Here is a 56,300-nt window from a genome sequence, read left to right as displayed (position 1 = left end):
CAACCTGTACGGGTTACTATGATGGTACGGTCACCAGCGAGCTGGTGGAGTACTATCGGGCACGTTCAGGCAGCATTGGTACCATTATTGTTGAGTGCTGTTTTGTCGACGACCTGGGTCTCGCTTTCCCGGGGGCGATTGGTATTGATAACGACGAAAAAATCGCCGGGCTGGCGAAAATCGCCGATGCCATCAAGTCCAAAGGTTCTAAAGCCCTTCTGCAGATCTACCACGGTGGTCGCATGGTCGACCCGAAACTGATCGGTGGCCGTACACCTGTTGGCCCAAGCGCAGTTGCTGCGCCGCGTGACGGTGCCGCGACGCCGGTTGCGCTGACCACCGAAGAAGTGGAAGGGATGGTTGGCAAGTTTGGTGAAGCCGTACGTCGTGCCATCCAGGCTGGTTTTGACGGTGTTGAAATCCACGGGGCAAACACATACCTGATTCAGCAGTTCTACTCTCCGAACTCTAACCAGCGCGACGACGAGTGGGGCGGCAGCCGTGACAACCGCGCCAGATTCCCGCTGGCGGTGCTGGATATCACTCACAAAATGGTGCGTCAGTACGCGGATGATGCTTTTATTATTGGCTACCGCTTCTCCCCTGAAGAGCTGGAAGTTCCTGGCATTCGTTTTGACGACACCATGTACCTGCTGGAAAAACTGGCCGCGCGTGGCGTGGATTATCTGCACTTTTCTGTAGGTGCGACCCTGCGCCCATCTATCGTCGACACGCAAGATCCCACCTCGCTTATCGAAAAATACTGCGCGATGCGCTCTGAAACGCTGGCACAGATCCCCGTGATGGGCGTGGGCGGTGTGGTGAATGCCGCCGATGTTAATGACGCGCTGGAACATGGCTACGACCTGATTGCCGTTGGCCGCGCAACCATCGCGTACCCGGACTGGACTGACCGCATTGCTGCCGGTGAAACGCTTGAGCTGTTCATGGACAGTACCCAGCGCGAAGCGTTAAGCATTCCAGAACCGCTGTGGCGTTTCTCGCTGGTGGAAGCGATGATCCGCGACATGAGCATGGGTGAATCCAGATTCAAACCGGGTATGTTCGTTGAGAAAGTGCAGGACGACGCCAATGAGCTTGTCATTAACGTCAGCCTGGAAACCGACCGCATCGCCGATATTGAACTGGCCTCCGGTCCGGGTGAAGACGTGGAGTTTGTCACCAGCTTTGAAGAGATCCGCACCCGCATTCTGGATGCCAATACCCCGCATGTGGATGCCATCACGGGTGCAACCAGCCAGAGCGAAGCGGTGAAAAAAGCGGTGTCGAAAGCGATGCTGAAATCCAGCAAAGCGCTGGCGGCGGAAGAAGGGGCTGACCCGAACGAAACCAAAAGCGTTGACGTTGTGGTGGTGGGTAGCGGCGGTGCTGGTCTGGCGGCGGCAATCCAGGCACACGACGAAGGCGCGAGCGTGCTGATTGTTGAGAAAATGCCCTCCATTGGCGGCAACACCATTAAAGCGTCTGCGGGCATGAACGCCGCAGAAACCCGCTTCCAGCGGGTGAAAGGCATTCAGGACAGCAAAGAGTTGTTCTACCAGGAGAGCCTGAAAGGCGGTGGAAACAAGAACAACCCGGCGCTGCTGCACCGCTTCGTAGAAAACGCGCCAGAGGCTATCGAGTGGCTGGCGACACGCGGCATCATGCTGAATGATATTACCACCACCGGGGGAATGAGCATTGACCGTACCCACCGTCCAAAAGATGGTTCTGCCGTCGGCGGTTATCTGATTAGCGGCCTGGTACGTAACGTCAACAAGCGTAACATCGACGTGATGCTCGATACCTCCGTTAACGACATCATCTTCGAAAACGGCGAAGTAACCGGTGTACGTCTGACCACCGAAGAGAACGAAACGATCGTCGTGGCGACCAAAAGCGTGGTGGTGGCAACGGGGGGCTTCAGCGCCAATAGTCAGATGGTTGTGAAATACCGTCCGGACCTGGAAGGGTTTGTGACCACCAACCACAAAGGGGCGACCGGTGGCGGTATCGCATTGCTGGAACGTATCGGGGCCGGTACGGTCGACATGGGCGAGATCCAGATCCACCCAACTGTCGAACAGAAAACCTCGTATCTGATTTCCGAATCCATTCGCGGCGGCGGGGCGATTCTGGTTAACCAGAAGGGGAACCGTTTCTTTAACGAGATGGAAACCCGCGATAAAGTCTCAGCGCAGATCATCGCACTGCCTGAAAAATACGCCTATATCGTCTTTGATGAGCATGTTCGTGCGAAAAACAAAGCGGCGGATGAGTACATCGCGAAAGGGTTTGTCACCAGCGCCAGCTCACCTAAAGCGTTGGCTGAAGAACTGGGAATGGATTACCACGCTTTCCTGGCCACGCTGGAACGTTACAACGGTTTTGTTGAAAAGCAGCACGATGATGACTTTGGCCGTACTACTGCACTGCGTGCACCAATCAACGAAGGGCCGTTCTACGCCATTCAGATTGCACCGGGTGTACACCACACAATGGGCGGCGTGACCATCAACACCGAAACCTGCGTGCTGGATAACAGCCATAACGTACTGCCGGGGGCGTTTGCTGCGGGTGAGGTTGTCGGCGGGATCCACGGCGGTAACCGTATCGGTGGTAATGCGGTGGCAGATATCATTATTTTTGGTACGCTTGCCGGACATCAGGCGGAGATGCGCGCAAAAATGGCATAAGGCACCTGTTTTTCAGGCCGGATTAACGCGCGTTATCCGGCAATTTCCCCGGCGGCTCGCTGCTTGCCGGGGCTACATCTGAGGAAGCATGCCATGCCCGATGACAACCGCGTTTACAGTTATTCCGCTGTCCTGATGGGCTCGCCCATTCTTCTGAAACTCTTTTCCCATGATGAAGCGCTCGCTTCTCGCGTATTTCGCCTGATCAAACAGTACGAAGATGTGCTCACCGTCAACCGTGCGCATTCGCAGGTGATGGATATCAACCATGCAGCCGGGCAGCATCCGGTCGCGGTCAGTCGCCCGGTATTTGAACTTATACGCTGCGCAAAAGCCGCCAGCCTGCTCCAGGACAGCGCCTTTAACCTTGCCATTGGTCCGCTGGTGAAACGCTGGAAAATCGGCTTTCGGGGAGATAGCGTACCGCCAGCCGATGAAATTGCCTCGCTGCTTGCTGTTACCCATCCGGGTGATGTTGTGCTCGATGATGCAAACAGCAGCGTTTTTCTGACCAGGCCAGGGATGGAGATTGATCTGGGGGCGATTGCCAAAGGTTATATTGCCGACCGGGTGCGGGATTATCTGCGTAAAGCGGGGGCTGAACTGGGGTTGATTAACCTGGGCGGTAATATCCAGACGTTAGGTTCGCCGGATGGGGGCTGGAGCGTGGGGCTTAAAAAACCGTTCGCCGGTGATGAACTGATTGGCACGATGACGGTTGAGAACATGTCCGTTGTGACATCAGGAACGTATGAGCGCTACTTTGAGCAAAACGGCAAACGCTATCACCACATTCTCAACCCACGTACTGGCTACCCGCTGGACAATGAACTGGACAGCGTAACCGTCGTTTCAAAAGATTCCATTGATGGCGATATCTGGACCACGCTGATGTACGGAATGGGCGTGGAGAAAGGGTGTGCTGCCCTGCGTGCGCGCCCTGATATTGAGGCTATCTTTGTGACCAAAACGAAAGAAGTGGTGTTCTCTTCAGCGCACCACTTCCGTTTTACCTTACTGGACAGCAGCTATCGGGTTACTGGCAGTACTGTTTAAGCAGCCCTGTCTGCTCGGGCTGGAGCCGGTAACGATATACCGGACGCCCGGTGGCACCATAGTGAATGCTGGTGAACAGGATGTTGATTTGAGCCAGCCAGATCAAATACTTGCGACAGGAAACGCGCGAGATATTCACCGCGCTCGCCAGGTCATCCGTGGAAAACTCCATCTCCGGGTGCGCGTCAATCCACTGACAGATGGTGCGCAGCGTCTGCGGGGTTAACCCTTTCGGCAGTTTTTTACTGTCCGCCAGCTCCGGCGCACCGCCGTGCAGCAGTCTGTCTACATCTGCCTGCTCATAATACTGGTGTGAACCCATCAGGTTACGTTTTGCCTTCCAGCCGCTCAACGCCTCTTCGAAACGCGGGAACTGGAACGGTTTAATCAGATAATCCACCACGCCGTAATGCATGGAGGTCTGGATCGTTGCGGCATCGGATGCCGATGAGATCATAATCACATCGATCGGGCGGCCTGACGCACGGATGATGGGCAACAGATCCAGTCCGTTATCCTGTTGCATATAAACATCCAGCAGCACCAGATCGACAGGCTGGCTCGGGTTATTAATGACTGCCTCGGCCTGGTTGAGCGTAGAGGCGACACCGCAGCAGCTAAAGCCTTCAACACGGTTGACGTACAGACGGTTGAGGTCAGCTACCATTGCGTCATCATCGACAATTAAAACATTTATCACGCGATATTCCTCTCGCTATCCCAGGGGATGTGAACAAAAAATTGAGTAAATACACCCGGTTCAGACTCGACGCTGATGTCCCCACCGAGATTCTGGATCTGCTGGCGGGCAAGGAACAACCCAACGCCCCGGTTTTCACCTTTTGTTGAGAAGCCCTTCGTAAAAATATCCTCCAGTGCTACCGGATCGATGCCTGGGCCATCATCGCTGACTTCACAGCTGAGCCAGCCGCTTTGATAGTGCAGCAGCAGGCTGATTTCACCTTCCGTTTGATCCTGCATAGCGTCCAGTGCATTTTCGATCAGATTCCCCAGCACGGTAATGAGTACCGCGACCTGCTCTTCGTTGGCCGTGTCGGGGAGCAGACATTCGTCGGACAGCGTGAGGGTAATTCCGGCCTCTTTTGCCCGGTTGATTTTACCCAGCAAAAAGCCAGCAATCACCGGAGATTTAATCTTATGCTGAATGGCTCCAATGTCAGTCTGGTAATTATGCGCCGTCTGGATAATGTACTCTTCCAGCTTGTCATAGCGCTTCATATGCAGTAGCCCCAGGATCACATGCAGCTTATTCATAAACTCATGGGTGTGGGAGCGCAGGGCATCGACGTAGTTGACCATGCCATCAATACGCTGCATCAGCTGGCTGATTTCCGTTTTATCGCGGAAGGTGCAGATGGCCCCAATCACCCGATTCCGGCTTTTTACCGGGACCATATTACAAAGTAATAACCGCCCGTTGCAGCTGATCTCCTGGTCCTGGCGGGCAATACCGGTTTTCGACACTTCCCGCAGGCTTGTCAGCAGCGGTTCGCTGGTATTTTCGGTTTGTTGGCCCGGTAACAGGAGTAACATTTCTCTGCCAGCGTGGTTGACCATCGTGACGCGACCATGAATATCTACCGCCAGGACACCTTCCCGGAGCGACTGTAGCATCGCCTGACGTTGCTCAAATAGCGCGGAGATTTCGTACGGCTCCAGACCAAACAGGATCCGTTTCAGTACGCGGACAAGACCCCAGATCGCCAGCGAACTCATCAGGATACTGAACAGAATGGTCCAGACGGCGTTCAACCGCCCGCGCGTAATTTGATCTTCAACTTTATTGAGGGAGATCCCCACCACGACAACGCCAATTTGCTCGTGCTGGGCGTCGTAGACCGGTGTGAACACGCGCAAGGCCTCGGCTAGTGCGCCCCGGTTAACGGAGACATTCTCCTTTCCTTCCAGAGCGGGTGTCAGATCGTCGCCAATAAAATGCAGGCCTAACAGCGCTTCGTTCGGGTGAGCGTAACGAATACCGCGCATGTCGGTGACCACGGTGAACAGCAGGTCGTTACGTTGCGTCACGGCCTGAGCGAGGGGCTGGATAATATCGGCCTGTGGGGCCTGCATCAGACCACGCTTCACGTCAGGGCTGTCGGCAAAGGTGCGGGCAATCCCCAGCGCGGTATCTTTAACATCATCTCGCGTGGCCCGCGTGATTTGCACTGAATAAAGGGCAAAAACCACCAGCAGGACAGAGCCGATAATGGCGCATACCATGAGTGTGACCAGGGTGTTTAGTTTCATGGGACGTCTGCGCGTCTCAGGAAACGGCTGCAAATCGCTCATTACCACTCCGTGATAAAGGAGAAAGGGTAATTATCACCGATGCCGCGCATTTCTTAAAGCTATGTAAAAGCATGCGGTTGCTCTACTTTTCGTGACCCTCCTCGCAGGTCATCCATATAAAACACTTTATAGTGTGTGGGTACTCATAATAAGGAGGCTGTTTATGAGCATTATGCTTACCGGTTCGGTCAAGGAAAGACGGCACGCCAGCACGATGAATATCGATAGATTGTCCACGCTGGACATGCTGAAAGTCATTCACCAGGATGATGCACAAATCTCTACGGCCATGACTCCCTGCTTAACGACGATTGCCCGCGTGGTCGATAACGCAGCGGCAACCCTGAGTCATGGCGGGCGTTTGGTGATCGTTGGCGCTGGCCCGTCCGGCCGCGCGGCAAAACAGGCGGCAGATGAATATGCGCCGGGAAAATCCCCGGTGATTGCCATTACGGCAGGTGATGATGCCGGAAGCTACGAGCGTGGTGTCGCTGACCTGCAGGCTATCGGGTTTGGCGAGCACGACATGATGCTGGCGGTCACCGTCAGTGGAAAAACCCCCTGGGTCTGGGGAGCCATGCGGCATGCGTGGTCGCTGGGGTCGACTGTCGCTGTTATTACCGATGATGCACAAAGCGAGGCGGCGCAGCTGGCAAGCATGGTCATTGCGCCTGAACTGGGGGCTGATGCCGTTGCCGGGTATATCAATACCAAAGCGGGGATTGCGCAAAAAATGATCCTCAGCATGGTCGCTACCGGGCTGGCAATTCGCACCGGGCGTGTTTACAGCAACCTGCGTGTGGATCTGGAAGCAAGCAATACCAAATGGGTTGAACGGCAAATTGCGATTGTAATGGAAGCCGGGGGATGCACCCGCGCCGTTGCGAAAGCGGCGCTGGAAAGCTGTAACAACAACTGTAAAACAGCGGTGCTGATGGTACTGACCGGGCTGGATGCGTGGAAAGCGCATGAGTTGCTGGCGCAGAATAATGGATTTATTCGGGTGGCATTGCAGGAAGCACCGTAAGGGTGTGTGCCAGAGACAAAAAAAGCCCGCTGTATGCGGGCTTTAGTCTTTATGGGGATTAGAACTGATAAACCAGACCTACCGCCACGATATCATCAGTGCTGATACCGTTTGCGCTGTAGAAGTTATCGTCTTCATCCAGCAGGTTGATTTTGTAATCAACATAGGTGGACATATTCTTATTGAAGTAATACGTTGCGCCAACGTCTGCATATTTCACTAAATCTTTGTCGTTACCGTAGCTGGAATTCAGGTCTTTACCTTTAGACATCAGGAAAGAGACGGCAGGACGCAGACCGAAGTCGAACTGGTACTGTGCAGTGACTTCAAAGTTCTGGGTTTTGTTTGCTACACCGAAGTCACCGTATGGCGTCATGTTGCGGGTTTCTGCATACATTGCGGCCAGATAGACGCTGTTGGCATCATATTTCATGCCCAGGGTCCAGGCATCCGCTTTGTCACCTCCAGCCGTCGTTTTCGTGACCTGATCGTTGGTACGGTCGGAAGAGGAATATGCTGCACCAGCGGTGAAGCCCATTCCGAAGTCGTAGGAGGTTGAAATACCCCAGCCGTCACCGTTTTCTTTACGAATATCACGGCCGTTGTTGGTGCCTTCCTGATCGTTTGATGCACTTTCATTATTACCCTGGTACTGAAGGGCAAAATTCAGGCCATCGGCCATACCGAAGAAACCATTGTTACGGTAAGTTGCAACACCGTTTGCACGGCCAGTCATAAAGTTATCGGTATGGGTATAGGAGTCGCCGCCGAACTCAGGCAGCATATCGGTCCAGCCTTCTACGTCGTATACAACACCGTAATTACGACCGTAGTCAAATGAACCGTATTCACCAAATTTCAGACCCGCAAAACCAAGACGTGTCCACGATTGTTTGTCACTGCCTTCAGTATTATTTGCCTGAATATTATATTCCCACTGACCATAACCGGTCAGCTGAGCGTTAATCTGGGTTTCGCCTTTGAAGCCCAAACGTACATAGCTCATGTCGCCGTCAGAACCGGTGTCATCAGAGAAATAGTGCAGACCATCCACTTTACCGTACAGGTCTAATTTATTGCCGTTGTTGTTGTACACTTCAGCCGCATTTGCAGCACCAGCCATTAATAAAGCAGGTACAATAATTGCCAGAACTTTTCTTTTCATTATATATTCCCTTTAAAGATAATTTATATGAATATATGTAGTGACTCTCCGTAACTACAGGCCAGATACTATTCTATGGGATATTATTTAGGTTCAAAAATAAATGTAATTAAAATAGCAAAAGAATTACAAAATGTTTCTATTCGTCTATTTATTTTTCTTGTGAATTTCTTTCCCGAATATATAGGGGTTAATTATTATTAAGTATTTATTTTGAATATTATTCCGTAGTTTTAATTTGCAGGAATTATATTTCATGTGACGTGTAGTCAGAAGAGAACATCATTTTCAACAGCATTACGCCGGGAATGTGCCAGTCTGCAAATTTGCCAGAGATCAACTTAACGCAAACTTGCGAGCAGAAAGCGTCGCGGAGCCCGACGTTTAATGCCAAAATGTGATTATCATCACAAAATTTGAACGAATATGTGAAAACGGTAACGTGGTTGCCGTGGAGTAAGGATTGAAGATGGAACGAAAAAACGATCGTAGCCTGGGAGGCAAACTGGCTCTGTGGGTGTTTTACGCTTTTTGCGGATACTTTGTCTGGGCGATGGTTCGCTATATATGGGTAGTGAGTAAAATTCCTTCACTGTCCGATACCATTGTTGACGGGTCTCTGGGATCGACCAGCGGTAAGTGGCTTGGGGCACTGTTTGGCTTTTTAGTACTGAGCACCGTAGGCCTGATTCTGGGCGGGATTGCCTGGTACACGCGCCCACGCCAGGACAACCCGTGATAGCCGCAGGGAAAATTGCTATTGTAGTGGTTTAAGCGACAGGACGTGATGATGGAAATTGCACAGTGGCAACACCGCTTTGAGCGCTGGCTTGATGAAAACCACACTACCGACGACGCCGCGCATGATATTTCGCACTTTCGCCGTGTCTGGATGACGGCGCAGAACATCATGGCTAACCAGATGGCTGAGCCGCTGGTCGTGCTGACGGCATGTTATTTCCATGACATTGTCAGCCTGCCGAAAAACCATCCCGATCGTAGCCAGTCATCACATCTGGCGGCGCGCGAGACGCGTAATATTTTAAGACGCGATTTCCCTGATTTTCCCTCAGAGCACCATGCTGCCGTGGAGCATGCCATTGAAGCGCACAGCTTTAGCGCAGACATTACGCCGCAAAGCCCTGAGGCCAAAATTGTGCAGGATGCTGACCGGCTGGAGGCATTAGGCGCTATCGGTCTTGCACGTGTTTTTGCCGTATCGGGGGCGCTGGGTGTGGCGCTTTTTGATGCAGAAGATCCGTTCGCTGATGCTCGCCCGCTGGACGACAGAACCTTCGCTCTCGACCATTTTCAGACCAAGCTACTGCGCTTGCCAGAGACAATGAAAACGGAAGTGGGGCGCGAACTCGCGCGGCATAACGCCGATTTTCTGATCCAGTTTATGGCAAAACTGAGTGCCGAATTACAGGGTGACTGCCTGGGGTTAGATAGCCAGGTTCAGCACCGCTTTCGCCGCAGTTTGAGTGACTGAACTGTGGTAATCTGTTCCCCGTCTTTATTGCCTGGTTAAAAGAATGCAGGAAAATCGATCAGTGACTAAGCCCGCGTCTGAGCAGGCTGAGAAATCAACGGCAACGGTACAGGCGCTACTGCACCAGTTGCTGGATATCTATGATGCTAAATCTTTGGCAAACCAGCTGGCAGCACACGGTGAGAGCCACTGGAGCCCGGCAATTCTCAAGAGACTGCTTACCAGCGAGCGGGCAGGGCATCGCCTGAGCGAGAGCGAGTTCCGTTACCTGCAAAACCTGCTTCCGCGCCCGTCAGCGGCACATCCGAACTATGCCTTTCGTTTTATCGATCTCTTTGCCGGTATCGGCGGGATCCGGCACGGGTTTGAAGCCATTGGTGGGCAGTGCGTATTTACCAGCGAGTGGAATAAACATGCGGTTCGTACCTATAAAGCCAACTGGTATTGTGACCCTGACGCGCATCATTTCAATGCCGATATCCGCGATGTGACCCTGAGCCACAAAAGCGGTGTGACCGATGCAGAGGCTGCCGCCCATATTCGCGATACTATTCCGGCACACGATGTCCTTCTGGCTGGTTTTCCGTGCCAGCCTTTCTCGCTTGCCGGGGTATCGAAAAAAAATGCCCTCGGACGCGCCCACGGTTTTGCCTGCGATACGCAGGGAACGCTGTTTTTTGATGTTGCCCGTATTATTGATGCCCGTCGTCCGGCTATTTTTGTGCTGGAAAACGTCAAGAATTTAAAGAGCCATGACGGTGGGAAAACCTTCCGTATTATAATGCAAACGCTCGATGAGCTGGGCTACGACGTGGCCGACTCGCAGGATATGGGCGCAGATGACCCGAAAATCATCGATGGCAAATTTTTCCTGCCTCAACACCGCGAACGTATTGTGCTGGTGGGCTTCCGTCGCGATCTCAATCTGAAGGGGGATTTTACCCTGCGGGATATCCCGTCGTTGTATCCGGCGCGTCGTCCGACCGTGGCTGATCTGCTGGAGTCCGCCATCGATGCCAAATTTATCCTGACCCCGGTGCTGTGGAAATACCTCTATCGCTATGCCAAAAAACACCAGGCAAAGGGCAATGGTTTTGGTTTTGGTATGGTTAACCCGAACGATCCGCACAGCGTGACCCGCACACTGTCCGCCCGCTACTATAAAGACGGCGCGGAAATTCTTATCGACAGAGGGTGGGATAAAGCCCTGGGCGAGAAAGACTTCGACGACCCGCAGAACCAGCGTCATCGTCCGCGTCGCTTAACGCCACGTGAATGCGCGCGCCTGATGGGGTTTGAAACGCCGCAGGGTTACAGCTTCCGTATACCGGTGTCGGACACTCAGGCGTACCGTCAGTTTGGTAATTCCGTGGTGGTTCCCGCATTTGCCGCAGTGGCAAAACTACTGGCCCCACGCATCAAACAGGCTGTTGCGCTGCGCCAGAGTGAGGCCGTCAATGACGGATGTACACAATAAGGCGACTCGCAGTAAAAATATGCGTGCCATCGGCACGCGTGATACCGCAATAGAAAAACGGCTAGCCGGGTTACTGGAGCAGGCTGGTTTTGATTTTCGCGTGCAGGATGCCGCGCTTGCCGGGCGTCCCGACTTCGTGGTCGATGCGTATCAGTGCATCATCTTTACCCACGGCTGCTTCTGGCATCATCATGACTGTTACCTGTTTAAAGTCCCTGCGACCCGCACCGATTTCTGGCTGGACAAAATAGGTAAGAATGTGGCGCGAGACAAACGTGATATTGCAACGCTTGTTGCACAAGGCTGGCGGGTGCTGATTGTCTGGGAGTGTGCGCTGCGCGGCAAGCTGAAGCTGAATGATGTGGAACTGACTGAGCGGCTGGAAGAGTGGATCTGCGGCGGCGGGCAGGCCGCGCAGATCGACACCCAGGGGATCCATCCGCTTAGGGTTTCTCCACCTCACACGGAACCACCACCGGTTTAGCCGGCAGCAAATATTTCCCCAGCGTGACCAACACCACGGCAAAAACAATCACGCCTAATGCCAGCCATTCAATGGGAGAGAGCGTTTCGCCACCGAATCCGCTTCCCAGCAGTACGGCCACTACCGGGTTGACATACGCGTAGCTGGTGGCGACGGCAGGGGAGACGTTACGGATCAGGAACATATAGGCACTAATGGCAATGATGGAGCCAAACAGCGCCAGGTAACCTACGGCCAGGAAGCCCGACAGATCCGGCACTGCCGTCAGCTTTTCGCCCGTCAGCATGGAGGCAATCGACAACACAATTCCTGCTGCGAGCATCTCAATTGCGCCAGCCATCATGCCGGACGGTAACTCAATGCGCGAACCGTACACGGAACCAAACGCCCAGCTCATGGAGCCAATCATGATCAACAGCGCGCCCCACGGATTTCCGCTCAGGTTGCCGCCGCTGTTGAGCAGGATAATCCCGGCAAGACCAATCCCAATGCCCAGCCACTCCAGCTTACGGGTGCGGATGCCGAAAAGACGGCTGAAGCAAAGCGTAAACAGCGGCACGGTTGCGACCACCACTGCGGCGATCCCTGAAGGAACATTCTGGTGCTCCGCGACGGTAACCGCCCCATTCCCCACGGCCAGCAGCAGCAGGCCAATCAGGGCTGCGTTAAGCAGCGGGCGCAGTGCAGGCAGTTTATGTCCCCGCAGCAGTAAGAAGGACATCAGCAGTATACCTGCCGAAAGAAAACGAATGCCCGCCATCATCAGCGGTGGCCAGCTTTCCACGCCGATACGAATGACAAAATAGGTGGAACCCCAGATGATATACAGCGAAAAAAGAGCACCAATGAGCGGTAATAGTTGCCGGAAACGCATAGTCCCTCACGACGAAATGAAAAGGTCGCTAACAGTAAACGCCAAAACGGTCAGGCTGGCGAGTTCTTTAATTGTGAGGTAAGTGTGAATTTTTTGTTGACGTAAGGTGCCTGTTTCAGGCTTTACGCTTTTGCTCCATACTATTCACTTCATTACTAAAAAAAGAAGGATAGAGATTTTGGCAGGAAGTAGCTTGTTAACATTGCTGGATGATATCGCCACCTTACTGGACGACATTTCGGTGATGGGCAAACTGGCGGCAAAAAAGACCGCCGGTGTACTGGGAGATGATTTATCGCTGAACGCCCAGCAGGTGAGTGGGGTTCGGGCTAACCGCGAACTGCCGGTTGTCTGGGGCGTGGCGAAGGGGTCATTCATTAATAAGGTGATCCTGGTACCGCTGGCGCTGCTGATAAGCGCCTTTATCCCCTGGGCTATCACCCCTTTGCTGATGGTGGGGGGGGCGTTTCTGTGCTTTGAAGGGGCTGAGAAGATCCTTCATTCGCTCGCGTCACGTAAAGAGCATGATACCCCTGAGATGCGCCAGCAACGCCTTGAAGCACTGGCTACACAGGATCTCAAAACGTTTGAGCGCGACAAGATCAAAGGTGCCATCCGCACCGATTTCATCCTTTCGGCGGAGATTGTGGCGATAACGCTCGGGATTGTTGCGGACTCTCCGCTGCTGAATCAGGTGCTGATCCTGTCGGGGATAGCCCTTCTGGTCACGGTGGGCGTCTACGGCCTGGTGGGGTTGATCGTCAAACTGGATGATATCGGCTACTGGCTGGAAGAAAAATCGAGTGTCGTGGCAAAAGGTATTGGCAAAAGCCTGCTGGTGCTGGCTCCCTGGCTAATGAAGAGTTTGTCGGTGGTCGGCACGCTGGCGATGTTTCTGGTTGGGGGCGGCATTGTGGTGCACGGTATCGCACCGCTACACCATGTTATTGAACATTTTGCCTCGTCTCAGGGGGCGCTGGTGGCGGCTATCCTGCCAACGCTGTTGAATCTGGTGCTGGGCTTTATTATTGGTGGTATCGTGGTTGCAGCCGTGACGCTGGTTGAAAAAATGCGTGGCACGTCGCACTAATTTGTTACTTGTTACAGGATGCAAAAAGGCCATTTCTCGTCTAAATTGAAACAGTTTCACCCTGATACAGGAGGCAGGTATGGTCTTTTTGGTCAGTGATGAAGTTGAGCCTAAGAAAGGTGGCCCTCGCATGATTGTCACCGGGTATTCCAGCGGAATGGTGGAATGTCGGTGGCATGATGGTTACAGCATCAAGCGTGAAGCTTTTCGTGAAGATGAGCTTCAGCCGGGTAACGGGCGACAAAAGCGCGACAAGGCTTAATCACGTAACGCCCGGCTTTGTCGGGCGTTTTTACAGAACAATACCGTACCGGGTATGAGAGTGGTAATCAGGGAGTGTGTGTGCAGCGCGACACCTATTTTGTAAAACGATCTTTTCTGCAATGGCTGCATAATCGTAGCAATCCCGGCCTGATTGTTAACATCTGCTTTCTTGTTGTGCTCATTTTTTCTACTCTTCTGACCTGGCGCGAAGTCGTGGTGCTGGAAGGGGCGTATGTTTCAAGCCAGCGTAATCATCTGGAAACGGTTGCCAGTGCGCTGGACAGACAGCTGCAATTTAGCGTCGATAAACTCCTTTTTTTCCGTAAAAGTATGGGCGAAGCGCTTCAGACGCCCCTGGGGTTTGATGTCCTGCAAATGGCCGTCGCGCGCTTTAAAACGGTGCGCAACACCCCCTCCTGGCAACTGATTGTCGATAAAGATCGCACGCTGCCTGTTAATGGCGTCTCGGATGAATTTGTCAGTAAAACCACGTTACTAAACCGCGATGATGAGCATATTAGCCATGAAATCTCCGCGGCGCTGGAAGTCGGGTATTTACTGCGTCTGGCCTCGTCATCCACTCAGAAAGAAGAGCGCGCGATGTATATTTCGCGTGCCGGGCTCTGGGTCGCTACCAATACGCCCGTGAATGATGACGAGATCATTTCCCGCTATTATCATTTTGTCACGCGTCCCTGGTTTACCCAGCAATCCGGCCGCGCCAACCGTGCACGGGCGGTACGCTGGTTTTTCTCCTCAACGACGTCAACGGCACCAGCAGATGCTCCGACGATCACCGCCAGTGTCCCGGTCTATTTCAATAATTACTGGTATGGCGTTGTCGCGCTGGATTTCTCTGTCGCAACCATGAAGCGCTTGCTAAAGGATGCGGTGGCAGACCATACGGAAGGTGAGTACCAGCTTTACGACACCCGGTTGAACCTGATTGCGTCCTCTGAAGTCTCTGCCAGCAAGATAAACCTTTTTGACGACGTTGAAAGGGCGCAAATTGCCTCGGCTATTGCAGGTGATACCGAAGGCGGTCTCCGTCTGGGGAGCCGTTTTGTCAGTTGGGAGCGACTGGATCATTTTAATGGCGTGGTGTTGCGCGTTCATACCCTGGATGAAGGCGTGCGCGGTGATTTCGGCAGTATCAGCATTGTGCTGGCGCTCCTGTGGGCACTCTTTACCGCCATGCTGTTGATCTCCTGGCTGGTTATCCGCCGGATGGTGAGAAATATGTACACGCTGCAGAACTCACTGCAGTGGCAGGCCTGGCATGATCCGCTCACCCGTCTGAATAACCGTGGGGCACTGTTTGAGCGGGCAAAACAACTGGCGGAAACATGTCAACAGCAGTCACTGCCGTTCTCCGTGATTCAGATCGATCTCGATCACTTCAAAAACATCAATGACCTGTTTGGGCATCAGGCGGGGGATAAGGTACTGTCTCATGCTGCAGGGCTCATCGCCACCGGGTTACGTACCAGCGATGTTGCCGGGCGTGTTGGTGGGGAGGAGTTTTGTGTGGTACTGCCAGGGATTGCACTGCCGGAAGCGTCAGCAGTCGCGGAGCGCATTCGCTCAAGGATCGACAGTAAAGAAATTCTGGTGAAAAAAAATACCACCATACGCATTAGCGCATCCTTTGGCGTGAGCTGTGCGCATGAAAAGGGGAATTACAACTTCGAACAGCTGCAGTCCATTGCTGACACCCGGTTGTATCAGGCAAAACAGTATGGACGAAACCGGGTTGTCTGGCGCGATCGTGACAAGGAGTGATCCAACTCCTGTTTCCTGTGGTGAAGGTATAACAAAAGATGCCGTACATCAGAAAATGTATTCATAACGCAAATATTTTCTTGTCATGCAAAATCGTTGAGGATACTGTTTACAGCACATCAGGATTCCTGGTGTAACGAATTTCAAGTGCTTCTTGCATAAGCAAGTTTCATCCCGGCCATCCCCATGACCGGGATTTTTTTCGCCCTAACGATTTGCTTCAGACACGCTAAAGTCATGAATATCAAGCTCGAAGGCCTCGGCCAGTTCACGGTAAGTGTGATAATCCCTCCCGTTCACAATGACCCGGTCGGAATGATCGTCCGAGCGGCGAACTTCGGACTCACTGATTTCATTGATGGCGGCCAGTAGGGCATCGACATCCACCTCGTTTCTGATGGTGTCGCTGTACGCTTTATCGGTCTTCATTACGGGTACCTCATTCAACCGTGTCCACCTTTAAGTATAGACTGCACACAAAAACATCATTCGCGCCCTGTGGCGATGTCAGTTAATGAGATTTGTTCTACACTGGCTCAAAACCGCAGGAGAAACGTATGAAGGTCAACGATCGGGTAACCGTCAAAACGGACGGTGGCGCTCGCCGTCCGGGGATAGTGCTGGCAATTGAAGAGTTTAGTGAAGGCACAATGTATCTGGTATCACTGGAAGACTACCCGCTCGGCATCTGGTTCTTTAATGAACTGGGGCATGCGGATGGTATCTTTGTGGAAAAAGCAGAGTAGCGTGGCGTCGGGTGGCAATCTGCGCGCCCGACATCTGCTGCATAGCAAAAATCTCTGGCCAGGCCAGAGATCAGGAGGAGCAGACTAAAGGTTTTAAGCAGGCTAACGCATGTTGACGAAAATTCCATTCGTCACATTATCCGTCAGGCGAACAACGTGGTAGATCACTTGCTTATTATGCGTTTTTATTTTCCTTTTAATATTACCTTTATGTGATGAAACGGTTTTTGCTTTAATATTCATCTGATCCGAAATTTGAATAGTCCCTTGCCCGGCCATCCACATTCGCAGCATACTTGATTCAGTCCTGCTTAATGATAAAGTGGGTAAGTTAACTGCGCCTACATTCTTTACTTCTTTATTCAAATAATCGCCCAGGATGTCATCCAAAGACTCTGGTTTAATCGATTTAGAACTGATCAATAAATTTTTACGAACCAACAAATATTCATCAAAGTGAATGTTGGCTATCGCCATAAAAACAATAAACAGAGTTTTGGGATGTTGATTAATGATTTGCTTAATTTTCTGACTGTTGGCTGGATCGTGAATGAAACAGTCCTCATTAATAAACACCACGCCTGGCTTGAGGTCATCACAAGCGGCTGCAAGTTCGTCAACGGTGTGTGCATCGTTGATGTCTCTCTTTCTTACCCCTCTGCTTGCCAGGTACCCGGTTAACCCTAGCCGGGTGTAGCTGCATAAATCCATAATGATCGTTGACATGGCATACCCTCACTCAATGCGTAACGATAATTCACCATCTGCCTGAGAGCTCATAAACAGCCATACGGGATGGAAAAAAATTAATAAACCTGTGAGCATGACAAAGACTTTCAGGCGGACTCACTATCCCGTAAAGTTACGTATAATTTGCCAGGAATCATCTCAAAGTAAAGTAAATATTAAGTATTGTGAGGTGGTTAGAAACAATTAAACCGCGTCAGATATATCCTGGAAGATGTTTTTCGCGATTTATTTTAGGAATATCCTCAGAAAGACACTGAGAACAATGCGGGTTATTATTTGCGAGGGAGTTCGCTGACAATATCCGCTAACAGGTTGAATATCTCGCTGAATAAATGTTCACAGAAGGGGGCGATAAGTGGCATCAGCAATGACATTAATAAAAGTCCGACCGTCAGAGTCACCGGGAAACCAATGACAAATACCGAGAGCTGCGGGGCCATTCTGTTTAGTAAACCCAGTGCAAGGTTAACGGTCAGCAGCAGGGTAATGATAGGCAGTGCCAGCATCAGTCCGTTGAGGAAAATAAGCCCGGCGGCACGGACGAGGGCCAGAAATGCATTGCTGTTCACCGGATTTTCACCAATCGGCAGCGTATGGAATGTATCCACCAGCATGGAGATCAGCCACAGATGACCGTTGAACGAGAGAAACAGCAGCATGGCCAGCAGATCGATAATTCGTGCCAGCACGGGCATGTTGAGGTGGCTACCAGGATCGACGAAGGTCGCAAAGGATAGCCCCATCTGCAGACCGATAAGCTCACCAGCAGTACGAATGGCGGCAAACGCGAGCTGCATGGTAAACCCGACGGCCACGCCAATCATCACCTGCTGCAACGCTACCCACACCGCATTCGCCGAGAAGATGGGGATATCCACCGGTGGCAGAGAAGGGGCAACGATAATGGTGATAATGATGCCCAGCCCCACTTTGATCCGCTTGGGTATCGATTTCTCGCTGAGAATGGGGGCGGTTGAAATGAGTGCCAGGATGCGCAGCATCGGCCAGAAATAGACGCCAAGCCACTGAACCCACTGGTCGCTGGTGATGTGCAGCATCGTCGTATTAGCCGATGATATACGGCAGGTTGGTAAACAGGTTGCGCATATAGTCCAGCAACAGGTTTAGCATCCACGGCCCGGCAACGATAATCGCCACGAACACGGCGATGATTTTCGGGATGAATGACAGCGTCATTTCGTTAATCTGCGTGGCGGCCTGCAAAATACTGATGATAAGGCCGGTCACGAGCGCAACAAGCAGCAGGGGCGCGGCAACAGCAATGGCGACTTTCATCGCCTCCGTTCCCATCATCATGACCGATTCTGGCGTCATTGCGCGCTCCTCAACTGTAGAAACTTTGCGCCAGCGAACTGACAAGCAGTTGCCAGCCATCGACCAGCACAAAGAGCATGATCTTAAAGGGCAGAGCAATGGTGGCGGGGGGAACCATCATCATACCGAGTGCCATCAGGACGCTGGCGATCACCAGGTCGATAATCAGGAACGGAATAAAGATGGTAAAGCCAATCTGGAACGCGGTTTTCAGTTCACTGGTGACATACGCGGGCAGCAGAATGCGCATCGGCACGGCTTCCGGGCCTTGCATCTCACCGGTGTGAGACAGACGGGCAAAAAGGGCTAAATCCGCTTCTCGCGTCTGGCGCAGCATAAACTCGCGTAGAGGCTGGGCCCCTTTTTCCAGCGCGACCTGCATGGAAATCTTATCTTCGCTGAACGGCTGATAAGCGTCGGTGTAAATCTTATCGATGACCGGCGACATAATGAAAAAGGTCAGAAACAGCGCGAGCCCCAGCAACACCTGGTTCGGCGGGGCAGATGGCGTGCCCAGCGCGTTACGCAGCAGGCCAAACACGATGATGATACGGGTGAAGCTGGTCATCATCAGCAGGATCGCCGGAATAAACGTCAGCGAGGTGATAAAGACCAGCGTCTGAACCGGGAGCGACCAGCTCTGTCCGCCACCGGCAATGGGGGTAGAGACCAGACCCGGCAATTGCGCATACACGGCGGGAGCGAACAGGCAAAGACCCGCAAGCGTAAGGGATAACAAACGGCGCATCAGGATCTCCCGGAACGCTTAAGCAAACTCTTCATGACGGACTGAAAATCCGCAGGGGATTCTGCGCTCTCGTCACCCGGGGTGGGCGCAGGCGGCAGTTTATGTAAGACGTTGATGGTTGACGCGGTCACGCCCAACACCAGGCGCGCATCGTCAACATCCACAATGACCACGCGCTCGCGTGGTCCCAGTGACGTGCTGGCGCTGACCTTCATACCGCGTGCTCCGGCGGTTTTACCCGCCAGGCCAAAACGTTTTGCCAGCCATGCGGCGATAAGAATGAAGGCAATAATACCGAACAGCGCGCCGCTCACCTGGAGCAGCGGTGAGCCGGGGACAGCGGAAGGTTGCGATAGTGTTGCCTGGGTTTTCATGCTTAACGGCTCAGACGACGCATACGTTCAGATGGCGTAATGATGTCGGTGATACGCACGCCGTATTTATCGGCGACAACCACGACTTCACCCTGAGCAATCAGATAACCGTTGATCAGAATATCCAGTGGCTCACCGGCCAATCCGTCAAGAGCCACCACGGAACCCTGCGTCAGACGCAGCAGCTCTTTAATGGTCATACGGGTACGACCCAGTTCAACGGTCAGTTTAACCGGGATATCCATGATCAGGTCGATGTCCTGCAGCGTGCCGCTGACGTCGCCACCGCCTAATTGCTGGAATACCGCGTCCGCCGCGCTTTTGGCCGGGGTGGTTTTTTGCTCGTTTAACGCGTCAGCCCACAGATCGTCCAGTGCTCCGCTGTTTTCATCGGACGGATTGTTCATGTCACTCATTTGGGCTGTTCCTCATTCAGCGAATTCAAAATCGGGTTGATCAAGTGCTCAACGCGTAACGCATACTGGCCGTTAATCGTGCCGTACTGACTGGTCAGCACGGGGACACCATCCACATGGGCAATAATGCGGTCGGGTTTTTCTATCGGCAGAACATCGCCGGGTTGTAATTTCAGGATCTGGGATAACCGCAGCGGGATATCGGCGAAGCTCGCCACCAGCTCAAGCTGTGAATGCTGAACCTGACGCACCAGATTTTCACGCCAGTTCTGATCTTCGTTGCGAGAGTTTTCCAGCGGTGGGTTTACCAGCAGCTCGCGCAGCGGCTCGATCATGCTGAACGGCAGGCAGATGTTGAACTCGCCGGTCAGGTTACCGATCTCCACATGGAACGGGGTGTTCACGACGATATCGTTCGGGGAGGTGGTGATATTGGTAAATTTCACCTGCATTTCCGAACGCACGTACTCCACTTCCAGCGGGTTAATGGCTTTCCACGCGTCGCTGTAAGATTCCAGCGCCAGCTTCAGCATGCGGTTAATGACGCGCTGCTCGGTATGGGTAAATTCGCGTCCTTCCACTTTGGTCGGGAAACGGCCATCGCCACCAAACAGGTTATCTACCGCAATGAACACCAGACTTGGCGAAAACACCACCAGCCCGGTACCGCGCAGCGGTTTCAGATGGATCAGGTTAAGGTTGGTCGGCACCGGCAGGTTGCGGGCAAACTCATGATAAGGCTGAATGCGGATCGCACCGACGGTGATATCCGGGCTACGACGCAGCAGGTTAAACAGCCCCATACGGAACTGACGAGCAAAACGTTCGTTGATGATCTCCAGCGCCTGCAGACGTTCACGTACCACGCGGCGCTGGGTATTCGGGTCATAGGGACGAATATTATCGTCACCGCTCAAACCCGGTTGCGGATCATCACTCTTATCGTTGTCGCCGTTAAGCAGCGCATCGATTTCTGCCTGAGAAAGAATACTGTCGCCCATGTCGTTACCGCAGAATGAAGGCTGTGTACAGAACGTCAGTGACTTCCTGCTTAGGTTGACCGTTTACCAGCGGCGTGGCCAGCGTCTGCTTAATCTCATCGACCAGTTTTTGCTTACCATCAGCGGTGGCCAGTGTCGACGCATCCTGACGCGAGAACAGCAGCAGCAAACGGCTACGGACTTCAGGCAGGTAATCGTTCAGACGAGAACGCGTGGCTTCGTCTTTCAGACGCAGCGTAATGCCAACATAAAGCACACGATCCGCATCACCCAGGTTGACGGTGAAGGTATCCAGCGGGAAGAACACCGGAGCCGGCGGAGGGGGTGCTTCAGCTTTGGCTGCAGCGGTGGTAGGTTCCTGCTGCATACGCCAGTAACTATAGCCCGCGGTGGCGCAGGCGGCGAGCGTGATCAACACCAGCAGCGGGATCCAGATGGAACGCTTACTTTTTTTGGTGATAGCGGAGTCAGTCATCTGATACGAGCTTCCTGTTTCGGTACAGCTTAATAAGGTGATTATCCCGTGTCCGGCGGACGTCAAAGCGTGGAAAAGACGGGGATAATCACGCTACCTCTGGCGTTTAGGCGAAGATGTCTACGGCACTGTTTCCACGCGCGGCGGATTGCAGTGACACCGGAGTGGGTAATAACTCATCACTCTCTTCGTTAAAACCGCCATTCTGACCAGAACGCGAAGCCTGTTGCTGCTGGGATGACGACTGTTGCTGCCCGCTGAAGCTCTCACTGCTGACGCTGCTCTGCGAAAGCTGAATGCCGTTTTCAGCAAGCGATGTACGCAGCGTTGGCAGTGCAGCTTCCAGTGCCGCGCGCACATGACTATGTGGAGACACCATCTGCAGTTGCGCCTGGTTATCATCCAGTTTAAGCGAAATTTGCACCTGGCCCAGATCTTCCGGGTGCAGACGCAGTTCTGCTGTTTGTTGCCCCTGTTTCGTGAACAGCGTGATGTGCTGGCTCAGCGTTTGTTGCCATTCGCTGGTGCCCAGCGGCTGGCTTAACACTGGCGCGGTGGCCACGGTAGCGGCAGGCTGAGAGGTTGCCTGGCTGGTGACAATCGGTGCCAGAGTGGCGGTCGGCGTTGTTGTTGATGATGAGGAACTGGCTATGTCCTGTTTCTCGGCTGAAGCGGCCACGGCTGGCGTTGCAGACGCGCTAGCTGGCAGGGCAGAATCAGCGTTTTGTGCCTGATATTGCGCGGCAGGTTGTGCTTTATCATGGTCATGTCCCGCCAGCGAGTTGTTCAGGGGCTGTTGACCTGCACTGTTTTGCGTGAGCGCGGCAGAGGTCAACGCCGACTGTGCGGCAATGCCGCCAGCGCTTGTTGGCTGGCTCACCACCGGCGCGGTGGTCTGCTGGTGCGGCAGCATTGCCATCAGCGCGCTTAATCCCGCCAGCTCGTCTTCACTCAACTCGCTTTTGCTGTCATCTTTTGTATTGGCTGCGGCCAGCGTCTTCAGGGCATCCGCGTTTGATGCCGGCATCAACCCGGAAACGAGAGATTGCAGCGAGGTTGTCCCGGCCGTCTCATCGCTGGTCGCCGTTGCCTGACGTGAAAGGAGATCGGCAATTTTTGCCTGCAGGGTCGTTTCGCCTTTGGCATCCTGCGTGGCTTTTGACAGTTTGCTGCCGGCAGCTTTCAGATCAGCCAGGGTCAGCGGCGCATCTTTGCCCTTACCGGTAGCATCGGTCAAGGCTCCCGCCAGCAGAGACAGAAAATCTTGCGCACCGTCGGTGCCTTTCCCCGTCTGCGTGTCGCCTGACAGGCCGCTGTCGGTCATCAGCAGTTGTTGCAGTGTGATCATTCCGGTTTCCTCATTGATGCGCGCTGGGCAAACTCATCCATTTTCTTCTGATCCTGACGGTTTTCCGCCAGAGTCGCTGCCGCAACCTGCCTGTCCTGTAAGGTCTGCCAGGCCTGCAGTCGCTGTTTTTTCTCGCGCCAGAAAGTTAGCGCGGTATCCACTTTTTGGGTCCATTGATGAAGCTGCTGGCGATGCTGTTCAATCGCCTTTTCCAGCGTCTGAATAAACTGCTGATAGTTAATCCAGCGCTGGCTTCCAATGCCCTGAGTCATATCGGTATTAAGGTTGGTGCGATATTCATGCTGATAGTCGATTAACATTTTCAACTGTTCTTCAGCCTGCTGGCACCCGCGTCGCATTGCGCCAAGCTGCAATGCGGCATCATCAACTTCTTTTTCAGCCAGATCTTTTAGCGTTGATAACGCGCTATTTTGCGCCATGACCTTCGCCCTCCACCTGTATTACACCTGCGGGAAAATCAGCTCCAGAGCCTGTATCGAATCTTCCCAGTCGGCGCGTTCAAAAATACCTTGTTGCAAAAACGCCTCCAGCTGTGGCCACAGGGTAATCGCTTTGTCGAGCATCGGGTCGCTGCCTTTGGCATACGCCCCCACGCTCACCAGATCGCGGTTGCGCTGGAAGCTGGAGAGCAGTTGTTTGAAGTTACGCACGCGGGCGTAGTGCTTCTCGGTTATCAATGCCGTCATTGCACGGCTGATTGATGCTTCAATATCGATGGCCGGATAGTGCCCGGCTTCGGCCAGACGGCGGGATAACACAATGTGACCGTCAAGGATCGCACGCGCAGAGTCGGCAATCGGGTCTTGCTGGTCATCGCCTTCGGTCAGAACCGTATAAAAAGCAGTGATTGAGCCACCGCCGCTGATGCCGTTCCCTGCACGTTCTACCAGAGCCGGGAGCTTAGCAAATACCGAAGGCGGGTAGCCTTTGGTGGCCGGTGGCTCACCGATCGCCAGCGCGATTTCACGCTGCGCCATGGCGTAACGGGTCAGGGAGTCCATAATCAGCAGCACGTGCTGCCCACGGTCACGAAAATCTTCTGCAATACGGGTGGCATACGCGGCACCCTGCATACGCAGTAACGGTGAAACATCCGCCGGTGCGGCGATGACCACCGAGCGGGCACGGCCTTCCGCACCCAGAATGTTTTCAATGAAGTCTTTCACTTCACGGCCACGTTCACCGATCAGGCCCACGACGATAACGTCTGCCTGGGTATAACGCGCCATCATGCCGAGCAGAACCGATTTACCCACGCCGGAACCGGCGAACAGGCCCATACGCTGCCCACGGCCCACCGTCAGCAGGGCGTTAATCGGGCGCACGCCAGTATCCAGAACATGCTCGATAGGGGTTCGCTGCAGGGGGTTAAACGGCTGGGTGATTAGCGCGCCGGTTTCAGTCGTATCGGGTGAGGGCAGCCCATCGAGCGGCTTGCCGCTTCCGTCCAGTACGCGGCCGAGCAGCGCAGGGCCAAGCGGCAGCTGTTTACCACTTTGCAGGCCATCGCCGCTGATGTTTTTGGCGTACACGCGCGCGCCGGGCAGAATGCCTTCCACTTCTTCAAGCGGCATCAGGAACAGACGCTGACCGTTAAAACCGACGACTTCGCTTTCCACTTCACGCGTTTCTTGCCCATCCTGGCGCTCAATCACGCAGGTCGCACCCAGCGGAAGTTGCAGACCGGTTGCTTCCAGCACCAGACCGGTGGCGCGCGTCAAGCGCCCGTAACGACGAACAGACGGCAGTTGTGCCATCTTTGCTTCAAAGTTATCGAGCGTGTTGAGCCAGCGCGTGAGGCGTGCAGTCATCAGACGACTCCCGGTGCGGCCAGGCGGCACAGTTCCTGCCAGCGGGTGGCGACGCTGGCATCCAGATCGCCTTCATCGGCAGACACTTTACATCCACCGTGATGTAATGACGGATCGCCGCGCAGACGCCAGCCGTGCAGGCTCAGCGTTGCACCCAGGCTATCTTCCACACGCTGCAGATCGTCCGGATGAACGCGCAGTTGTGGTTTTCCGCTAAATAGCGGCTCCTGCTGGAGCAGCCCCTGAATTTGTTTGATGAGTGCCGCGTTATCTACCGTCGGCGTCTGACCAATCACCTGGCGAGCGGCTTCAAGCGCCATTTGCATCAGGCGCGACGCAATCACGCTGTCCAGCGCATCCAGCGTATGCTGGAATTCGCTGACCAGCTGTTGCATACGGGCATGAAGCGGGGCCTGTTGCTGACGTGCTTGCTCAATGCCTTGTTCCAGACCTTTTGCCAGACCTTCCTGGTAACCCTGCTCCTGGCCTTTCTGTCGCCCTTCGTTCAGACCGGCGTTGAAGCCCTGTTCATGCGCCTGCATTTGCATTTGCGCCAGCATCTGGGCACGTTGCTCTTCTTCGCTAAGCTCAGGTACCTCGGCTTCCGTGTCGCCTTCCTCAGGCAACATCACGGCGGGCGTGAACCCGGCGAGGGGAGGAGCCAGATCGTCAGGCGTCCAGCGTGTCCACGGCAGCTCATTAGACATAGGTGTCGTCTCCGCTGCCAATCACCATCTCGCCGGTTTCCGCCAGACGACGAACAATAAGCAGGATGGCTTTCTGTTCGTTTTCCACCTGAGACAAACGCACCGGGCCACGGTTGGCCAGGTCGTCGCGCAGGATATCTGCCGCACGCTGGGACATGTTGCGCAGGAACTTCTCGCGCAGCGGCTGTTCGGCACCTTTGAGGGCGATAAGCAGCGATTCGGAGTCCACTTCCTGGAGCAGGCGCTGGATGCTGCGATCGTCCACTTCGACCAGGTTTTCGAACAGGAACATCTCGTCGATAATTTTCTGCGCCAGTTCGCCGTCGAACTCGCGAACTGCAGTAATAACCGCTTCTTCCTGCTGTGTTTTCATCAGGTTGATGATTTCTGCTGCCGTTCTCACGCCGCCCATTTTGCTGCGTTTGAGGTTCTGGCCATCGAGCAGGTTGTTCAGCACTTCGGTCAGTTCCGCCAGCGCGGCAGGCTGAACACCACCGAAGGTGGCGATACGCAGCATGACGTCGTGACGCAGACGCTCGTCGAACAGTGCCAGAATATCGGCTGCCTGGCCACGTTTGAGGTGAACCAGAATGGTGGCAATAATCTGCGGGTGCTCGTCGCGAATAAGGTCGGCGGCACTCTGCGGCTCCATAAAGTTGAGCGTTTCGATACCGCTGGCGGTATCGCGCGTCTCCAGAATATCTTCCAGCAGGCTGGCGGCACGCTCTTCGCCCAGCGCTTTCACCAGCACCGAACGCAGGTAGTCGTTGGCGTTGACGTTCAGCGCCGCGAACTGTTCCGCTTCCTGCTCAAACTCCGCCAGCACTTCGGTGAGCTGCTTGTTGGAGATCTGGCGGACGTTTGCCATTGCCGCACTGAGAATTTGTACTTCTCGTTGGGAGAGGTGTTTAAACACCTCTGCCGCACGGTCTTCACCAATGGTCATCAGCAGGATGACGCTTTTATCGGTGCCTGTAAGCGTGTTACTCATGTTCGTTACCCATCCACTGACGGATGACCAGCGCGACGACGCGCGGATCGTTATCTGACATTTCGCGAATGCGCTGGCTCATCACCTCGGCACCCATGCGCTGGTTAGCACGACGCTGCTGCGTTTGTTCGTCTTTACTCAGACGGACTTCAACCGCTTCTTCCACTTCCTGACGCGAATTCATCTGCTCCAGAGCGGCTTTCTCGGCTTCAGCACGACGCTGGAGCTGCGGACGAACGCCCTTACGCCACAGCAGCCACGCGACAATCAGAACCAGCAGCCAGCGACCAGCGGACATCAGTTGATCAATAAACGCCTGCTGTTTCCAGAACGGCAGCTCGCCACCCGTTTCATCAACGGAGTTGAACGGTGAGTTCACCACGTTGAGGGTATCGCCACGTTTTTCCGTGTAACCCATTGCTTCGCGGGTCAGGTTTTCGATCTGCTTCATCTGCTCGGCCGTCAGCGGCAGCGATTTACCGTCCGGCAGCGTTTTGTAGTTCACGACCACGGCAACAGAAAGACGCTGAATATCGCCCACGTTCAGTTTGGTGTGGCGGATAGTACGGTCAACTTCATAGTTGGTGGTTTCGTTACGGCTGCTGGTATGCGGGCCTGCATTGCTGCTTGCCGTAGAGGTTGTCTGCTGATTATTTTGCTGTCCGTTCTGCTGGTTTGCCGGAGGAGTAGAAATAGGGGCAGCGTTAGCCGGAGCCGGTTGGTTCGACAGCGCACCCGGCACACCGCCAGGGTAAGGGCCACCGACCTGCTCGTTCGAGTTGATCTGGCGAGAACGCATGACGGCCTGAGACGGTTCACCGTTCGGGCTGTATTGTTCTTCAGTTTGTTCTTTATTAGCGAAGTCAATTTGCGCGGTCACCTGCGCATGCACATTGCTGTTACCCACAACCGGGCCAAGGATCGCTTCAATACGGCGCTGGAGGCGGTTTTCCACATCGGCTGCGTATTTCAGCTGAGCATCGTTCAGATCGCGACCCGCGGTATTGGACTGGGTCAGCAAATGGCCGCTCTGATCGACCAGCGTCACGTTACCCGGCGGTAAGCCTGCAACGGCGCTGGACACCAGATGCGTCACGGCGCTGATTTGCCCTTCATCCAGCGCGCGGCCAGGTTCAAGGTTAACGGTAACGGAAGCCGACGGGGATTTTTGCTCACGAACAAACAGAGACGGTTTAGGCATGGCCAGATGCACGCGGGCACTCTTCACCGGGCCTAAGGTTTCAATCGTACGGGCCAGTTCACCTTCCAGCGCGCGCTGGTAATTCACCTGCTCGCTGAACTGACTGATACCGAATTTTTCCTGATCCAGCAGTTCAAAACCGACCGCACCCCCCTTCGGCAGACCTTGCTGAGCCAGACGCAGACGCAGCTCATGTACCTTATCCGCGGGCACTTCAAGCGCACCGCCGTTATCGGCAAAGCGATAAGGGATGTTCATCTGGGTAAGCTGGGTGACGATGGCACCGCCATCCTGATCGGAAAGGTTGCTATAGAGCGTGCGGTAATCAGGGCTTTTTGCCCACAAGACCATCGCTACAAGGATCGCAATTGCGGCAGCGCCTGCCACGATCAACGGGATTTTAGGGTTCGCGCGAAGGCGGTTCATCCACTCGAGTGATTTATTTTGTGGCGCTGTTGATGCTGTTGCAGTCATTGCGCACCTCTTAAATCCTGGTGGTTTACGTTATTCGTGTAGAGAAACAAAACTGACTCCCGGGTCGGCAAACACGACAAAAGTTCCATATTGATGGCCCTGCCATTATTTGATGATTCGGGATTTTCTATGCGTCAAATAACCTGGTTTTTTCACGTTATTTACCGCCATTATCTTATTGACAAGCTGTTAGTCTTGACCGCGTAAAAAACCATCCAGGGGAGAGTCATGGCTATACAGGGCATTGAAGGGGTAATCAGTCAGTTGCAGGCAACGGCGATGACGGCCCGTAATCAGAACGTGGCAGCAGAACAGCCGGCCATCAGCTTTGCGGGGCAACTGCACGCCGCTCTTGACCGTATCAGCGATACCCAGACCGCTGCGCGTACGCAGGCGGAAAAGTTCACCCTCGGTGAGCCGGGCGTGGCGCTAAACGATGTGATGACCGATTTGCAAAAAGCATCGGTCTCCCTGCAAATGGGGATCCAGGTGCGTAATAAGCTGGTGTCTGCGTATCAGGACATCATGTCCATGCAGGTGTAGGCGCTTCATATCTTCTTCTGGCGGCTTCCGCGCTTTAATGCCACAATATTTTTTTCTTCGCATGCAGGAAAGATGATGAAAAAAATAGCAATTATGGGTGCGCTGCTGGCACTGACCGGGTGCGCTCAGGTTGATAACTATCAGGACGTGATAAAACATCCTGTTCCGGCGCATCTGGCGGGATATTGGCAGTCAAAAGGGCCGCAGAGCAAAATGGTCAGCCCGGAGGCGATTGCCACGCTGGTGGTGACGGAGGAGGGCGATACGCTGGATTGCCGTCAGTGGCAGCGCGTATTGGCCGTGCCGGGTAAAATTATGCTGCGTTCAGAAAACTATTATAACGTGACCCGCAAGCTGGATATCTACCCGCTGGCGCGTGATGGCCTGACGCTTGAGTATGATGGTATGGTGTTGCAGAAGGTTGACCGCCCAACGGTGGAATGCGCAGATTATCTGAGCAAAAACCCGCTGGAGAGTAAGCTGCCCTGAGGGTAAAAGCAAAACGGCAACCTTGTTGCCGTTTTTTGTGTTTTCGCCCTCTCCCCGTGGGAGAGGGACGGGGTGAGGGCATCAGGTTGTACTTTTTCCAGCGCTACAGCACATCCTCCATTACCCACACGCTCACACTTCCACCTTTGCAGGTAAACGTACCTTCACCGTCCGCCGCTGTTATGACGCTTTCTTCGCAATTGCCCAGAAAATCACGCCACGTTCTGTTGCCGTAGTTTTCCCCGAGACAAATGACCTTCTCACCATCATCACCATTGGAAAGCACCACCACACAACCGGGATCGTCCTCGGTGCCGCTGCGGCTAAAGGCGATACAGTTAGGATGGTCAAAAAACAGCGTCTGAACGCCGTGGGCAAAGCGCTGGCGCGCCAGAATCAGCTCGTGAAGCTGTTCAATAACCGGCATATCAATGTGATACGTTTTACCGTCGCCCCCGGTATCGTCATAGCGTGCGCCGAACAGATCCGGATAAAACACGCTCGGCACACCGTTTTCCCGCAGCAGGATCAGCGCATACGCCAGCGGTTTAAACCAGGCTTCAACCGGCGCTTCCAGCGCCTGCAAAGGCTGGGTGTCGTGGTTGGCAACCAGCGTCACCGCATGAAACGGATCGGCTTCCACCAGCGTGCCGGTGAAGATCTGGCTCATGTCATAGTTTCGCCCCTGGCGCGAAGCTTCATGAAATTTCATCTGCAGAGGGGCGTCGAACAGCATTGTTTTTCCGTCGACCTGGTTGATGTAATTCTGCAGTTTATCGACTTCATGCGACCAGTATTCGGCCACGATAAACAGCGGCTTACTGGCAACCTCCTGAACGTGTTCAATCCATTCCTTATAAAACCAGGCTGGAATGTGTTTTACCGCATCCAGACGAAAGCCGTCGCACTGTGTTTGCGCCATCACCCAGCGCGCCCAGTATTTTAATTCCTCCGTAACGGCGTGATTGCGAAAATCGATATTTTCGCCCATCAGATAATCAAAATTACCCATTTCATCATCGACCTGGTCATTCCAGCCCTCGCCGGTGTAGTCGTTGACGATTTTAAAGATGTTGTCTTCAGTGGGGTTTTCGATGTGGTCGATACCGCTGAAGCATTTAAAATCCCAGATAAACTGCGAATATTGCCCGGCGCGGGCAGGGAAGGTGTAGCGCGTCCAGGCCTCGCATTCGATAACGTCGTCATCGATTTGCGTACGATCCTGCTCGTTCACACGCTGCACGCGGATGGACTCTTTTTCATCTGCCCCCATTTTGTGGTTCACCACCACATCAAGCAGCACGGCGATTTGATTGCTCTTTAAGGCGTCGAGGGCTTCCAGAAGCTGGGGTTTATCACCGTATTTTGTCGCGATGCTGCCTTTCTGGTCGAATTCACCCAGGTCGAAAAGATCGTAAGAGTCGTATCCAACCGAATACCCGCCTGATGCGCCTTTATATGCCGGGGGTAACCAGATCATATTGACCCCAATTTCATTAAGATTAGGGGCCAGGGCCGTAATTTCTCGCCACAGTTCACCGCCAGCGGGGTAATACCAGTGAAAGCATTGCAGTAAGGTGGGATTGCGCATGCACCATCTCCATGAGGTCGCGAAACTCAAGTATGGCGTAGCGGGGGAATAAATGCCTGGCGAACGACGCGAGAGGAGTTCGTTCGCCAGTAAAGTGGCTAACTGACTTCAGGATTACCTTGCGGAACCAGAACGTGACCGCCCTGGTTGCTGTAGGTCGACAGAACGGTTTTTTGCATGGAGGATTGACCCACCAGCTTTGCCAGCTCATCCATTCTGGCTTGCAGCAACGTTTTAACCTGACTTTCATTATCCAGAATCACCCGTAGCGTCGGACGAAGCTGCTCCTGCAATTGTGCGGAAGGGGCGGTTTCCTGAGTGAGTCTGGCCAGAGAGTGCACCGCATTAACATAATCGGTTTCACAGGTGATGAGATCATCCCATAACCCCTGACGAGCAAGTCGCAGCATCAACTGGCTCTGCTCAAGGAGTTGTTGATAGAGAGAATAAAGTTGCGGTGCATTACTCATTAGACGGCGTCCTGAATCAGTTGTGGCGAACCGGCAACCTCCTTCCAGCCGTCAGCGATATTGCGCAGCAAGATTTCCACCTCTTCGATGGCGCTGGCATCATTATTCACGTTGGCATGCAGGAGTCGTCTTACCATATAGGCATAAAGGGCAATCAGATTTTGTGTCAGCTCATCACCATTCCCTTCAACCAGGCCGATTTTGAGCCCGTTTTCGATAATGTTGATGGCTTTTGAAAGCGCCAGCCCTTTTGCCGGGATGTTGCCGTCCTGCAGAAACAGACGCGCGCGTACCAGCGCGCTGAGGGCTCCATCAAATAGCATGATAACCAGCTGATGCTGGCTGGCGCTCATCACCGCGCTTTCAACTTCTATTTTTGCGTAGGCTTGCGTGCCTTTTGCGCCGTACATGTTATCCCCCTCGGGTCTGGTTAGCGTTTACTACTTGCTTGACGAGCTGGTATCAAACTGCTGCGTCAGGTAGCTGCTGGTGTTGTTCAGCGAGGTCATCATGATGTCCAGTTGGGTAAACTGGGCTTTATACTGTGCAACTGTCGCATCAATGCGATCGCTCACGGCGTTGTACTGATCCGTCAGCTTGTTCAGCGTTTTGCTGACACCATCTTTTGCTGCCTGAATAATGCCTTTGCTGGACAGCCAGTCAGTCATGTGAGTCGCCATATTGGTGGTGATACCGGTGGTTTTACCGTCACCCACCACCAGGTCTTTCACAGCCTGCGAGTTATTGGTCAGCGCAGTTTGCAGCTTGGTGTTGTCCAGCTGCAGCTTACCGGTAGACGGATCGGAGGTAATGCCCACCTGCGACAGCGTTTTATAGGCCGTTCCACCTACTGAGGTGCTCAGCATGGTTTTCAGCTGAGTCTGAATCGTACGCAGCGTGCTGTCACCCAGCAGAGCACCGTTGTTGGCATCCTGCGTGGAACCTACATCCACTGCCGTATACTTGGTCAGCGCGGCAAAGCTGTCCTGCAGGGTGTTGTAGGCATCAACCCATGCTTTAATCGTGGTTGATGCTTTAGACGTATCCTTGCTGATCGTCAGCGTCTGGTTACCGCTCGTCACATCGTTCAGGTTCAGGGTGATATCTTCCAGCGCATCACTGATAGTGTTGCTGCTGTTTTCGATATCAACGTTGTTAACCTTCAGCTTTGCGTTTTGCGCGGTCACGCTTTCGCTCATACCGTTGCTGGCGTCGGTATTGGTACCGTTGTAACCCATGAAGGACTGCAGGGCACTGTCACCACTTACGCCAATGCTAACGGCATTTGCAGAACCGGTATTGGTTGAGGTAATGGACAGACGGTACTGACCATTGCCAACGTTGATAATACTGGCGCTCACACCCGCTTCAGCTTTGTTGATCGCATCGCGGATACCGGTTAACGATGAGTTTGCTGCGCTGATGCCGATGCTTACCGGCGGTTTACCATTACCGGCGGTAAAGGTGATTGTGCTGTCAGCCGAAGCGATAGCGGTTGTGTTATCCGCCCGGGTATTTTTCGTGGTCAGCGTCTGCGCCTGTGCCAGCTGTGACACGCTGATGGTGTATTTCCCGGCAATCGCACTCCCGGTCGTGGTTGCACTAAACGCGGTGGTGCTGCTTGCCGTGCTGGTCGCGGTAAACAGGTCGGCGTTATTTAGCGCGGTGTTGGCCGTCTGAAACGCTGCCAGCGAACTATTTAACGTGCCGTAGGCGCTGAGCTTGGCGGTATAGGAGGTCTGCTGTTTGGAGATCGGCGTCAACTGTGCTTTTTCCGCAGTCGTCAGGCTATCCAGAATGTCCGCTAACTTTAGGCCCGAACCGATTCCCAATGATGAAATACTTGCCATATTTATTCCTTAATGTATCGACACGTAGAACGAATAATGGGGTTATCGGCCTCAACAGGGGAAAGTTTACGATTAATTTCTTTTTTCTAATGGCAGGAATAAGGCATATAGAGAAGAGTATTTCCGTGGCTAAAAAAATTATCGAGATCCTGAAAAAAAATCTAAAGGTTGTTTTGGGGCAGACGATAACACCTTTGACGGCGATGAAGCCGAAGGGTGGAAACCCAAATCTAACCAAACAGATTTGATGAACAACAGGAAACGTAATCATGGCACAAGTCATTAATACCAACAGCCTCTCGCTGATCACTCAGAACAACATCAACAAGAACCAGTCTGCTCTGTCTTCTTCTATCGAGCGTCTGTCTTCCGGTCTGCGCATCAACAGCGCAAAAGATGATGCTGCGGGCCAGGCGATTGCCAACCGCTTCACGTCTAACATCAAGGGTCTGACTCAGGCTGCACGTAACGCAAACGACGGTATCTCTCTGGCGCAGACCACTGAAGGCGCACTGTCTGAAATCAACAACAACTTGCAGCGTGTTCGTGAACTGAGCGTTCAGGCAACTACCGGTACTAACTCCGCTTCTGACCTGACTTCAATCCAGGACGAAATCAAATCCCGTCTGTCTGAAATTGACCGTGTATCTGGTCAGACTCAGTTCAACGGCGTGAACGTACTGGCTAAAAACGGCTCTATGGCGATTCAGGTTGGCGCGAACGATGGCCAGACCATCAACATCGACCTGCAGAAGATCGACTCTTCTACTCTGGGTCTGAGCGGCTTCTCTGTATCTCAGAACTCCCTGAAACTGAGCGATTCTATCACTCAGATCGGTGATACCAGTGCAGCGTCTAAGAACGTTGACCTGAGCGCCGTTGCGACCAAACTGGGCGTGAACGCAAGCACCCTGAGCCTGCACGAAATTCAGAACAACGCTGGTACAGGTACCGGTACATTCGTAGTAAGCTCTGGCAGCGATAACTACGCTGTATCTATCGACAAAGCTACTGGTATCGCTAACCTGAACACCACCAACGTCACTTATGATGACTCTGCAAACGGTGTTACTGGCGCGACTCAGAACAACCAGCTGATCAAAGTTACTTCTGATGCCAACGGCAATGCAGTCGGTTTCGTCACCATCCAGGGTAAAAACTATCAGGCTGGTACTACCGGTGCTGACGTTCTGGTGAACAGCGCGGCGGCAGCTCCAACGACTGGCGTAGCTACCGGTACTCTGCAGCTGAGCGGTGCAACTGCAACTGCACAGCTGCAAGGTACAGCGACTCAGAACCCACTGGCTCTGCTGGACAAAGCTATCGCTTCTGTAGATAAACTGCGTTCTTCTCTGGGTGCGGTACAGAACCGTCTGAGCTCTGCTGTAACCAACCTGAACAACACCACCACTAACCTGTCTGCTGCTCAGTCCCGTATTCAGGACGCCGACTATGCGACCGAAGTGTCCAACATGTCTAAAGCGCAGATCGTTCAGCAGGCGGGTAACTCCGTGCTGTCTAAAGCTAACCAGGTTCCTCAGCAGGTTCTGTCTCTGCTGCAGGGCTAATTGCCTGAATAAGCTCAAACCCCGCTTCGGCGGGGTTTTTTTCCGCTAAAATTTGCCCGTAACCCCTAAATAACCCCTCATTTCACCCACTATTCACCCAATTAAAACCCCTGCAGAATCGGATAATCATGCCGATAACTCAATTAACGCAGGGCTGTTTATCGTGAATTCACTCTATACCGCTGAAGGTGTAATGGATAAACACTCGCTGTGGCAGCGTTATGTCCCGCTGGTGCGTCACGAAGCATTGCGCCTCCAGGTGCGTTTGCCGGCGAGCGTGGAACTGGACGATCTGCTACAGGCGGGCGGTATCGGGTTATTGAATGCAGTTGACCGATACGACGCTCTGCAAGGAACGGCATTTACTACTTACGCAGTTCAGCGTATTCGTGGTGCGATGCTGGACGAGCTGCGCAGCCGCGACTGGGTGCCGCGCAGCGTTCGCCGCAACGCGCGCGAAGTGGCGCATGCGATGGGGCAGCTGGAACAGGAACTGGGACGCAACGCGACGGAAACTGAAGTAGCGGAACGTCTTGGCATTGCTGTTGAAGAGTATCGTCAGATGTTGCTCGACACCAATAATAGCCAACTCTTCTCTTATGACGAGTGGCGTGAAGAGCATGGCGATAGCATCGAGCTGGTGACGGATGAGCATCAGCAAGAAAACCCGTTACACCATTTACTGGAAGGTAATCTACGCCATCGCGTCATGGAAGCGATTGAAGCTTTACCCGAACGTGAACAACTGGTGTTGACCCTCTATTACCAGGAAGAGCTTAACCTCAAAGAGATTGGCGCTGTTCTGGAAGTGGGTGAATCGCGGGTGAGCCAGCTGCACAGTCAGGCCATTAAACGCTTACGGACGAAACTGGGTAAGTTATAGGTGATTGATTCATCTGAAAAATGCCGCACAACGTATTGACAACCAGGAGTTATCATGACGGTGCAGCAATCTAAAAGACGGCCTTTAAGCCGCTACCTGAAAGACTTTAAACACAGCCAGACGCATTGCGCCCACTGTAACAAGTTACTCGATCGTATCACGCTGGTTCGTCGCGGTGAAATCGTTAATAAAATTGCGATTTCTCGTCTCGACACGTTGATGGATGAAGCCGCATGGCTCGAAGAGCAAAAAGAGTGGGTGGCGCTTTGCCGTTTCTGTGGCGATCTTCACTGCAAAGAACAAAGCGATTTCTTCGATATCATCGGCTTTAAACAATTCCTGTTTGAACAAACGGAGATGAGTCATGGCACTGTACGCGAATATGTGGTTCGCCTGCGTCGTCTTGGCCAGCATCTGACCGTACAAAACATTTCTCGCGATCTGCTTAAAACTGGGTATCTGGATGAGAATCTGGAGCCGTGGTTGCCTGCAACCAGCACCAACAACTACCGTATTGCGCTGCGCAAGTATGCACAATATAAGGTACAAATGCCCGGTGCTGTAGAGCAGAAAGTCCACGCCGGAACAACTTCTGATATATATTAAAAAGGAATAAGATGTAGCGCAGTTGCCTTTGACGTTGCAGGCGATTTCACTACACTACTCAAAAATTCCACTATATCGGGGTACTTATGAAATTAGCACTTCTGGGTCGTCAGGCGCTGATGGGCGTAATGGCCGTTGCGCTGGTCGCGGGTATGAGCGTGAAAACGTTCGCGGCAGAAAACCTGCTGAATAAAGTGAAAGAGCGCGGCACATTGCTGGTCGGGCTGGAAGGAACCTATCCTCCGTTCAGCTTCCAGGGTGATGACGGTAAACTGACCGGTTTCGAAGTGGAATTTGCACAGGAACTGGCGAAACATCTCGGCGTGCAGGCATCCCTGAAACCCACTAAATGGGACGGCATGCTGGCATCGCTGGATTCCAAACGTATTGATGTGGTGATCAACCAGGTGACCATTTCTGACGAGCGTAAGAAGAAATATGATTTCTCTACGCCGTACACTGTGTCTGGTATTCAGGCGCTGGTGAAGAAAGGCAACGAGGGCACCATTAAGTCCGCTGCTGACCTGAAAGGTAAGAAAGTGGGCGTCGGCCTGGGGACGAACTACGAAGAGTGGCTGCGCCAGAACGTTCAGGGTGTGGATATCCGCACCTATGATGATGACCCGACGAAGTACCAGGATCTCCGTGTTGGCCGTATCGACGCCATTCTGGTTGACCGTCTGGCCGCGCTGGATCTGGTGAAGAAAACGAACAATACCCTGGCGGTGGCTGGTGATGCGTTCTCTCGCCAGGAGTCGGGTGTTGCAGTGCGTAAAGGTAACGAAGATCTGGTGAAAGCCATTGATGCCGCCATTGCGGATATGCAAAAAGACGGCAGCCTGAAGGCACTCTCTGAGAAGTGGTTCGGGGCTGACGTGACTAAATAAGTCTCTGACGATAAAAAAAGGCGCTTTTAAAAGCGCCTTTTTTATTTCTGGCACGACAACGTGCATAATAAAAATATTACATAAAAACAGCGTTACCGGAGGATCCATGTCACTACAGAATTTAACGCGTTTTCCCCGTCTGGAGTTTATCGGTGCACCGACGCCGCTGGAGTACTTACCGCGGTTTTCTGATTATTTAGGACGCGATATTTTTATTAAGCGTGATGACGTGACGCCAATGGCGATGGGCGGTAACAAGCTGCGCAAACTGGAGTTCCTCGCGGCCGATGCGCTGCGTGAAGGTGCGGATACGCTGATCACCGCAGGAGCAATCCAGTCTAACCACGTTCGTCAGACGGCTGCAGTTGCGGCAAAACTCGGGCTGCACTGCGTGGCGCTGCTGGAAAACCCGATCGGCACGCGCGCGGAAAATTACCTGACCAACGGCAACCGCCTGCTGCTGGATCTGTTTAATGTACAGGTCGAAATGGTTGATGCTCTGACTGACCCGGCTGCACAGCTCGGGGAGCTGGCCACGCGGCTGGAAGCGCAGGGGTTCCGTCCGTATGTCATTCCTGTGGGCGGCTCGAATGCGCTGGGGGCGATGGGGTATGTGGAAAGTGCGCTGGAAATTGCCCAGCAATGCGAAGGTGCTGTTAGTTTGTCCTCCGTGGTCGTCGCTTCTGGCAGTGCGGGTACACACGCGGGGCTGGCTGTCGGCCTGGAACAACTACTGCCGGATGTGGAGCTTATTGGCGTGACGGTATCCCGCAGCGTTGCGGAGCAGAAGCCGAAAGTGGTGACTTTACAGCAGGCGGTGGCAGAGCAGCTGGAGCTGAAGGCGAAGGCGGATATTGTACTCTGGGATGACTATTTTGCACCGGGCTATGGCACGCCAAATGAAGAGGGGATGGAAGCCGTGAAATTGCTGGCGCGCCTCGAAGGGATCCTGCTTGATCCGGTCTATACCGGCAAGGCGATGGCGGGTCTTATTGACGGTATCGCGCAGAAACGCTTTAAGGATGAAGGGCCGATTTTGTTTGTTCACACCGGCGGGGCACCTGCGCTGTTTGCCTACCATCCTCACGTTTAAAAGTCAGGTCGAAAAATAATAATGCAAGAAAGTATTCAACTGGTTATTGATTCGCTACCGTTCCTGCTCAAGGGGGCGGTGTTTACGTTACAGCTCAGTATCGGCGGGATGTTCTTTGGTCTGGTGCTCGGGTTTGTGCTGGCCTTAATGCGTATGTCGCCCGTCTGGCCGGTACGCTGGCTGGCGCGTTTTTATATCTCTGTGTTTCGCGGTACGCCGCTCATCGCTCAACTCTTTATGATCTACTACGGTTTACCGCAGTTTGGTATTGAGCTTGATCCGATCCCGGCGGCAATGATTGGGCTGTCGCTGAATACCGCGGCGTACACCTCGGAAACCCTGCGGGCGGCCATCTCGTCTATTGATAAAGGGCAATGGGAAGCTGCGGCCAGTATCGGTATGACACCGTGGCAAACGTTGCGTCGGGCAATCCTGCCACAGGCGGCGCGCGTGGCCTTGCCTCCGCTCAGCAACAGTTTTATTAGCCTGGTGAAAGACACCTCGCTGGCGGCAACGATCCAGGTACCAGAGTTGTTCCGTCAGGCGCAGCTTATCACTTCGCGCACGCTTGAAGTGTTCACCATGTATCTGGCGGCCTCGCTGATTTACTGGGTGATGGCGACGGTGCTGTCTGCGTTGCAAAACTACTTTGAAAACCAGCTTAACCGCCAGGAGCGTGATCCGAAATGAGTGCTATCGACGTTAAAAACCTGGTGAAAAAGTTCCACGGGCAAACGGTGCTCCACGGAATCGATCTTGAGGTTGAGCAGGGCGAAGTGGTGGCGATTATTGGGCCAAGCGGCTCAGGAAAAACGACGCTGCTACGCAGCATCAACCTGCTTGAACAGCCTGAGGGCGGAACGATTCGGGTGGGGGATATCACTATTGATACCGGTAAGTCTATCAACCAGCAGAAGGGGTTAATCCGTCGTCTGCGTCAGCACGTTGGCTTCGTTTTTCAGAACTTCAATCTGTTCCCGCACCGGACGGTGCTGGAGAACATTATTGAGGGGCCGGTTATCGTGAAAGGTGAGCCTAAAGACGAAGCAACGGCGCGAGCGCGCGAACTGCTTGCTAAGGTAGGGCTGGCGGGTAAAGAAACCAGCTATCCGCGCCGTCTGTCTGGGGGGCAGCAGCAACGCGTGGCGATTGCCCGCGCGCTGGCGATGCGCCCTGATGTGATCCTGTTCGATGAACCAACCTCGGCGCTTGATCCAGAACTGGTGGGCGAGGTGCTGAATACTATCCGCCAGCTGGCGCAGGAAAAGCGCACGATGGTTATCGTAACCCACGAAATGAGCTTTGCCCGTGATGTTGCAGACCGGGCTATTTTCATGGATCAAGGACGGATTGTGGAGCAGGGGCCAGCGAAGCGTTTATTTGCAAACCCACAGCAGCCGCGAACCCGTCAGTTCCTTGAAAAATTCCTCATGCAGTAGCATTTTTACGTTAATTTGCTCCAGGTTTGTTTTCTGGAGCAAATTATTCTCCTGTTATGTCTCTTCTTCTGTTTTTTAATTCCGCTAACTTCGGTTAAACCGCATTAAAACTAAAGTTAATTGTAATAATGCCGATATTTCGTAGTAAGAAAGAAGTTTTATGTGTTAGGTTATATTCACCATAATAATGATTATCTTTATCAGAGGTTTTATTCACTAAGTATGAGGGATTCAGACTTTTTCAACTGGCGACGGGAATGCTTCCTCCGGTTTCAGGCGTTGACCTGTGCCGACGAGGTATATCAGGAACTCCAGCTGCAAACGCAGGCACTCGAGTTTGATTATTTCGCTCTCTGCGTGCGCCACCCCGTGCCATTTACGCGCCCCAGGATTTCAGTACATTCCAGTTATCCGCAACAATGGATGGCGCAATATCAGTCAGAGAATTATTTTTCCATCGATCCGGTACTGAAGCCGGAGAATTTCATTCAGGGGCATTTACCCTGGACTGATGAATTATTCGCTGATGCCCAGGAATTATGGGACGGTGCGCGCGATCACGGTTTACGTAAGGGAATAACACAGTGCCTGATGCTGCCTAATCATGCACTTGGCTTTCTGTCGGTTTCTCGTACGAGTGTGCTGGCAAATTCGTTAGCCAACGAAGAAATAGAGTTGCGGCTGCAAATGCTGGTGCAAATGGCCTTAACGTCTCTGCTTCGTTTTGAACATGAAATGGTGATGCCGCCTGAAATGAGGTTCAGCAAACGTGAGCGGGAAATTCTGAAATGGACCGCAGAAGGGAAAACCTCTGCAGAAATAGCAATCATTCTCTCAATCTCTGAGAATACGGTTAACTTCCATCAAAAGAATATGCAGAAGAAATTCAATGCGCCAAACAAGACGCAGATAGCCTGTTATGCAGCGGCGACGGGATTGATCTGATTAGACAAAATGTTCTGCGTGCCAGACGAAATAACGGCTGAATGCATCGCATCCAGCCGTTTTTTTTCACTGACGGTAAGCTTGTTTAATTTGCTTAACGGTATTGGCAAATACCGCGGATTCAGCCTGGCCTTCCATCTGCGCGATTTGTTTTTCCATCTTAATGATCACACGACCAGCATCAGCCTGGCCCATAGCCTGCAGCATGAGCGTCAGCAGTGCTTTCAGGCAGTTTACTTCCTGTGCCAGTTCCTGGTTATTCTCTGCAGTGGCAAAATCAGGTGTGCTCATTTATTTTCCTCATTATTAAACAGCGCTTGAGCGCGACGATGAAAGTTAAGGCGGCGGAGTATACCACAAGCTGAACCAAAAAATGCAGCGGTTGTTTTTTGTACTTTCCCGTCAGGTGTTTATTTGCGTAAACATGGCAGCGGAGTAAAGTGAACAACTGTTTATCAGCTATTAATTGTTTATCACCGGTTCGCTTGTCGTTAATTATTGTTACAAAAAGTTGAGAGTTGTTCTTTTTGCTGATGATGCCAGCGGTTTTTTGTAACGTTTTGAATGCAGATGCTTAAAAATAGCTGCAAAAGCGCTGGCTGTGCGGGTTTTCTTTCCACCCTCTGTACAGGCTAATTTCCAAAAACGAGAGCAAAATCGAAGCGTCGGGTTTTTAGCGTTTTAATCTTGCGGTGAAAACCGTTAATATAAACCAAATTAGCAGTCAGTAGCGTTATCCCTATTCTGGAGACATTTCCTTTGATCAACGTCCTTCTTGTTGATGACCACGAACTGGTGCGCGCAGGGATACGACGCATTCTTGAAGACATAAAGGGTATCAAAGTTGCCGGTGAGGCGTGCTGTGGCGAAGACGCGGTGAAGTGGTGTCGCGCTAACTCGGCAGACGTTGTGCTGATGGATATGAACATGCCCGGTATTGGTGGGCTTGAAGCAACGCGTAAAATCGCCCGCACGTTTGTTGATACCAAAGTCATCATGCTGACCGTGCATACTGAAAACCCACTGCCCGCGAAAGTTATGCAGGCGGGAGCAGCCGGTTACCTGAGTAAAGGCGCGGCACCACAGGAAGTGGTCAATGCTATCCGTTCTGTGTTTGCCGGGCAGCGTTATATTGCTTCCGACATTGCTCAACAAATGGCGCTGAGCCAGATTGAACCGGAGAAAACGGAATCACCGTTTGCCAGTTTGTCTGAGCGCGAATTGCAGATTATGCTGATGATCACCAAAGGTCAGAAGGTGAATGAGATCTCAGAACAACTGAATCTCAGCCCCAAAACGGTGAACAGCTATCGTTATCGTATGTTCAGTAAACTGAACATCCACGGCGACGTCGAACTGACTCATCTGGCCATTCGTCATGGTCTGTGCAATGCGGAGACGTTAATAAGTCAGTGAGTGATGTGTTCGATTCAAAAGCATTTCTGAAAACCGTCACCAGCCAGCCAGGCGTCTATCGCATGTATGACGCTGGCGGTACGGTTATCTACGTGGGGAAGGCGAAAGATCTCAAAAAACGCCTTTCCAGTTATTTCCGCAGCAACCTTGCCTCCCGTAAGACCGAAGCGCTGGTCGCACTCATCCAGACTATTGATGTCACCGTTACGCATACGGAGACAGAAGCGCTGCTGCTTGAGCATAACTATATTAAGCTGTATCAGCCGCGCTATAACGTCCTGCTGCGCGATGATAAGTCCTACCCGTTTATCTTCCTGAGCGGTGATACTCACCCCCGGCTCGCCATGCACCGTGGTGCAAAACATGCAAAGGGAGAGTATTTCGGACCGTTTCCTAACGGTTATGCGGTGCGTGAAACTTTGGCGCTGCTGCAAAAAATCTTTCCGGTTCGCCAGTGTGAAAACAGCGTCTACCGTAACCGCTCCCGCCCGTGCCTGCAGTACCAGATTGGTCGCTGCCTGGGGCCGTGCGTTGCCGGTCTGGTGAGCGAAGAAGAGTACGCGCAACAGGTTGAATATGTGCGTCTGTTTTTAGCCGGAAAAGATGACCAGGTATTGACCCAACTGATCGCCCGTATGGAGAAAGCCAGCGCGGCGCTGGAATTTGAAGAGGCCGCGCGTATACGCGACCAAATCCAGGCAGTACGCAGGGTGACCGAGAAACAGTTCGTGTCGAATACCGGCGACGATCTCGACGTTATTGGCGTTGCCTTTGACGCCGGGCTGGCCTGCGTGCATGTGCTGTTTATTCGCCAGGGCAAAGTGCTTGGCAGCCGCAGCTATTTCCCGAAAGTCCCTGGCGGTACCGAGCTGGGTGAAGTGGTCGAAACCTTTGTCGGTCAGTTCTACCTGCAGGGAAGCCAGATGCGCACGCTGCCGTCGGAGATCCTGCTTGATTTTAATCTCGACGACAAAACCTTGCTGGCCGATTCGCTGTCTGAACTGGCTGGCCGTCGGGTTAACGTACAAACCAAACCGCGGGGCGACCGTGCGCGTTACCTGAAACTGGCGCGCACCAACGCGGCGACAGCACTTACCACCAAACTTTCCCAGCAATCGACGGTCAGCCAGCGGTTAACCGCCCTGGCAACGCTCCTGAAACTGCCGGCCGTCAAACGCATGGAATGTTTCGACATCAGCCACACGATGGGCGAACAGACTGTGGCTTCCTGCGTGGTGTTTGATGCGAATGGTCCGCTGCGTGCCGAGTATCGTCGCTATAACATTATGGGGATCACGCCGGGCGATGATTATGCGGCAATGAACCAGGTGCTGCGTCGCCGCTATGGTAAAGCCATCGAAGAGAGCAAAATCCCGGATGTCATTCTTATCGACGGTGGGAAAGGGCAGTTGGGGCAGGCTAAAGCGGTGTTTGAATCGCTGGATGTGGTCTGGGATAAAAACCATCCGTTGTTGCTCGGGGTGGCGAAAGGGGCAGATCGTAAAGCCGGGCTGGAGACATTGTTCTTCGAACCGGAAGGTGAGGGCTTTAGCCTGCCGCCGGATTCCCCCGCGCTGCATGTGATTCAGCACATTCGTGATGAATCACACGATCATGCGATTAGCGGGCACCGCAAAAAACGGGCGAAAGTAAAAAATACCAGTACGCTGGAGACGATTGAAGGCGTTGGGCCAAAACGCCGCCAGATGCTGCTGAAATATATGGGCGGATTGCAAGGATTACTCAACGCCAGCGTGGACGAAATTGCAAAAGTGCCGGGTATTTCGCAAGGGCTGGCAGAAAAGATCTACTACTCGTTGAAACATTAAGGGCTCTGTAGCAACATAGAGCTAAATTTTACTGACAACAGACAGTTACCGTCATTATGCGATTTAATATCCCTACGTTGCTCACTCTCTTTCGCGTCGTGCTCATCCCATTCTTTGTACTGGCATTTTATCTGCCGGTTGTCTGGGCTCCCTTTGCCTGTGCGCTGATTTTCCTGGTTGCCGCCGTCACCGACTGGTTTGATGGTTATCTGGCGCGTCGCTGGAATCAAAGCACCCGCTTTGGGGCGTTCCTTGATCCAGTGGCCGATAAAGTGATGGTCGCTATCGCGATGGTGCTGGTGGCTGAGCATTATCATACCTGGTGGGTGACGCTGCCTGCGGCAACCATGATTGGCCGTGAGATAATCATCTCTGCCCTGCGTGAGTGGATGGCGGAGCTGGGTAAACGCAGCAGCGTGGCGGTATCCTGGATCGGTAAAGTTAAAACAACCGCGCAGATGGCGGCTCTGGTCTGGATGCTGTGGCGTCCAAATGCCTGGGTTGAGTGGGCGGGTATTGGTTTGCTGTGGGTTGCCGCAGTGCTGACGCTGTGGTCCATGCTGCAATATTTGAACGCTGCGCGCGGAGATTTGCTTGAACAGTGATCGTTTCGCCGTAAATTTCAGCAAACGATCCAGGGATGTAAAAAATAACGTTGACTCAAAACGTCATATCAGTAGAATGCAACGCATCGAACGGCGGCACAGTTAGCCGGACGATAATGAAATCAAGTGGTTAGCTGTTAACTTGATAACATGCGGGAATAGCTCAGTTGGTAGAGCACGACCTTGCCAAGGTCGGGGTCGCGAGTTCGAGTCTCGTTTCCCGCTCCAGATTAAATGCATCGGCAATTGCGGGTGCTGGTCGAAAGACAAAAGATTTAAGGCGCGTTAGCAAAGCGGTTATGTAGCGGATTGCAAATCCGTCTAGTCCGGTTCGACTCCGGAACGCGCCTCCACTTTCTTCCCTGGCCGGATGGTGGAATCGGTAGACACAAGGGATTTAAAATCCCTCGGCGTTCGCGCTGTGTGGGTTCAAGTCCCACTCCGGCTACCATGGGAAACAAAGAATAAAATCAATGATAAGCAGTGTCGTGAAACCACCGAAAGGTGGTTTTTTTGTGCCTCCAGTCTGGGCGCTATTGCAACTGTGAAAAATGGTTACCTGCTTTTCATCCCACCAATAGGTGTAATGTCAGTCACTTAAGGTGACTGGCATTGCTTTTAAAAGGGTATTTGGATTTTTTTCGCCCCGAAAGTAGGGCGAGTTTCAGCTAACTTGCAACCAATATTAAACAAACATTTCGCTCGCCAGACACAGGTTGTCGCCGCTGATAAACTAGATGGCATCCACCCTGGAGAGCGGAAGGTTATTGTCATGCAATATGAAGAACAACAGCTTATCAACGGCCTTTTCGAACGTCTGAAACAGACCGGACAACAAAACAGCCAACGGGATGCAGATGCAGAGCGTCAGATCGCGGAATTCGTCAGACAGCAGCCTGCGGCCCCCTACTATATGGCGCAATCGATTTTGATTCAGGAAGCGGCGCTGAAACGCCTGCAGGCCCGGGTTCAGGAGCTTGAAAGCGAATTAGCCGCGCAAAAAAGCAAACCCTCGACGGGCGGCAGTTTTCTCGGCGGCCTGTTTGGTGGTGGGAAAAGCAGCCCGCAGCCGGACAATAGCTGGAATGCCCAGCCGCAACAGCCACCGGCGCAGGATTATTCACGGGCGTCAGCGCCGGCTTCGGCTCCTCGCGGCGGCGGTTTTATGGCAGGCGCGCTCCAGACAGCCGCTGGTGTGGCCGGTGGCGTCGTGCTGGCCGAGATGCTGACCAGTATGTTCCATCAGTCGCGGCCGGAAGAGATCGTGAACATCATCGAAGAACCGACAACACCCGCCGGTGGTGAGCCGTTTGTCGGTAATCAGTACGGCGACTTTAATAATGTCTCTGACACCCGTTTCCTCAACCAGGATGATCCATTCGGCAATAATAACGACACCTGGCAGAACGACGATGCAGATGACGACTACAGCAATGATGACAACAGTTTTATTTAACGACGTTAACGCTGGATAGAAAAAGAGGCCTTACGGCTAATGCCAGTCACTTAAGGTGACTGGCGTTGTGTTTAAAATCCCTCGGCCTTCGCACTGTGTGGGTTCAAGTCCCACTCCAGCTACCATGGGGAAACAAAGAATAAAATCAATGATAAGCCGTGTCGTGAAACCACTGAAAGGTGGTTTTTTTGTGCCTGAAATCCACATCCAGCGCTCACGGGGCACAATCTCCACTCTGGTTATTTCGTGCGAGTCCGTCAGGCAGGCAAAACATCGTCCAGCATCATTCTCCCGCGAAGTGAGTCGATGGAAGCCAGGGTTATTTCTCAGACAAATATTTTGACAGAAGAGATTGCGCACAGCCCCGGCTTCAATCGACATAATCAGGTGCTCAGTAAACGGGCTATGATATCCGGGAGAAATTTTATTAAAGATTTAAAAACGAAAGATAAAATTATCGGCAGGCTTTTACACTTATTATTCTATAAATCAGGTGGCTATGTTGAAAATTTAACAATGTTTCTTCCCGAATTTTTTGCATTGTAAAGGGCTTTGTCGGCTCTTGCATAAATATCCTCAATTTGAACGTCACCCTCATGAATTGCGGTGAAACCAATACTGGCAGTACATGTTATAGTTTCATCGAAATATTTTATAGTTATATTTTTTATGAGTTCACGTATTGAGTTGTAGAATGTGTAAGCCGAATTTTGAGATAAATTTGATGAGGTTGACAGAGCAAATTCTTCACCTCCAATGCGGGCGAAGAAATATCCAGAAGGAATGGTGGATGTTATCTCCAGAGATATTGTTCTGAGTATAACATCGCCAGCGGCATGCCCATAATAATCATTTAGCTTTTTGAAATGATCAATATCCAGTATGCCAAAGAAAAAAGCTTCTCTATCTTTATTGTAATGATGTATTTTCTCGCTAATGAATTTATTAAACTCACGGCGGTTGGGTACGCCTGTTAAATAGTCTGTTGAAGCAAGTTTATCCATTTCCATTACCTGCAAATGCAAGGAGATGTTTAGAGCGATCCAGTTTGCCAGACACTGCAGCTTCAACGCTTGAGACTTAGTATAATAGTGCTTATTTAAATGGCCTACATTCAGGGTTCCAATACATTTATTTGAAACCAGAAGAGGGGCATCCATGCACGTTTGAATACCATTAGCGAAGAGCATTTTACAATCGATCTCCTGGGATTTTGACAGATTATCACAAATCATTAATTTTCTTTTTGTAAAGGCTCTGCCAACAAATGATTGGTCGATTGGAACTTTGAAGTCAAGAGGTATTGCCTGATTACCAGAAATAGAATACAGTTCTAAATGCTTTTGGTTATTGTAGAGCGTTAAACTGACTCTGTCAGCATATAATAAGATATTGACCCATTCTGAGAAAGTGTCCAAAACCATCTTAAGTGATCGAGACTCTGATAGCTTGTGGATAAAAGCTGCTGGCAGGATTATACTATTTTCCTCACCATTTCCCATTAGTAACTCTTGCGGGTCAAATTCTCTTTCGTAATCCATAAGCAATTCCGTAAGTATTTATAGTTATATCAGAATGTAGTGAATGAACTATCTAAATGATTTTGATTGTGCTGAATGTTGCATGTAGTATACCATTTATCTATGGATTTGCACTCATTTTTCTTATCAATTCCATATGAATAAATGCATGGTGTAATATTACAGTTCAAATTTGCGGGCTACTTTCTTGATACTCTTCTTGCATAATAGATATCAGAATGAATTCATTAACTGTGCTAATAATTCATAATTGCATAGATACGAAGAAATTTAATGATGCACAGTGAAGTGAGAACGAAAACTAATTTCATTATTTTTAATCTGTCTTATGAAGATCTGCGACAGGTGACATAAAACATCACATACTAAAAGAACAGTGTTCAAAAAGAATCTCATATTACAGAGAGTGACTTACTGAGATTACCTGGTGATTCATTTTACGCTGCAGGGGTTCAGCTTCGCAATTAAACCCCTCCCAGATACGCTTTCCTCACCTCCTGATTTCCCAGTAGTTCTTCGCCGCTGCCACTTAGTCGAATCTGACCGTTCACCATGACATACCCACGATTGGACAGCTTCAGCGCGTGGTGCGCATTCTGCTCCACCAGAAAAATGGTCATTCCATTGCGGGCCAGCTCACGCAGCGTCTGGAAGATCTGTTTCACTACAATCGGAGCCAGGCCCAGGCTGGGTTCATCCAGCAACAGCAACTTCGGGCGGCCCATTAATGCACGGGCGATCGCCAGCATTTGTTGCTCTCCGCCGGACATGGTCATGGCGCGCTGTTTGCGACGCTCTTTGAGGCGCGGGAACAGGTCGAACATACTTTGCATATCACTGGTGGCATGCTGGTCCCCGATTGGGATGGTTCCCATCAGCAGATTCTCTTCAACGGTCATATCCGGGAAAATACGCCGACCTTCAGGAGCCTGCGCGATGCCGCCGGAAGCGACATAGTGGGTGGATTTATGGCTGATATCCTCCCCGCAAAAAAGGATCTGCCCGCTACGGATACGGGGTTGCCCAAAAATAGACATCAGTAATGTCGATTTGCCCGCACCGTTAGCACCAATCAGCGCCACGGTTTCGCCTTTATTAACTTCCAGGGAAACCTGCTTCAACGCCTGGATCACGCCGTAGAACACATCCACGTAGTGGAATGCCAGCATCGGTTCACTCATAAATTGACCTCGCTTTCATCGGTACCCAGATAGGCGGCAATCACTTTTTCATCATGCTGGATCTGCTCTGGCTTGCCCTGGGCAATGACGTCACCGTGGTCGAGCACGATAATATTGTCCGAAATCTCCATCACCATTCCCATATCATGCTCAATCAGTAATACCGTGATGTCGTGGTGGTCGCGCAGAAAACGGATGATGTTACTCAGCTTACGCGTTTCAACCGGGTTCAGCCCGGCGGCGGGTTCATCCAGACAGATCATCTCCGGCCCGGTGCACATCGCCCGCGCGATCTCCAGACGCCGCTGTTGGCCATACGACATCTCTCCCGCCAGACGATTCGCGCAATCCACCAGATCCACCACCTCCAGCCAGTAAAATGCCCTGTCCAGTGCATCACTTTCCGCCCGCCGGTAAGCCGGTGTATTCAGCACACCGGCCAGCAGATTACGATTAACGCGCATATGCTGCGCGACCAGCAGATTTTCAACGACCGACATTTCGCGAAAAAGGCGGATGTTCTGGAAGGTGCGCGCAAGCCCCGCGCGATTCACAAGATGGGTACCGCCGAACATTTTGTAGAAAAGACGTTTCCCGAACTGCGCCGGGTTTACCCAGTCGCCTGACTGGAATTTTTGTCCAAGCACCTGAATGACGTTGGTGGTTTGACTTCGCGTATTGAATAATATGCTGCCGCCAGACGCTTTATAGAAGCCGGTCAGGCAGTTAAACACGGTCGTTTTTCCCGCACCGTTTGGACCAATAAGCGCCGTAATCGATCCACGCTGCACCTCAAGATTAACGTCGTTTAATGCCTTAATACCGCCAAAATGCATCATCAGGTGTTCAACGCATAATATCGTTCCGTTCATGGTGCAACACCCTTACGCACGGCAAACCCGCTGCGGTTAATGCGGATCAATCCGCGTGGACGCCAGATCATCATCACCACCATCAACATGCCAAACAGCAAGACGCGGTACTCTGCAAAGCTACGCAGAAGTTCCGGTGTGACGGTAAGCACAAAGGCTGCCAGCACGACGCCCAGCGTTGACCCCATCCCGCCCAGCACCACGATGGCGAGGATCAGTGCGGATTCAAAAAAGGTGAACGAGGTCGGGTTCACAAACCCCTGCCAGGTGGCGAAGAATACGCCTGCAATCCCGGCCGTTGATGCGCCCAGCGTAAAGGCTGAGAGCTTGACCAGAACATGATTTAACCCCATTGAACGACAGGCAATTTCATCTTCCCGTAGTGCCTCCCATGCCCGGCCAATCGGCATGCGCGTCAGACGGTGCTTGATGTAAAGCACCAGCAGCACCACCAGAAACAGTACCGCGTAGATAAAGATAAACTTCATGTTCGGGTTATATGTCAGGTGGAAAAATTCGTGAAACGGCACGCCGCCTTCTTTAGCGCGCCGGCCAAACTCGAGACCGAAGAAGGTGGGGGGAGGAGCCGAGACGCCGTTAGGGCCGCCGGTAAAGGCCAGCCAGTTGTTCAGGATCAGGCGGATAATTTCCCCGAACCCGAGCGTTACGATAGCCAGATAGTCACCATGCATGCGCAGCACCGGGAAACCAAGCAAGGCACCCGCAGCGGCGGCCATCAGCGCCGCCAGCGGCAACATGCTCCAGAACCCTAATCCCAGATACTGATACCCCAGCGCCAGGCCGTACGCGCCAATGGCATAAAAGGCGACATAACCCAGATCCAATAACCCCGCCAGACCCACAACGATATTCAGTCCCAGACCAAGAAGAACATAGATCAGCCCGAGAATGGCAACCGTCAGCACATATTTGGTGGCGACAAAGGGAAAACAGATCGCCAGCGCGATGATCAGGGGGATTATCCAGCGCATGCGGCTCTTGTATTCCGGTGGCCGGACATAAACGCCCGCGCTGTCAGCGTCAAAACGTGCCTGGAAGCGTGCGCCAGCGGGAGTACCTAAAAAGGCGCTCAGCAGAAAACGCCCCAGCATAACGATGCCGACCATCCACGCCAGCCGCTGCCCGGCAAAGTTAAAGCTGTATCCGTCCAGCACCACGCCTGCGATAGGGCCGAAAATAATCAATGCAACCAGCCCGGAAAAAATGGCGTCCAGAATGCAGCGTTTAAGAGAGAAACCATCAGTCGAAACCGCGCGTGATCTCATTGCTTTCTCCCTCACACTTTGGCCACGATGGGCCGACCAAGCAGCCCCTGGGGACGGAAAATCAGGATCATGACCAGTAATCCAAACGAGAACACATCTTTATAATCCGAGTTCACCATGCCGGAGAATTGTGCTTCGGCTACGCCCAGAATCAGCCCGCCGAGCATCGCGCCTGGCAGGGAGCCAATGCCGCCGAGCACCGCCGCCGTAAAGGCCTTGATGCCAATGACAAACCCGACATAAAAATCAAAGGTGCCGTAGTTCATGGTGATTAACACACCCGCCAGTCCGGCCATCGCCGCACCGATGACAAACACCAGGGAAATAATCCTGTCGGTGTTAATGCCCAGAATGGAGGCCATTTTGCGATCCTGCTGTACCGCCCGACACATCCGTCCAAGGCGGGTATTGCTGATTATCCAGGTGAGCAGCAGCATTCCCGCGAACGAGGCGACCAGAATAAAAATTTTGGTGTAGGTTATCTGGACAAAACCTTCACCCAGATGCACGCGGAATACACCATCCAGCATGGTAGGCACCCCTTGCTGGCGCGGCCCCTGGCTTAACTGCGCATAGTTTTGCAGGATAAGCGACATCCCAATGGCGGAGATTAGCGGGGCAAGACGGGTGGAGTTACGTAGCGGTTTATAGGCAATGCGCTCGATAGTCCAGCCGTAGACACCGGTTACCACAATGGTGAAGACCAGCGTGCCGAGGATCAGCAGGGGGAATGACTGCAGGCCGAAGAATGACAGCAGCGCCAGGCCAATGGCACAGAGATAGGCGGAGATCATATACACTTCGCCGTGGGCGAAATTAATCATACCAATGATGCCATACACCATCGTATAGCCGATGGCGATTAATCCGTAGACGGAACCCAGCGTTAAGCCATTGACTAACTGTTGCAGGAAGAATGTACTCATCATCGCGCGCTCGTGTTTTGAGGCCGCGCCTTGCGCGCAGCCTGGTGTTTATTACGCGTCGACAGGCGAACCTGCCGACGTTGAGCGTGACTCCGTCCCGTTACTGCACTTCCTTATATTTCCCTTTGTCGTCCCACTGATACACCACGTAGTCAGAGACTTTCAGGTCACCTTTGCCGTCCCAGGCTTTTTTGCCCATCACCGTATCGACGGAATTGGCTTTCAGCCATTCGCTGGCTTTGGCCGAGTCCTTGCCACCCGTGGCCTTAAAGGCGGCAGCAATCGCCTGAACTGAAGCGTAGGAGTAGAGGGTATAACCTTCCGGTTCGAATTTACCCGCGCGGAATTTCTCGATAACGGCCTTACCGTCCGGGATCAGTCGCGGATCTTTACCAAAGGTCATATAGATACCGTTGGTGTATTGCGGGCCGCCCGCCGCGGTCACCATCTCTTCGTTGACAATACAGTCACCGGAGAAGAACTTCGCCTGCACGCCCTGTTCGCGCATCTGGCGAACCAGTGGGCCTGCCTCCGGGTGACAGCCGCCGAAGAACACCACGTCCGGCTTTTGCGCCCCAATTTTAGTGACCAGCGCGTTAAAGTCTTTTTCCCCGCGTGATAACCCCTCGTACATCACATCCTGGACACCGCGTTTTGCCAGCGCGGCTTTGGTGGCATCCGCCAGACCCTGGCCGTACGTGTCTTTATCGTGGATGATCACCACGCGTTTGGCTTTCAGCTTGTCGATGATGAAATCGCTGGCGACCTGGCCCTGCTGATCATCGCGGCCACACATGCGGAACATATCGCTCATGCCACGTTCGGTGATCAGTGGGTTGGTTGAGCCGGGGGTGATGGTAATAATGCCCGCATCGCTATACACCTCAGAGGCGGGCATGGTGGATGAGGAGCAGAAATGGCCGACAACCGCGTTGACTTTTTCCTGGTCGACCAGACGGTTGGCGACCGCGACGGCTTGTTTAGGCTCGCAGGCATCATCCCCCTGAACCAGTTTAATCTTTTCACCGTTGATCCCTCCTGCGGCGTTAATGTCTTCAGCGGCCTGCGTTGCGCCGTGCCAGTATTGATCGCCATAGGTGGCATTGGGGCCAGTAAACGGCCCGGCCACACCAATCACAATATCGGCCTGGGCGGAAAATGCCGTGGCCAGACAACCGGCCAATACAAGAGAAAGAGGACTTCTGATAAGTTTCAGCGACATCATTATGTTCCTTAGCAAAGAGGTTTTTGCACCACGGTAAAAATCCGAACGTCCGGCGGTGCAGCCAATCCAGAAGCAAGAGCGAGAACAAAATAACGAGCTCCAGACAACATCCTGCTTAATACGGCGAGGTTTCCTTGCGCGGTGAAGCGCACAGAACATTAAGCAAAATGGTTGCCAGAATGGCTAACCCATTGACTGGGTTGCGACATGTTTGAGTATAGAGCGCCGTTTTATGCAGCCTTGCGGAACGGCCTGAAATTACAGCGGAGATCACATCTCATTAACAATAAAGCCCATAAGTTGTGCAAGGGTCACGATTTGCACGTTTTTGCAGCAATAAAGACCTAAACTTCAGATAGGCACAGGCGGCGATATGTGTCAGGATCTTTCCTTTTTTATCAGGAGTGTCAGCAATGACTGAAGGCCCGTTAAATGAAAGTGAAATGGAGTGGCTGGAAGAGACGTTAATGTCCTACGGTCATGACGATGCGTCCGTGATTGACGTGTCCGAACTCGACGGCATGCTTACTGCAGTGCTTTCCGGCCCCGTTGTGGTTGAGCCAGATGCCTGGCTGGTGGCGGTATGGGGTGGCGAAAAGTACATTCCACGCTGGAAGAACGATCGTGAAATGAACCGTTTTATCGATCTCTGCTTTAAGCATATGAACGATATTGCTGAGCGCCTGAGCGAATACCCGGAACAGTTTGAGCCGATGTTTGGTTATAACGACGTTGACGGTCAGAGTTACACCGTCGTTGAAGAATGGTGCTATGGCTACATGCGCGGCGTGGCACTGACAGACTGGTCAGCATTGCCGGAAGAACTGAAGGCCGACCTGGACGCTATTGCGCTGCACGGTACAGAGGGGAATGGCGAGAAGCTGGATGAACTGACCGAAGAGGAATACAAAGCCAGTATCGAGAGCATCCAGCCTGCGGCACTGCGTTTGTATAACTACTGGGTGGCTAACCCGCAGCAGCCGGAAGCGAAAAAGCCAGTTGTTAATGGAACGAAGGTCGGGCGTAACGATCCGTGTCCGTGCGGCAGCGGAAAGAAATTTAAGAGCTGTTGCTTGCACTGATAAAAAAGGGGCTGCTGATAGCCCCTTTTCCTTAACCCACTTCCGGTAACATTCCTGCCGCAATTAACATCTGCACCAGAATAACCACGACCCCACAGCCAAATACTATACACAGCAGAGGTTTCCCGCCGGCAACGCGATACCCTTGTTGAGGATGCTGTTGGCGACTCTTCCATGCCAGAAGGGAAGGGAGCAGCAGGGCAAGGACGGATAACGCCACGCCCGCATACCCCAGCGCCATCACAAACCCACGCGGATAAAACAGTGCAAAGGCCAGCGGAGGCAGGAAGGTGATGGCACCCGTCTGTAAACGTCCGGTGACGGTATTGCGACGCTGGAACAGATCGGCCAGATAATCAAACAGACCGAGTGCCACGCCCAGGAACGAGGTCGCCAGCGCCAGGTCGGCAAACAGATGCACCGCCAGCTCAACGTGCGGAGAGGTCACTACCTCACGCAGTGCCAGCAGGAAACCATTCAGACCGGCGTGTTCCGCCATCAGGCCAGTGAAGGTCGACGCGTCAATACTGCCCAGCGTCACCAGTTGCCAGAAAATATAGGCAATCAGTGGAATGGCACTCCCGATGACAAAGACGCGGCGAAGTTTGCGAATGTCGCCATTCATATAGCTGACAATGCTCGGCACGCTACCGTGGAAACCAAATGAGGTGAAAATCACCGGAATGGCGGAGAGCGCCAGTCCTTTTTCCAGCGGCAGCGTCAGCAGGTTAATTTTGTGAACATGTGGTGCCAGCAGAACCAGCATGACAATCAGAAAGAGAATTTTGGCACTGAACAGAAAACGGTTAAACAGGTCGACCAGCGAGGTGCCGACACAGACCACGCCACCGCCAATGAGCGCAAAGAAGATGGCACCCGTCGCCGGTGTGATGTCAGAGCCGAACCAGTCGTTGACGCTGGAGGCGATCAATTCCCCGGCTCCGCTGATATAGGCTGCGGTCAGAGCGTACATCAGGAACATCATGCTAAAGCCGGTGACCCACTGGCCGTAGCGCCCCAGATAGCGCGCGGCAAGTGAACCCAATCCGGTATCGGCAGGCACGTGCTGATAAACTTCGAGCAGCAGCAGTGCGGTATAGCACATCAAAGCCCAGAGCGTGCCGAGCAGCAGCAATGTCACACTAAATCCGACGCCTGCGGCCGCCAACGGCATTGCCAGCATTCCTGCGCCAATCGTCGTTCCGGCGACGATAAAAATACTTCCCAGTGTTCTGTTTTTCACGCTTTCCTCTACAACGACTCTCAACCGCGACAAAATCTGCGGCGCAGAGTAAGGGAAAAGTCATACCTCGTCAAATCACCGTTACAACTGGTGTAATTAATTGTTTACGAATCTTTGGCGATTGGGGAGAGATAAACCTGCGCCAGCGCAAAGCGTGCTTCGGGACGAGCGTTTAGTCTGCTTGTTTTTTCAGAGGGGATGACAATGTCAATTCATGGACACGACGTGCTCAATATGATGATTGAGTCGGGCGAGCAATACACGGAACACAGTCTGGTTGAGGCTATTCATGCACGCTTTGGTGAAACGGCGCGTTTTCATACCTGTTCAGCTGCAGATATGACTGCGGTGGAACTGGTGGCATTTCTGGCGGCGCGCGGAAAATTTATTCCGGCGACGGACGGGTTTTCGACGCACGAAAGTAAAATCTGCCGCCATTAAAATAAAACGGTGCTGAAGGATCAGCACCGTGAGGGAATTAATTCTGGGTGTCGAGGGTAGAAAGTTCTTTATCGATAAAGTAAAGACCTTCACCTGATTTACCGGCCAGAGAGAGTTTGTCCAGTACGGATTTAAACAGTTTTTCTTCTTCGTGTTGCTCAGCAACATACCACTGCAGGAAATTAAAGGTCGGATAATCCTGGCTGGTCATTGCGGCATGAACCAGCTCATTAATTTTCTGGGTGATCAGCTGCTCGTGCTCGTAGGTGGCGCGGAACAGTTCATCGAGCGAACCGTATTCAGCAAATGGTGACGCTACGGTTTCGATGCGCGGCAGGCTGCCCGTATCGGTCAGATAAGCAAACAGACGCTGCATGTGCGTCATCTCTTCCTGGGCGTGACGACGCAGAAACGCGGCTGCACCTTCAAAACTGTGATAGCTGCACCAGGCGCTCATCTGCTGGTAGAGCAGAGATGAAAAAAGTTCGAGGTTCATTTGTGCATTGAGCTTGTCGATCATTTCCGTTTTCAGCATGGTGAAGCTCCGGTGTATTATTTCTGGTTTATGATGAGCGATACTATAATTTGTTATTGAATTATTTGCAAAAAGTAAAATAAATAGATGCTTATTTAAAAATACGAATGGGAATAAAACGCATTGGCAATTTTTATATTTATTAATGCGAATTATTTTTGTTCTTAGTTAAATACACTG

Annotated in this window: 58 protein-coding genes, 3 tRNA genes and 1 pseudogene (1 of these 62 cut by a window edge); 30 read left to right on the top strand and 32 right to left on the bottom strand. The window is 52.6% G+C overall.

Annotated elements, in window-relative coordinates; genetic code table 11:
• Together ACHHZ6_RS02300 and ACHHZ6_RS02295 are read left to right on the top strand one after the other, a co-directional pair.
• Positions 1–2,696, top strand: partial view of a flavocytochrome c gene (locus tag ACHHZ6_RS02300; protein WP_395121653.1) — the 3' portion only. It extends 85 nt beyond the left edge of the window; only the last 2,696 of its 2,781 coding nucleotides appear in the window; the start codon falls outside the window, past its left edge; it ends in the stop codon at positions 2,694–2,696.
• 93 nt (positions 2,697–2,789) lie between these two features.
• Positions 2,790–3,752 carry an FAD:protein FMN transferase gene (locus tag ACHHZ6_RS02295; RefSeq protein ID WP_182271911.1) on the top strand — a complete coding sequence of 321 codons (963 nt, stop codon included), beginning with the start codon at positions 2,790–2,792 and terminating at the stop codon, positions 3,750–3,752.
• Here the strand turns inward: ACHHZ6_RS02295 and dcuR are convergent.
• Together dcuR and ACHHZ6_RS02285 are read right to left on the bottom strand one after the other, a co-directional pair.
• Positions 3,733–4,452, bottom strand: a complete 720-nt coding sequence (dcuR, locus tag ACHHZ6_RS02290; RefSeq protein WP_182271910.1) for a two-component system response regulator DcuR — start codon at positions 4,450–4,452, stop codon at positions 3,733–3,735. The two genes, ACHHZ6_RS02295 and dcuR, sit on opposite strands and share 20 nt — an antisense overlap.
• A complete protein-coding gene (locus ACHHZ6_RS02285) occupies positions 4,449–6,065 on the bottom strand; it encodes a sensor histidine kinase (RefSeq protein WP_182271909.1) in 1,617 nt (538 codons plus the stop codon). Before ACHHZ6_RS02285 ends, dcuR begins: the two co-directional genes overlap by 4 nt.
• 163 nt (positions 6,066–6,228) lie before the next feature.
• Between ACHHZ6_RS02285 and ACHHZ6_RS02280 the strand changes: the two genes are divergently transcribed.
• Positions 6,229–7,092: an N-acetylmuramic acid 6-phosphate etherase gene (locus tag ACHHZ6_RS02280; protein WP_182271908.1), complete on the top strand. Its 864-nt coding sequence runs from the start codon at positions 6,229–6,231 to the stop codon at positions 7,090–7,092.
• A gap of 58 nt (positions 7,093–7,150) precedes the next feature.
• Here the strand turns inward: ACHHZ6_RS02280 and ompC are convergent, their stop codons facing one another.
• Positions 7,151–8,257 carry a porin OmpC gene (gene ompC, locus ACHHZ6_RS02275; RefSeq protein ID WP_395121652.1) on the bottom strand — a complete coding sequence of 369 codons (1,107 nt, stop codon included), beginning with the start codon at positions 8,255–8,257 and terminating at the stop codon, positions 7,151–7,153.
• A gap of 469 nt (positions 8,258–8,726) precedes the next feature.
• Here ompC and drpB point away from each other — a divergent pair, with 469 nt between their 5' ends.
• From drpB to ACHHZ6_RS02255, 4 genes are all read left to right on the top strand, one after another.
• Positions 8,727–8,996 (top strand): cell division protein DrpB, encoded by a 270-nt coding sequence (gene drpB / locus ACHHZ6_RS02270; protein WP_182271906.1) that lies wholly within the window; start codon positions 8,727–8,729, stop codon positions 8,994–8,996.
• 51 nt (positions 8,997–9,047) lie between these two features.
• Positions 9,048–9,749 (top strand): phosphohydrolase, encoded by a 702-nt coding sequence (locus ACHHZ6_RS02265; RefSeq protein WP_395121672.1) that lies wholly within the window; start codon positions 9,048–9,050, stop codon positions 9,747–9,749.
• Positions 9,750–9,810: 61 nt separating this feature from the next.
• Positions 9,811–11,226, top strand: coding sequence for a DNA cytosine methyltransferase (locus tag ACHHZ6_RS02260; protein WP_395121651.1), 1,416 nt, complete (start codon positions 9,811–9,813; stop codon positions 11,224–11,226).
• Positions 11,207–11,710, top strand: coding sequence for a very short patch repair endonuclease (locus tag ACHHZ6_RS02255; protein WP_182271904.1), 504 nt, complete (start codon positions 11,207–11,209; stop codon positions 11,708–11,710). The genes ACHHZ6_RS02260 and ACHHZ6_RS02255 overlap by 20 nt, the downstream gene beginning before the upstream one ends.
• On the opposite strand, the gene yedA is transcribed toward ACHHZ6_RS02255, so the two are convergent.
• On the bottom strand, positions 11,670–12,584 hold the full coding sequence (yedA, locus tag ACHHZ6_RS02250) for a drug/metabolite exporter YedA (protein WP_182271903.1): 915 nt from the start codon (positions 12,582–12,584) through the stop codon (positions 11,670–11,672). The genes ACHHZ6_RS02255 and yedA overlap by 41 nt on opposite strands.
• 178 nt (positions 12,585–12,762) lie before the next feature.
• Here yedA and ACHHZ6_RS02245 point away from each other — a divergent pair, with 178 nt between their 5' ends.
• The 3 genes from ACHHZ6_RS02245 (at position 12,763) to dgcQ (ending at position 15,720) form a co-directional block, all read left to right on the top strand.
• Positions 12,763–13,674, top strand: coding sequence for a DUF808 domain-containing protein (locus ACHHZ6_RS02245; protein WP_395121650.1), 912 nt, complete (start codon positions 12,763–12,765; stop codon positions 13,672–13,674).
• Between the two features lie 79 nt (positions 13,675–13,753).
• On the top strand, positions 13,754–13,936 hold the full coding sequence (locus ACHHZ6_RS02240) for a YodC family protein (RefSeq protein ID WP_182271901.1): 183 nt from the start codon (positions 13,754–13,756) through the stop codon (positions 13,934–13,936).
• Positions 13,937–14,016: 80 nt separating this feature from the next.
• Positions 14,017–15,720, top strand: a complete 1,704-nt coding sequence (gene dgcQ, locus ACHHZ6_RS02235; protein ID WP_395121649.1) for a cellulose biosynthesis regulator diguanylate cyclase DgcQ — start codon at positions 14,017–14,019, stop codon at positions 15,718–15,720.
• A 207-nt stretch (positions 15,721–15,927) separates the two neighbouring features.
• Here the strand turns inward: dgcQ and yodD are convergent, their stop codons facing one another.
• Positions 15,928–16,149 (bottom strand): YodD family peroxide/acid resistance protein, encoded by a 222-nt coding sequence (gene yodD / locus ACHHZ6_RS02230; protein ID WP_182271899.1) that lies wholly within the window; start codon positions 16,147–16,149, stop codon positions 15,928–15,930.
• Between the two features lie 128 nt (positions 16,150–16,277).
• Between yodD and dsrB the strand changes: the two genes are divergently transcribed.
• Positions 16,278–16,466 carry a protein DsrB gene (dsrB, locus tag ACHHZ6_RS02225; RefSeq protein ID WP_182271898.1) on the top strand — a complete coding sequence of 63 codons (189 nt, stop codon included), beginning with the start codon at positions 16,278–16,280 and terminating at the stop codon, positions 16,464–16,466.
• A gap of 102 nt (positions 16,467–16,568) precedes the next feature.
• On the opposite strand, the gene rcsA is transcribed toward dsrB, so the two are convergent.
• The 14 genes and pseudogenes from rcsA to fliF form a co-directional block, all read right to left on the bottom strand.
• Positions 16,569–17,192 carry a transcriptional regulator RcsA gene (rcsA, locus tag ACHHZ6_RS02220; RefSeq protein ID WP_182271897.1) on the bottom strand — a complete coding sequence of 208 codons (624 nt, stop codon included), beginning with the start codon at positions 17,190–17,192 and terminating at the stop codon, positions 16,569–16,571.
• A 289-nt stretch (positions 17,193–17,481) separates the two neighbouring features.
• Positions 17,482–18,274: pseudogene (gene fliR, locus ACHHZ6_RS02215) on the bottom strand (flagellar biosynthetic protein FliR); the annotation flags it as partial.
• Between the two features lie 7 nt (positions 18,275–18,281).
• Positions 18,282–18,551 carry a flagellar biosynthesis protein FliQ gene (gene fliQ / locus ACHHZ6_RS02210; protein WP_003859587.1) on the bottom strand — a complete coding sequence of 90 codons (270 nt, stop codon included), beginning with the start codon at positions 18,549–18,551 and terminating at the stop codon, positions 18,282–18,284.
• 10 nt (positions 18,552–18,561) lie between these two features.
• On the bottom strand, positions 18,562–19,299 hold the full coding sequence (fliP, locus tag ACHHZ6_RS02205) for a flagellar type III secretion system pore protein FliP (protein WP_182271895.1): 738 nt from the start codon (positions 19,297–19,299) through the stop codon (positions 18,562–18,564).
• Complete coding sequence (gene fliO / locus ACHHZ6_RS02200) at positions 19,299–19,673, bottom strand: flagellar biosynthetic protein FliO (RefSeq protein WP_182271894.1); 375 nt, start codon at positions 19,671–19,673, stop codon at positions 19,299–19,301. The genes fliP and fliO overlap by 1 nt, the downstream gene beginning before the upstream one ends.
• A gap of 2 nt (positions 19,674–19,675) precedes the next feature.
• Complete coding sequence (fliN, locus tag ACHHZ6_RS02195; protein ID WP_014170738.1) at positions 19,676–20,089, bottom strand: flagellar motor switch protein FliN; 414 nt, start codon at positions 20,087–20,089, stop codon at positions 19,676–19,678.
• Positions 20,086–21,090 (bottom strand): flagellar motor switch protein FliM, encoded by a 1,005-nt coding sequence (gene fliM / locus ACHHZ6_RS02190; protein WP_182271893.1) that lies wholly within the window; start codon positions 21,088–21,090, stop codon positions 20,086–20,088. Before fliM ends, fliN begins: the two co-directional genes overlap by 4 nt.
• A 4-nt stretch (positions 21,091–21,094) precedes the next feature.
• A complete protein-coding gene (fliL, locus tag ACHHZ6_RS02185) occupies positions 21,095–21,565 on the bottom strand; it encodes a flagellar basal body-associated protein FliL (protein WP_182271892.1) in 471 nt (156 codons plus the stop codon).
• A gap of 106 nt (positions 21,566–21,671) precedes the next feature.
• Positions 21,672–22,913, bottom strand: a complete 1,242-nt coding sequence (gene fliK, locus ACHHZ6_RS02180; protein WP_182271891.1) for a flagellar hook length control protein FliK — start codon at positions 22,911–22,913, stop codon at positions 21,672–21,674.
• Positions 22,910–23,353, bottom strand: coding sequence for a flagellar export protein FliJ (gene fliJ / locus ACHHZ6_RS02175; protein WP_182271890.1), 444 nt, complete (start codon positions 23,351–23,353; stop codon positions 22,910–22,912). The genes fliK and fliJ overlap by 4 nt, the downstream gene beginning before the upstream one ends.
• Positions 23,354–23,374: 21 nt before the next feature.
• On the bottom strand, positions 23,375–24,745 hold the full coding sequence (gene fliI / locus ACHHZ6_RS02170; protein WP_182271889.1) for a flagellar protein export ATPase FliI: 1,371 nt from the start codon (positions 24,743–24,745) through the stop codon (positions 23,375–23,377).
• The gene (gene fliH / locus ACHHZ6_RS02165; protein ID WP_182271888.1) at positions 24,745–25,452 is read right to left on the bottom strand and encodes a flagellar assembly protein FliH; all 708 of its coding nucleotides are present in this window, start codon (positions 25,450–25,452) and stop codon (positions 24,745–24,747) included. The genes fliI and fliH overlap by 1 nt, the downstream gene beginning before the upstream one ends.
• Positions 25,445–26,443 carry a flagellar motor switch protein FliG gene (gene fliG, locus ACHHZ6_RS02160; RefSeq protein ID WP_182271887.1) on the bottom strand — a complete coding sequence of 333 codons (999 nt, stop codon included), beginning with the start codon at positions 26,441–26,443 and terminating at the stop codon, positions 25,445–25,447. The genes fliH and fliG overlap by 8 nt, the downstream gene beginning before the upstream one ends.
• Positions 26,436–28,118 (bottom strand): flagellar basal-body MS-ring/collar protein FliF, encoded by a 1,683-nt coding sequence (fliF, locus tag ACHHZ6_RS02155; RefSeq protein ID WP_182271886.1) that lies wholly within the window; start codon positions 28,116–28,118, stop codon positions 26,436–26,438. Before fliF ends, fliG begins: the two co-directional genes overlap by 8 nt.
• A 228-nt stretch (positions 28,119–28,346) precedes the next feature.
• Between fliF and fliE the strand changes: the two genes are divergently transcribed.
• The gene (gene fliE / locus ACHHZ6_RS02150) at positions 28,347–28,661 is read left to right on the top strand and encodes a flagellar hook-basal body complex protein FliE (protein WP_182271885.1); all 315 of its coding nucleotides are present in this window, start codon (positions 28,347–28,349) and stop codon (positions 28,659–28,661) included.
• 75 nt (positions 28,662–28,736) lie between these two features.
• Positions 28,737–29,150, top strand: a complete 414-nt coding sequence (gene yedD / locus ACHHZ6_RS02145; RefSeq protein WP_182920020.1) for a lipoprotein YedD — start codon at positions 28,737–28,739, stop codon at positions 29,148–29,150.
• A 103-nt stretch (positions 29,151–29,253) separates the two neighbouring features.
• Here yedD and amyA read toward each other — a convergent pair whose 3' ends face one another.
• The 4 genes from amyA to fliD all read right to left on the bottom strand — a co-directional run bounded on the left by amyA (position 29,254) and on the right by fliD (position 33,061).
• Positions 29,254–30,741 carry an alpha-amylase gene (gene amyA, locus ACHHZ6_RS02140; protein ID WP_182271884.1) on the bottom strand — a complete coding sequence of 496 codons (1,488 nt, stop codon included), beginning with the start codon at positions 30,739–30,741 and terminating at the stop codon, positions 29,254–29,256.
• Positions 30,742–30,839: 98 nt separating this feature from the next.
• A complete protein-coding gene (gene fliT / locus ACHHZ6_RS02135) occupies positions 30,840–31,211 on the bottom strand; it encodes a flagella biosynthesis regulatory protein FliT (RefSeq protein WP_182271883.1) in 372 nt (123 codons plus the stop codon).
• Positions 31,211–31,621, bottom strand: coding sequence for a flagellar export chaperone FliS (gene fliS, locus ACHHZ6_RS02130; RefSeq protein ID WP_182271882.1), 411 nt, complete (start codon positions 31,619–31,621; stop codon positions 31,211–31,213). The genes fliT and fliS overlap by 1 nt, the downstream gene beginning before the upstream one ends.
• Before the next feature lie 30 nt (positions 31,622–31,651).
• Positions 31,652–33,061 carry a flagellar filament capping protein FliD gene (gene fliD, locus ACHHZ6_RS02125; protein WP_182919852.1) on the bottom strand — a complete coding sequence of 470 codons (1,410 nt, stop codon included), beginning with the start codon at positions 33,059–33,061 and terminating at the stop codon, positions 31,652–31,654.
• 269 nt (positions 33,062–33,330) lie between these two features.
• Here fliD and ACHHZ6_RS02120 point away from each other — a divergent pair, with 269 nt between their 5' ends.
• The 8 genes from ACHHZ6_RS02120 to sdiA all read left to right on the top strand — a co-directional run bounded on the left by ACHHZ6_RS02120 (position 33,331) and on the right by sdiA (position 40,482).
• Entirely contained in the window at positions 33,331–34,629 is a 1,299-nt protein-coding gene (locus ACHHZ6_RS02120; RefSeq protein ID WP_395121648.1) for a FliC/FljB family flagellin, read from the top strand.
• A 163-nt stretch (positions 34,630–34,792) separates the two neighbouring features.
• Positions 34,793–35,512 carry an RNA polymerase sigma factor FliA gene (locus ACHHZ6_RS02115; RefSeq protein WP_181619939.1) on the top strand — a complete coding sequence of 240 codons (720 nt, stop codon included), beginning with the start codon at positions 34,793–34,795 and terminating at the stop codon, positions 35,510–35,512.
• A 54-nt stretch (positions 35,513–35,566) separates the two neighbouring features.
• Positions 35,567–36,118 (top strand): flagella biosynthesis regulatory protein FliZ, encoded by a 552-nt coding sequence (gene fliZ, locus ACHHZ6_RS02110; protein ID WP_182271879.1) that lies wholly within the window; start codon positions 35,567–35,569, stop codon positions 36,116–36,118.
• Positions 36,119–36,204: 86 nt separating this feature from the next.
• Complete coding sequence (gene tcyJ / locus ACHHZ6_RS02105; protein ID WP_182271878.1) at positions 36,205–37,005, top strand: cystine ABC transporter substrate-binding protein; 801 nt, start codon at positions 36,205–36,207, stop codon at positions 37,003–37,005.
• Between the two features lie 106 nt (positions 37,006–37,111).
• Positions 37,112–38,098 (top strand): D-cysteine desulfhydrase, encoded by a 987-nt coding sequence (dcyD, locus tag ACHHZ6_RS02100; RefSeq protein WP_182919854.1) that lies wholly within the window; start codon positions 37,112–37,114, stop codon positions 38,096–38,098.
• Positions 38,099–38,119: 21 nt separating this feature from the next.
• Positions 38,120–38,788 (top strand): cystine ABC transporter permease, encoded by a 669-nt coding sequence (tcyL, locus tag ACHHZ6_RS02095; protein WP_013096022.1) that lies wholly within the window; start codon positions 38,120–38,122, stop codon positions 38,786–38,788.
• The gene (gene tcyN, locus ACHHZ6_RS02090; protein ID WP_182919855.1) at positions 38,785–39,537 is read left to right on the top strand and encodes an L-cystine ABC transporter ATP-binding protein TcyN; all 753 of its coding nucleotides are present in this window, start codon (positions 38,785–38,787) and stop codon (positions 39,535–39,537) included. The genes tcyL and tcyN overlap by 4 nt, the downstream gene beginning before the upstream one ends.
• 222 nt (positions 39,538–39,759) lie before the next feature.
• Positions 39,760–40,482 carry a transcriptional regulator SdiA gene (gene sdiA / locus ACHHZ6_RS02085; protein ID WP_182274535.1) on the top strand — a complete coding sequence of 241 codons (723 nt, stop codon included), beginning with the start codon at positions 39,760–39,762 and terminating at the stop codon, positions 40,480–40,482.
• A gap of 66 nt (positions 40,483–40,548) precedes the next feature.
• Here sdiA and ACHHZ6_RS02080 read toward each other — a convergent pair whose 3' ends face one another.
• A complete protein-coding gene (locus ACHHZ6_RS02080; RefSeq protein WP_182271874.1) occupies positions 40,549–40,773 on the bottom strand; it encodes a DUF2594 family protein in 225 nt (74 codons plus the stop codon).
• 468 nt (positions 40,774–41,241) lie between these two features.
• Between ACHHZ6_RS02080 and uvrY the strand changes: the two genes are divergently transcribed.
• From uvrY to ACHHZ6_RS02045, 7 genes are all read left to right on the top strand, one after another.
• Positions 41,242–41,898, top strand: a complete 657-nt coding sequence (gene uvrY, locus ACHHZ6_RS02075) for a UvrY/SirA/GacA family response regulator transcription factor (protein ID WP_182271873.1) — start codon at positions 41,242–41,244, stop codon at positions 41,896–41,898.
• On the top strand, positions 41,895–43,727 hold the full coding sequence (gene uvrC, locus ACHHZ6_RS02070) for an excinuclease ABC subunit UvrC (protein ID WP_182271872.1): 1,833 nt from the start codon (positions 41,895–41,897) through the stop codon (positions 43,725–43,727). Before uvrY ends, uvrC begins: the two co-directional genes overlap by 4 nt.
• Before the next feature lie 56 nt (positions 43,728–43,783).
• Positions 43,784–44,332: a CDP-diacylglycerol--glycerol-3-phosphate 3-phosphatidyltransferase gene (pgsA, locus tag ACHHZ6_RS02065; protein WP_006176115.1), complete on the top strand. Its 549-nt coding sequence runs from the start codon at positions 43,784–43,786 to the stop codon at positions 44,330–44,332.
• 152 nt (positions 44,333–44,484) lie between these two features.
• Positions 44,485–44,560, top strand: a tRNA-Gly gene (locus ACHHZ6_RS02060).
• Positions 44,561–44,611: 51 nt separating this feature from the next.
• A tRNA-Cys gene (locus tag ACHHZ6_RS02055) sits at positions 44,612–44,685 on the top strand.
• Positions 44,686–44,696: 11 nt separating this feature from the next.
• A tRNA-Leu gene (locus ACHHZ6_RS02050) sits at positions 44,697–44,783 on the top strand.
• Between the two features lie 321 nt (positions 44,784–45,104).
• Positions 45,105–45,788, top strand: a complete 684-nt coding sequence (locus ACHHZ6_RS02045) for a DUF2076 domain-containing protein (RefSeq protein ID WP_395121647.1) — start codon at positions 45,105–45,107, stop codon at positions 45,786–45,788.
• 497 nt (positions 45,789–46,285) lie between these two features.
• Here ACHHZ6_RS02045 and ACHHZ6_RS02040 read toward each other — a convergent pair whose 3' ends face one another.
• The 6 genes from ACHHZ6_RS02040 to ACHHZ6_RS02015 all read right to left on the bottom strand — a co-directional run bounded on the left by ACHHZ6_RS02040 (position 46,286) and on the right by ACHHZ6_RS02015 (position 52,816).
• Positions 46,286–47,329 (bottom strand): diguanylate cyclase, encoded by a 1,044-nt coding sequence (locus ACHHZ6_RS02040; protein WP_395121646.1) that lies wholly within the window; start codon positions 47,327–47,329, stop codon positions 46,286–46,288.
• A gap of 464 nt (positions 47,330–47,793) precedes the next feature.
• Complete coding sequence (locus ACHHZ6_RS02035) at positions 47,794–48,510, bottom strand: ABC transporter ATP-binding protein (RefSeq protein WP_395121645.1); 717 nt, start codon at positions 48,508–48,510, stop codon at positions 47,794–47,796.
• On the bottom strand, positions 48,507–49,382 hold the full coding sequence (locus ACHHZ6_RS02030) for an ABC transporter ATP-binding protein (protein WP_182271868.1): 876 nt from the start codon (positions 49,380–49,382) through the stop codon (positions 48,507–48,509). Before ACHHZ6_RS02030 ends, ACHHZ6_RS02035 begins: the two co-directional genes overlap by 4 nt.
• Positions 49,379–50,668 carry a high-affinity branched-chain amino acid ABC transporter permease LivM gene (livM, locus tag ACHHZ6_RS02025; protein ID WP_182271867.1) on the bottom strand — a complete coding sequence of 430 codons (1,290 nt, stop codon included), beginning with the start codon at positions 50,666–50,668 and terminating at the stop codon, positions 49,379–49,381. The genes ACHHZ6_RS02030 and livM overlap by 4 nt, the downstream gene beginning before the upstream one ends.
• Positions 50,669–50,679: 11 nt before the next feature.
• Complete coding sequence (locus ACHHZ6_RS02020; protein ID WP_182274534.1) at positions 50,680–51,594, bottom strand: branched-chain amino acid ABC transporter permease LivH; 915 nt, start codon at positions 51,592–51,594, stop codon at positions 50,680–50,682.
• A gap of 100 nt (positions 51,595–51,694) precedes the next feature.
• On the bottom strand, positions 51,695–52,816 hold the full coding sequence (locus ACHHZ6_RS02015; protein WP_182274533.1) for a branched-chain amino acid ABC transporter substrate-binding protein: 1,122 nt from the start codon (positions 52,814–52,816) through the stop codon (positions 51,695–51,697).
• A 416-nt stretch (positions 52,817–53,232) separates the two neighbouring features.
• On the opposite strand from ACHHZ6_RS02015, the gene ACHHZ6_RS02010 reads away from it, so the two are divergent.
• Positions 53,233–53,901, top strand: coding sequence for a YecA family protein (locus ACHHZ6_RS02010; protein WP_182919861.1), 669 nt, complete (start codon positions 53,233–53,235; stop codon positions 53,899–53,901).
• A gap of 31 nt (positions 53,902–53,932) precedes the next feature.
• On the opposite strand, the gene tyrP is transcribed toward ACHHZ6_RS02010, so the two are convergent.
• The gene (gene tyrP / locus ACHHZ6_RS02005) at positions 53,933–55,144 is read right to left on the bottom strand and encodes a tyrosine transporter TyrP (protein ID WP_182919862.1); all 1,212 of its coding nucleotides are present in this window, start codon (positions 55,142–55,144) and stop codon (positions 53,933–53,935) included.
• A gap of 204 nt (positions 55,145–55,348) precedes the next feature.
• On the opposite strand from tyrP, the gene ACHHZ6_RS02000 reads away from it, so the two are divergent.
• The gene (locus ACHHZ6_RS02000) at positions 55,349–55,585 is read left to right on the top strand and encodes a YecH family metal-binding protein (RefSeq protein WP_182919863.1); all 237 of its coding nucleotides are present in this window, start codon (positions 55,349–55,351) and stop codon (positions 55,583–55,585) included.
• Between the two features lie 37 nt (positions 55,586–55,622).
• Here the strand turns inward: ACHHZ6_RS02000 and ftnA are convergent, their stop codons facing one another.
• Entirely contained in the window at positions 55,623–56,120 is a 498-nt protein-coding gene (gene ftnA / locus ACHHZ6_RS01995; protein WP_182271863.1) for a non-heme ferritin, read from the bottom strand.
• Positions 56,121–56,300 lie beyond the last annotated feature (180 nt).

The sequence above is a fragment of the Enterobacter cloacae complex sp. 2024EL-00214 genome, from assembly GCF_043945575.1.
Lineage (GTDB): Bacteria > Pseudomonadota > Gammaproteobacteria > Enterobacterales > Enterobacteriaceae > Enterobacter > Enterobacter cloacae_P.
This window is presented reverse-complemented; position numbering and strand designations above follow the sequence as displayed.

Coding starts and splice junctions, on each gene's coding strand:
- ACHHZ6_RS02295 (WP_182271911.1), top strand. CDS start 2,790: ATGCCCGATGACAACCGCGTTTACAGTTATTCCGCTGTCCTGATGGGC.
- ACHHZ6_RS02285 (WP_182271909.1), bottom strand. CDS start 6,065: ATGAGCGATTTGCAGCCGTTTCCTGAGACGCGCAGACGTCCCATGAAA.
- ACHHZ6_RS02280 (WP_182271908.1), top strand. CDS start 6,229: ATGAGCATTATGCTTACCGGTTCGGTCAAGGAAAGACGGCACGCCAGC.
- ompC (WP_395121652.1), bottom strand. CDS start 8,257: ATGAAAAGAAAAGTTCTGGCAATTATTGTACCTGCTTTATTAATGGCT.
- drpB (WP_182271906.1), top strand. CDS start 8,727: ATGGAACGAAAAAACGATCGTAGCCTGGGAGGCAAACTGGCTCTGTGG.
- ACHHZ6_RS02265 (WP_395121672.1), top strand. CDS start 9,048: ATGGAAATTGCACAGTGGCAACACCGCTTTGAGCGCTGGCTTGATGAA.
- ACHHZ6_RS02255 (WP_182271904.1), top strand. CDS start 11,207: ATGACGGATGTACACAATAAGGCGACTCGCAGTAAAAATATGCGTGCC.
- yedA (WP_182271903.1), bottom strand. CDS start 12,584: ATGCGTTTCCGGCAACTATTACCGCTCATTGGTGCTCTTTTTTCGCTG.
- ACHHZ6_RS02240 (WP_182271901.1), top strand. CDS start 13,754: ATGGTCTTTTTGGTCAGTGATGAAGTTGAGCCTAAGAAAGGTGGCCCT.
- yodD (WP_182271899.1), bottom strand. CDS start 16,149: ATGAAGACCGATAAAGCGTACAGCGACACCATCAGAAACGAGGTGGAT.
- dsrB (WP_182271898.1), top strand. CDS start 16,278: ATGAAGGTCAACGATCGGGTAACCGTCAAAACGGACGGTGGCGCTCGC.
- rcsA (WP_182271897.1), bottom strand. CDS start 17,192: ATGTCAACGATCATTATGGATTTATGCAGCTACACCCGGCTAGGGTTA.
- fliQ (WP_003859587.1), bottom strand. CDS start 18,551: ATGACGCCAGAATCGGTCATGATGATGGGAACGGAGGCGATGAAAGTC.
- fliP (WP_182271895.1), bottom strand. CDS start 19,299: ATGCGCCGTTTGTTATCCCTTACGCTTGCGGGTCTTTGCCTGTTCGCT.
- fliO (WP_182271894.1), bottom strand. CDS start 19,673: ATGAAAACCCAGGCAACACTATCGCAACCTTCCGCTGTCCCCGGCTCA.
- fliN (WP_014170738.1), bottom strand. CDS start 20,089: ATGAGTGACATGAACAATCCGTCCGATGAAAACAGCGGAGCACTGGAC.
- fliM (WP_182271893.1), bottom strand. CDS start 21,090: ATGGGCGACAGTATTCTTTCTCAGGCAGAAATCGATGCGCTGCTTAAC.
- fliL (WP_182271892.1), bottom strand. CDS start 21,565: ATGACTGACTCCGCTATCACCAAAAAAAGTAAGCGTTCCATCTGGATC.
- fliK (WP_182271891.1), bottom strand. CDS start 22,913: ATGATCACACTGCAACAACTGCTGATGACCGACAGCGGCCTGTCAGGC.
- fliJ (WP_182271890.1), bottom strand. CDS start 23,353: ATGGCGCAAAATAGCGCGTTATCAACGCTAAAAGATCTGGCTGAAAAA.
- fliI (WP_182271889.1), bottom strand. CDS start 24,745: ATGACTGCACGCCTCACGCGCTGGCTCAACACGCTCGATAACTTTGAA.
- fliH (WP_182271888.1), bottom strand. CDS start 25,452: ATGTCTAATGAGCTGCCGTGGACACGCTGGACGCCTGACGATCTGGCT.
- fliG (WP_182271887.1), bottom strand. CDS start 26,443: ATGAGTAACACGCTTACAGGCACCGATAAAAGCGTCATCCTGCTGATG.
- fliF (WP_182271886.1), bottom strand. CDS start 28,118: ATGACTGCAACAGCATCAACAGCGCCACAAAATAAATCACTCGAGTGG.
- fliE (WP_182271885.1), top strand. CDS start 28,347: ATGGCTATACAGGGCATTGAAGGGGTAATCAGTCAGTTGCAGGCAACG.
- yedD (WP_182920020.1), top strand. CDS start 28,737: ATGAAAAAAATAGCAATTATGGGTGCGCTGCTGGCACTGACCGGGTGC.
- amyA (WP_182271884.1), bottom strand. CDS start 30,741: ATGCGCAATCCCACCTTACTGCAATGCTTTCACTGGTATTACCCCGCT.
- fliT (WP_182271883.1), bottom strand. CDS start 31,211: ATGAGTAATGCACCGCAACTTTATTCTCTCTATCAACAACTCCTTGAG.
- fliS (WP_182271882.1), bottom strand. CDS start 31,621: ATGTACGGCGCAAAAGGCACGCAAGCCTACGCAAAAATAGAAGTTGAA.
- fliD (WP_182919852.1), bottom strand. CDS start 33,061: ATGGCAAGTATTTCATCATTGGGAATCGGTTCGGGCCTAAAGTTAGCG.
- ACHHZ6_RS02120 (WP_395121648.1), top strand. CDS start 33,331: ATGGCACAAGTCATTAATACCAACAGCCTCTCGCTGATCACTCAGAAC.
- fliZ (WP_182271879.1), top strand. CDS start 35,567: ATGACGGTGCAGCAATCTAAAAGACGGCCTTTAAGCCGCTACCTGAAA.
- tcyJ (WP_182271878.1), top strand. CDS start 36,205: ATGAAATTAGCACTTCTGGGTCGTCAGGCGCTGATGGGCGTAATGGCC.
- dcyD (WP_182919854.1), top strand. CDS start 37,112: ATGTCACTACAGAATTTAACGCGTTTTCCCCGTCTGGAGTTTATCGGT.
- tcyL (WP_013096022.1), top strand. CDS start 38,120: ATGCAAGAAAGTATTCAACTGGTTATTGATTCGCTACCGTTCCTGCTC.
- tcyN (WP_182919855.1), top strand. CDS start 38,785: ATGAGTGCTATCGACGTTAAAAACCTGGTGAAAAAGTTCCACGGGCAA.
- sdiA (WP_182274535.1), top strand. CDS start 39,760: ATGAGGGATTCAGACTTTTTCAACTGGCGACGGGAATGCTTCCTCCGG.
- ACHHZ6_RS02080 (WP_182271874.1), bottom strand. CDS start 40,773: ATGAGCACACCTGATTTTGCCACTGCAGAGAATAACCAGGAACTGGCA.
- pgsA (WP_006176115.1), top strand. CDS start 43,784: ATGCGATTTAATATCCCTACGTTGCTCACTCTCTTTCGCGTCGTGCTC.
- ACHHZ6_RS02045 (WP_395121647.1), top strand. CDS start 45,105: ATGCAATATGAAGAACAACAGCTTATCAACGGCCTTTTCGAACGTCTG.
- ACHHZ6_RS02040 (WP_395121646.1), bottom strand. CDS start 47,329: ATGGATTACGAAAGAGAATTTGACCCGCAAGAGTTACTAATGGGAAAT.
- ACHHZ6_RS02035 (WP_395121645.1), bottom strand. CDS start 48,510: ATGAGTGAACCGATGCTGGCATTCCACTACGTGGATGTGTTCTACGGC.
- ACHHZ6_RS02030 (WP_182271868.1), bottom strand. CDS start 49,382: ATGAACGGAACGATATTATGCGTTGAACACCTGATGATGCATTTTGGC.
- livM (WP_182271867.1), bottom strand. CDS start 50,668: ATGAGATCACGCGCGGTTTCGACTGATGGTTTCTCTCTTAAACGCTGC.
- ACHHZ6_RS02020 (WP_182274534.1), bottom strand. CDS start 51,594: ATGAGTACATTCTTCCTGCAACAGTTAGTCAATGGCTTAACGCTGGGT.
- ACHHZ6_RS02015 (WP_182274533.1), bottom strand. CDS start 52,816: ATGTCGCTGAAACTTATCAGAAGTCCTCTTTCTCTTGTATTGGCCGGT.
- ACHHZ6_RS02010 (WP_182919861.1), top strand. CDS start 53,233: ATGACTGAAGGCCCGTTAAATGAAAGTGAAATGGAGTGGCTGGAAGAG.
- ACHHZ6_RS02000 (WP_182919863.1), top strand. CDS start 55,349: ATGTCAATTCATGGACACGACGTGCTCAATATGATGATTGAGTCGGGC.
- ftnA (WP_182271863.1), bottom strand. CDS start 56,120: ATGCTGAAAACGGAAATGATCGACAAGCTCAATGCACAAATGAACCTC.